The organism is Paenibacillus sp. J22R3 (assembly GCF_056269305.1).
Genome location: NZ_JBWDNS010000002.1, coordinates 980,416 through 1,038,086, shown reverse-complemented (window position 1 = coordinate 1,038,086; position 57,671 = coordinate 980,416). Strand labels below are relative to the sequence as shown.

46 protein-coding genes and 1 riboswitch (2 of these 47 only partly in view) are annotated in these 57,671 nt (G+C 48.7%); of the genes, 9 read left to right on the top strand and 37 right to left on the bottom strand.

Features of this window, described 5'->3' with window-relative positions; genetic code table 11:
- The 5 genes from AC0YN4_RS12725 to AC0YN4_RS12705 all read right to left on the bottom strand — a co-directional run.
- Positions 1-308: the 5' portion of a Gfo/Idh/MocA family oxidoreductase gene (locus tag AC0YN4_RS12725; protein ID WP_475781825.1), read on the bottom strand. Its footprint begins 961 nt before the window's first position; 308 of the gene's 1,269 nt are visible here — the first part of the coding sequence; it begins with the start codon at positions 306-308; its stop codon lies beyond the left edge, outside the window.
- 68 nt (positions 309-376) lie between these two features.
- Positions 377-2,125, bottom strand: a complete 1,749-nt coding sequence (locus AC0YN4_RS12720; RefSeq protein WP_475835936.1) for a glycoside hydrolase family 35 protein — start codon at positions 2,123-2,125, stop codon at positions 377-379.
- Between the two features lie 82 nt (positions 2,126-2,207).
- Entirely contained in the window at positions 2,208-3,824 is a 1,617-nt protein-coding gene (locus AC0YN4_RS12715; RefSeq protein WP_475781823.1) for an extracellular solute-binding protein, read from the bottom strand.
- A 55-nt stretch (positions 3,825-3,879) separates the two neighbouring features.
- Positions 3,880-4,764 carry a carbohydrate ABC transporter permease gene (locus AC0YN4_RS12710; RefSeq protein WP_475781822.1) on the bottom strand — a complete coding sequence of 295 codons (885 nt, stop codon included), beginning with the start codon at positions 4,762-4,764 and terminating at the stop codon, positions 3,880-3,882.
- A gap of 15 nt (positions 4,765-4,779) precedes the next feature.
- Positions 4,780-5,673 carry an ABC transporter permease gene (locus AC0YN4_RS12705; protein ID WP_475781895.1) on the bottom strand — a complete coding sequence of 298 codons (894 nt, stop codon included), beginning with the start codon at positions 5,671-5,673 and terminating at the stop codon, positions 4,780-4,782.
- A 259-nt stretch (positions 5,674-5,932) separates the two neighbouring features.
- On the opposite strand from AC0YN4_RS12705, the gene AC0YN4_RS12700 reads away from it, so the two are divergent.
- On the top strand, positions 5,933-8,188 hold the full coding sequence (locus tag AC0YN4_RS12700; protein WP_475835935.1) for a helix-turn-helix domain-containing protein: 2,256 nt from the start codon (positions 5,933-5,935) through the stop codon (positions 8,186-8,188).
- Between the two features lie 55 nt (positions 8,189-8,243).
- On the opposite strand, the gene AC0YN4_RS12695 is transcribed toward AC0YN4_RS12700, so the two are convergent.
- Complete coding sequence (locus AC0YN4_RS12695) at positions 8,244-9,386, bottom strand: Gfo/Idh/MocA family protein (protein WP_475835934.1); 1,143 nt, start codon at positions 9,384-9,386, stop codon at positions 8,244-8,246.
- Positions 9,387-9,538: 152 nt separating this feature from the next.
- Between AC0YN4_RS12695 and AC0YN4_RS12690 the strand changes: the two genes are divergently transcribed.
- The gene (locus AC0YN4_RS12690) at positions 9,539-10,444 is read left to right on the top strand and encodes a helix-turn-helix transcriptional regulator (RefSeq protein WP_475835933.1); all 906 of its coding nucleotides are present in this window, start codon (positions 9,539-9,541) and stop codon (positions 10,442-10,444) included.
- Positions 10,445-10,454: 10 nt separating this feature from the next.
- Here AC0YN4_RS12690 and AC0YN4_RS12685 read toward each other — a convergent pair whose 3' ends face one another.
- From AC0YN4_RS12685 to AC0YN4_RS12675, 3 genes are all read right to left on the bottom strand, one after another.
- On the bottom strand, positions 10,455-11,294 hold the full coding sequence (locus AC0YN4_RS12685) for an MBL fold metallo-hydrolase (RefSeq protein WP_475781818.1): 840 nt from the start codon (positions 11,292-11,294) through the stop codon (positions 10,455-10,457).
- Between the two features lie 148 nt (positions 11,295-11,442).
- Positions 11,443-12,405: a helix-turn-helix domain-containing protein gene (locus AC0YN4_RS12680; protein WP_475781817.1), complete on the bottom strand. Its 963-nt coding sequence runs from the start codon at positions 12,403-12,405 to the stop codon at positions 11,443-11,445.
- A gap of 126 nt (positions 12,406-12,531) precedes the next feature.
- Positions 12,532-14,637: a multicopper oxidase family protein gene (locus tag AC0YN4_RS12675; RefSeq protein ID WP_475781816.1), complete on the bottom strand. Its 2,106-nt coding sequence runs from the start codon at positions 14,635-14,637 to the stop codon at positions 12,532-12,534.
- 220 nt (positions 14,638-14,857) lie between these two features.
- Here AC0YN4_RS12675 and AC0YN4_RS12670 point away from each other — a divergent pair, with 220 nt between their 5' ends.
- Entirely contained in the window at positions 14,858-15,727 is an 870-nt protein-coding gene (locus AC0YN4_RS12670; RefSeq protein WP_475781815.1) for an SPFH domain-containing protein, read from the top strand.
- 273 nt (positions 15,728-16,000) lie between these two features.
- Here AC0YN4_RS12670 and AC0YN4_RS12665 read toward each other — a convergent pair whose 3' ends face one another.
- Together AC0YN4_RS12665 and AC0YN4_RS12660 are read right to left on the bottom strand one after the other, a co-directional pair.
- Entirely contained in the window at positions 16,001-16,771 is a 771-nt protein-coding gene (locus tag AC0YN4_RS12665; RefSeq protein WP_475781814.1) for a GNAT family N-acetyltransferase, read from the bottom strand.
- Positions 16,772-16,794: 23 nt separating this feature from the next.
- A complete protein-coding gene (locus AC0YN4_RS12660; protein WP_475781813.1) occupies positions 16,795-17,901 on the bottom strand; it encodes a winged helix DNA-binding domain-containing protein in 1,107 nt (368 codons plus the stop codon).
- Positions 17,902-17,988: 87 nt separating this feature from the next.
- On the opposite strand from AC0YN4_RS12660, the gene AC0YN4_RS12655 reads away from it, so the two are divergent.
- On the top strand, positions 17,989-19,281 hold the full coding sequence (locus AC0YN4_RS12655; RefSeq protein ID WP_475781812.1) for a homocysteine synthase: 1,293 nt from the start codon (positions 17,989-17,991) through the stop codon (positions 19,279-19,281).
- Positions 19,282-19,608: 327 nt separating this feature from the next.
- On the opposite strand, the gene AC0YN4_RS12650 is transcribed toward AC0YN4_RS12655, so the two are convergent.
- The 15 genes from AC0YN4_RS12650 to AC0YN4_RS12580 all read right to left on the bottom strand — a co-directional run bounded on the left by AC0YN4_RS12650 (position 19,609) and on the right by AC0YN4_RS12580 (position 39,253).
- Positions 19,609-20,520, bottom strand: coding sequence for an exopolyphosphatase (locus AC0YN4_RS12650; protein ID WP_475835932.1), 912 nt, complete (start codon positions 20,518-20,520; stop codon positions 19,609-19,611).
- 112 nt (positions 20,521-20,632) lie between these two features.
- Entirely contained in the window at positions 20,633-21,733 is a 1,101-nt protein-coding gene (locus AC0YN4_RS12645) for a peptidylprolyl isomerase (RefSeq protein ID WP_475835931.1), read from the bottom strand.
- 80 nt (positions 21,734-21,813) lie between these two features.
- Complete coding sequence (locus tag AC0YN4_RS12640; RefSeq protein WP_475835930.1) at positions 21,814-26,874, bottom strand: S-layer homology domain-containing protein; 5,061 nt, start codon at positions 26,872-26,874, stop codon at positions 21,814-21,816.
- A gap of 211 nt (positions 26,875-27,085) precedes the next feature.
- On the bottom strand, positions 27,086-28,198 hold the full coding sequence (gene thiO, locus AC0YN4_RS12635) for a glycine oxidase ThiO (RefSeq protein ID WP_475781808.1): 1,113 nt from the start codon (positions 28,196-28,198) through the stop codon (positions 27,086-27,088).
- 42 nt (positions 28,199-28,240) lie between these two features.
- Positions 28,241-29,020, bottom strand: coding sequence for a thiazole synthase (locus AC0YN4_RS12630; protein ID WP_090985733.1), 780 nt, complete (start codon positions 29,018-29,020; stop codon positions 28,241-28,243).
- Between the two features lie 9 nt (positions 29,021-29,029).
- Positions 29,030-29,227, bottom strand: coding sequence for a sulfur carrier protein ThiS (gene thiS, locus AC0YN4_RS12625; protein ID WP_475835929.1), 198 nt, complete (start codon positions 29,225-29,227; stop codon positions 29,030-29,032).
- Between the two features lie 14 nt (positions 29,228-29,241).
- On the bottom strand, positions 29,242-29,859 hold the full coding sequence (thiE, locus tag AC0YN4_RS12620; protein WP_475835928.1) for a thiamine phosphate synthase: 618 nt from the start codon (positions 29,857-29,859) through the stop codon (positions 29,242-29,244).
- 18 nt (positions 29,860-29,877) lie between these two features.
- A complete protein-coding gene (locus tag AC0YN4_RS12615; protein ID WP_475781805.1) occupies positions 29,878-30,891 on the bottom strand; it encodes a ThiF family adenylyltransferase in 1,014 nt (337 codons plus the stop codon).
- Positions 30,892-30,910: 19 nt separating this feature from the next.
- Complete coding sequence (locus tag AC0YN4_RS12610) at positions 30,911-31,918, bottom strand: ABC transporter substrate-binding protein (RefSeq protein ID WP_475835927.1); 1,008 nt, start codon at positions 31,916-31,918, stop codon at positions 30,911-30,913.
- A 13-nt stretch (positions 31,919-31,931) separates the two neighbouring features.
- On the bottom strand, positions 31,932-32,684 hold the full coding sequence (locus AC0YN4_RS12605) for an ABC transporter permease (protein ID WP_475835926.1): 753 nt from the start codon (positions 32,682-32,684) through the stop codon (positions 31,932-31,934).
- Positions 32,681-33,514 carry an ABC transporter ATP-binding protein gene (locus AC0YN4_RS12600; RefSeq protein ID WP_475835925.1) on the bottom strand — a complete coding sequence of 278 codons (834 nt, stop codon included), beginning with the start codon at positions 33,512-33,514 and terminating at the stop codon, positions 32,681-32,683. Before AC0YN4_RS12600 ends, AC0YN4_RS12605 begins: the two co-directional genes overlap by 4 nt.
- Positions 33,502-34,173 carry a thiaminase II gene (gene tenA, locus AC0YN4_RS12595; RefSeq protein ID WP_475835924.1) on the bottom strand — a complete coding sequence of 224 codons (672 nt, stop codon included), beginning with the start codon at positions 34,171-34,173 and terminating at the stop codon, positions 33,502-33,504. The genes AC0YN4_RS12600 and tenA overlap by 13 nt, the downstream gene beginning before the upstream one ends.
- 30 nt (positions 34,174-34,203) lie before the next feature.
- The gene (locus tag AC0YN4_RS12590) at positions 34,204-35,493 is read right to left on the bottom strand and encodes an acetylornithine deacetylase (protein WP_475835923.1); all 1,290 of its coding nucleotides are present in this window, start codon (positions 35,491-35,493) and stop codon (positions 34,204-34,206) included.
- A gap of 72 nt (positions 35,494-35,565) precedes the next feature.
- Positions 35,566-35,676: riboswitch (TPP riboswitch) on the bottom strand.
- A gap of 52 nt (positions 35,677-35,728) precedes the next feature.
- On the bottom strand, positions 35,729-37,801 hold the full coding sequence (locus AC0YN4_RS12585; RefSeq protein ID WP_475835922.1) for a methyl-accepting chemotaxis protein: 2,073 nt from the start codon (positions 37,799-37,801) through the stop codon (positions 35,729-35,731).
- Between the two features lie 204 nt (positions 37,802-38,005).
- Entirely contained in the window at positions 38,006-39,253 is a 1,248-nt protein-coding gene (locus tag AC0YN4_RS12580; RefSeq protein WP_475781798.1) for a Bcr/CflA family efflux MFS transporter, read from the bottom strand.
- Positions 39,254-39,773: 520 nt separating this feature from the next.
- Between AC0YN4_RS12580 and AC0YN4_RS12575 the strand changes: the two genes are divergently transcribed.
- The gene (locus AC0YN4_RS12575) at positions 39,774-40,718 is read left to right on the top strand and encodes an aminoglycoside phosphotransferase family protein (RefSeq protein WP_475835921.1); all 945 of its coding nucleotides are present in this window, start codon (positions 39,774-39,776) and stop codon (positions 40,716-40,718) included.
- 94 nt (positions 40,719-40,812) lie between these two features.
- On the opposite strand, the gene AC0YN4_RS12570 is transcribed toward AC0YN4_RS12575, so the two are convergent.
- From AC0YN4_RS12570 to AC0YN4_RS12540, 7 genes are all read right to left on the bottom strand, one after another.
- On the bottom strand, positions 40,813-41,649 hold the full coding sequence (locus AC0YN4_RS12570) for a phytanoyl-CoA dioxygenase family protein (RefSeq protein ID WP_475781796.1): 837 nt from the start codon (positions 41,647-41,649) through the stop codon (positions 40,813-40,815).
- 81 nt (positions 41,650-41,730) lie between these two features.
- The gene (locus AC0YN4_RS12565) at positions 41,731-42,747 is read right to left on the bottom strand and encodes a LacI family DNA-binding transcriptional regulator (RefSeq protein ID WP_475781795.1); all 1,017 of its coding nucleotides are present in this window, start codon (positions 42,745-42,747) and stop codon (positions 41,731-41,733) included.
- Positions 42,748-42,754: 7 nt separating this feature from the next.
- Positions 42,755-43,594 carry a carbohydrate ABC transporter permease gene (locus tag AC0YN4_RS12560; protein WP_475781794.1) on the bottom strand — a complete coding sequence of 280 codons (840 nt, stop codon included), beginning with the start codon at positions 43,592-43,594 and terminating at the stop codon, positions 42,755-42,757.
- Positions 43,595-43,613: 19 nt separating this feature from the next.
- The gene (locus AC0YN4_RS12555) at positions 43,614-44,489 is read right to left on the bottom strand and encodes a carbohydrate ABC transporter permease (RefSeq protein ID WP_475781793.1); all 876 of its coding nucleotides are present in this window, start codon (positions 44,487-44,489) and stop codon (positions 43,614-43,616) included.
- 101 nt (positions 44,490-44,590) lie between these two features.
- On the bottom strand, positions 44,591-45,931 hold the full coding sequence (locus AC0YN4_RS12550; RefSeq protein WP_475835920.1) for an ABC transporter substrate-binding protein: 1,341 nt from the start codon (positions 45,929-45,931) through the stop codon (positions 44,591-44,593).
- Between the two features lie 288 nt (positions 45,932-46,219).
- Complete coding sequence (locus tag AC0YN4_RS12545) at positions 46,220-47,125, bottom strand: aldo/keto reductase (protein ID WP_475835919.1); 906 nt, start codon at positions 47,123-47,125, stop codon at positions 46,220-46,222.
- A 213-nt stretch (positions 47,126-47,338) separates the two neighbouring features.
- A complete protein-coding gene (locus tag AC0YN4_RS12540; RefSeq protein WP_475781790.1) occupies positions 47,339-47,707 on the bottom strand; it encodes a DoxX family protein in 369 nt (122 codons plus the stop codon).
- A 262-nt stretch (positions 47,708-47,969) separates the two neighbouring features.
- On the opposite strand from AC0YN4_RS12540, the gene AC0YN4_RS12535 reads away from it, so the two are divergent.
- The 4 genes from AC0YN4_RS12535 (at position 47,970) to AC0YN4_RS12520 (ending at position 52,248) form a co-directional block, all read left to right on the top strand.
- On the top strand, positions 47,970-48,617 hold the full coding sequence (locus tag AC0YN4_RS12535; RefSeq protein ID WP_475781789.1) for a transcriptional regulator: 648 nt from the start codon (positions 47,970-47,972) through the stop codon (positions 48,615-48,617).
- Between the two features lie 477 nt (positions 48,618-49,094).
- On the top strand, positions 49,095-50,411 hold the full coding sequence (locus AC0YN4_RS12530; RefSeq protein WP_475835918.1) for an extracellular solute-binding protein: 1,317 nt from the start codon (positions 49,095-49,097) through the stop codon (positions 50,409-50,411).
- 101 nt (positions 50,412-50,512) lie between these two features.
- Positions 50,513-51,394 (top strand): carbohydrate ABC transporter permease, encoded by an 882-nt coding sequence (locus AC0YN4_RS12525; RefSeq protein ID WP_475781787.1) that lies wholly within the window; start codon positions 50,513-50,515, stop codon positions 51,392-51,394.
- 5 nt (positions 51,395-51,399) lie between these two features.
- The gene (locus tag AC0YN4_RS12520; RefSeq protein WP_475835917.1) at positions 51,400-52,248 is read left to right on the top strand and encodes a carbohydrate ABC transporter permease; all 849 of its coding nucleotides are present in this window, start codon (positions 51,400-51,402) and stop codon (positions 52,246-52,248) included.
- A 105-nt stretch (positions 52,249-52,353) separates the two neighbouring features.
- Here AC0YN4_RS12520 and AC0YN4_RS12515 read toward each other — a convergent pair whose 3' ends face one another.
- The 4 genes in view from AC0YN4_RS12515 to AC0YN4_RS12500 are tightly spaced (at most 12 nt apart) and all read right to left on the bottom strand, a layout consistent with a single transcriptional unit that may run on beyond the window.
- A complete protein-coding gene (locus AC0YN4_RS12515; RefSeq protein ID WP_475835916.1) occupies positions 52,354-54,840 on the bottom strand; it encodes an ATP-binding cassette domain-containing protein in 2,487 nt (828 codons plus the stop codon).
- The gene (locus AC0YN4_RS12510) at positions 54,813-55,703 is read right to left on the bottom strand and encodes an energy-coupling factor transporter transmembrane component T (RefSeq protein ID WP_475835915.1); all 891 of its coding nucleotides are present in this window, start codon (positions 55,701-55,703) and stop codon (positions 54,813-54,815) included. The genes AC0YN4_RS12515 and AC0YN4_RS12510 overlap by 28 nt, the downstream gene beginning before the upstream one ends.
- The gene (locus tag AC0YN4_RS12505) at positions 55,700-56,662 is read right to left on the bottom strand and encodes a DUF4430 domain-containing protein (protein WP_475835914.1); all 963 of its coding nucleotides are present in this window, start codon (positions 56,660-56,662) and stop codon (positions 55,700-55,702) included. Before AC0YN4_RS12505 ends, AC0YN4_RS12510 begins: the two co-directional genes overlap by 4 nt.
- A 12-nt stretch (positions 56,663-56,674) precedes the next feature.
- A protein-coding gene (locus AC0YN4_RS12500; RefSeq protein ID WP_475835913.1) for an S-layer homology domain-containing protein crosses the window boundary here: on the bottom strand, positions 56,675-57,671 show its 3' portion. 635 nt of this gene lie beyond the right edge of the window; the window shows 997 of its 1,632 coding nt (coding positions 636-1,632); the start codon falls outside the window, past its right edge; its stop codon occupies positions 56,675-56,677.

Here is a 57,671-nt window from a genome sequence, read left to right as displayed (position 1 = left end):
ATCGGCTTCTCCAGCAAAACATGATATTTCATGTTCAAAGCCTGTATGGTCGGGTGATAATGCATCCGGTCCATCGTGCAAATGACGGCAATATCGGCAAGCTTCGGATTCGCCAATATCTGCTCCCACGACTCAAAGCACATCGTTTCAGGTATATGGTGCTGCTCGGCGAACTTCACCCGTCTGGCCGGATCCGGCTCGGCTACCGCAACGAATTTCAATTCATGTGGAAAATCCAGCGCAAAAGGAGCATAGCTGGCCGCTCCCCGTGCACCTGCACCGATTAGTATTGCAGTAAGTTGAGCCATGTTGTCTCCCCCATTTGATTCATAGATTTGATTCTATTCCCTATCCCGATATTCATTATTCCATGTCGTTACCCTAGCACTGCGCTGTCTTGTAACTTGACGATAGGCTCCTCGCAGCCGTGCAGCTCAAATATAACTAGTTCATTAGCGCCTTCACGAAGCAGCGGTGCCGGGATATACAAGGTCTGCTGCGGTCCAATTTCCCAATAGCGACCAAGATTATAGCCGTTCACATAAACAACGCCTTTCGTCCAGCCGCTAAGCGCGAGGAAGGTATCCGCCACTTCATCAACTTGGAAAGGGCCTTTATAGAACGTCGGCTTCTGTTGCTTCTCGCTGCTCTCTAGATAGACCAGCTTCTGCAAGTCGTTAAGCGGCAGCGGACGGATCGACCAATGGTACAGAAATTGCTGCCCCAGCCGTACGCCTTCCGTAATGCCTTTGGGATCCTTCATATACGGACCATAATTAATCCGCCCCATGTTCTCAACCAGCATGTCGAGTGTAGCACCTTCTGCCGGGATATCGAGCAGCACATCATGGTCTGGGTTATTGCGTTCAATGATGCCTTTATACTCACCATTCAAGAAAATAAGAGCGCGGTCATGTACATCCTGCAAATTTAGTCGGGAAGCGGTAAGCGGCCCAAGCACGGTAGTCGAATACAGAATAAATCCGTAATCCTGCCCAAGCTGCTCCATCGTTTCCGGGCATGTACGCTCTACCGGTTCAGACAGCATGTCGAGTGACGAGAAGAGCGGAGCTTGCTCAGTCAAGACTACGCGGCCATAGGCTTTCTTCTTAATGGGTTCCGGCAGGTTAAGTGGTCCAAGCTCTACATACTTCGAGATTACCTCGCGGAATTTATAGAATTTGTCCGTCAGATCGCCTGACTCACTGATTGCCACGTCGTAATCATAGCTAGTAATCGTCGGTTGATGTTGGTTGTCGCCGAAGTTCGCGCCGTTATAGAAGCCGAAGTTCGTACCGCCGTGATACATATAGGCATTCACCGATGCGCCGGCGGCCAGCATATCATCCAGCACCTTCGCCGCATCGTCGGAATCGCGTGTATGATGCGGTTTGCCCCAGTGGTCAAACCAGCCATTCCAATATTCCATGCACATAAGCGGCTGATCCTGCTGATATTCACCTAATTTATCGAATGCTTCATCAGCGCGAGAACCGAAATTCACTGTCGCCAGCACTTCGTCCACCATGCCGCCTTGCAGATAGAAATCTCCCGGTCCGTCGGACGTAAACAGAAGCACGTCAATGCCTCTTGCCTTCATGCCGTTCTCCAAATACTTCAAATACTTCTTGTCATTCCCGTAGCTGCCGTATTCATTCTCGATCTGCATCGCGATAATGGGACCGCCATTCGTCGATAGAAGCGGTACCAGCTTCGGCAGCAGTACGTCGTAATACGCATCCACTTTATCGAGAAAAGGCTGATGATAGCAGCGCAGTCGCATGCCGGGATCAGCAAGCAGCCATGCCGGCAATCCGCCGAATTCCCATTCCGCACAGATATACGGACTTGGACGTACGATGACATGCAAGCCGAGCTCACCTGCAATCGCAATGAATTGTACGAGATCTGCAATGCCTTCGAACACGAACTGACCTTCCTTGGGCTCGTGAATATTCCAAGCCACATAGGTTTCAACCGTATTAAATCCGCCTTCCTTAAGCTTCCAAAGGCGATCCCGCCAATATTCCGGCACCACTCGAAAATAATGAATGGCCCCCGACAGAATGCGAAGCGGCTCACCATCGAGCAAGAATTGTTGTTTGTTAGTCGTCAATACCGGCATACGATTACCCCTTTATATCTTGATGCGAACATGTTGTGACAGCCCGAACCGAGTCGGTTCGGGCTGTCTGTTATGGAATCACTTACTTCCACTCGCCTTGGACATGGTTGTCTTCCAATTGTTTATTGACCTCATCAATCATTTCTTTACCGCCTTTGGCCATATACTCCTCGACCATCTTGTCCCAGTCGCTCAGCGGTCTTTCACCGAAAATCATCTTCGTCGTTTCATCCGTAATATACGCCTGCAGCTCTCCGCTCTTCTCCATAAGCAGCGGCGAGATAATCCGACTTGTTGGATTTACGTAGAACTTCATGGTATGCAGCATATCAGCGAGCGTTTGCTGGAACTTCTGATCCTCAGGCGTCTTGGCGATCTTAGCGAACGTGAACAAATCTTCGTCCTTCATGAACCATCCGCCTTCGGTAATATAAGCGCCCGGAGCGACGTTCGAACGATTCTCGGCAATTGGCTGTGCCACGCCGTCGACCATTTGGTAGCCTTTTCCTTCGCCGCCGTAGAGCCAGTCGAAGTATTCGTTCTGCGGATTACGTTCCTCGAATGTTACCGGCTTGTGGAAGTAATCGATCATTTCAAGAATACGTTTCACTTTCTCCGGCTGATCCTTCAATTTCGCCGAAATCATATACATCCGATACCAGCCGCCGCTGATGGTTAATCCCTCAGAACCGTCAGGAGCCTTAAACGGTGGAATCGGCTCTACGACTGCTTTCGGATCGTTCTGCTTCAGCACATCGAACAATACCCCGTTGTTTCCGCTATTTCCGGGCTGTTCATACCAAATGCCGACTTTACCCGCATTAAATGCTTTGAAAATATCCTTGTAGGCCGTTACCGCCCAGTCCGCTTGCAGAATGCCTTCTTTCTGTAGATCAGCCAAGAACGTCACTTTCTCTTTATTCCCGTCTGCGATAATACCGGGAACCAGCTGACCGCCGCTGTTCTTGTGATACCAAATCGAATTGCCATAATAAGCCCCGAAGGAAGGATCATAATAAATGCCTTTGGCCAGACCTAAGCCAATCGTATCCGCTTTGCCGTTGCCGTCCGGATCGTCTTTGGTAAAGGCGATTGCAACCTTCTTCAGCTCTTCATAGTTCGTTGGCATTTTCAAACCGAGCTTGTCCAGCCAGTCTTTACGAATGATCGGCTTCTTGCCGCCTTTAGCGGAGAAGTAGGTTGGGATGCCGTACACTTTCCCGTCTACCTTCAAGGAATCCCATGAATAATTAGGCACGGCCTTGGTCGACTCATACTGCTGCAAGAACTCGTCCAATGGCAAGAATGCGCCTTGATTCGCCCATTTCGTATAATTGGAGTTTACTTCTTCCATTCCAATGACATCGGGGATATCGCCGGAGGCCATTTTCACTGCTAACTTCTCTTCATAGGTATCGAAAGGAATGTATTGCGGCTTAAAATCCACATTGAATTTCTCGTTGATTTTCTTCACAGCTTCGCTGTTATCCGTCGGAACCGGATCTTCCCACGTACCGTCGAACCAATCAATGGTAATCTTCTCTGCATGCGGGTCTGCCGTCGTTGCGGCGCCATTGTTTGTCGTACCCGCGTTTGAGGACGTGTTGGAATTGGATTCCTCATTACCGGATGAGCATGCTGCAAGCATGGATCCGGATAGTGCAACTACCAGAACGGATGTGACTAGTTTGTTACGCATACTTTCGACCTCCTCTATATGTTGGGCACTTCGGTGATACTCACTTACATGAAAGCTAGCCTTTCACGGAACCGAGCATCACCCCTTTCGCAAAATGCTTTTGCAGGAACGGGTAAAGCGCAAGTATTGGAAGTGTTGCAATGAGAATGGCAGCCATACCAATCGTTTCAGCCGGTGGAGAAGCATTCGCCAGTGCGGCCTGCTGTCCATCGGAGAGTGAATCGAGGCGTTGGCTTAAGATGACGATTTGCCGCAATATAACCTGTATCGTCCACTTGCTCGGATCGCTAATATAAATGAGCGCGGTAAAATACGTGTTCCAGCTCGTAACCGCATAGAAAAGTCCGAATGCAGCCAGTGCAGGTTTCGACAGCGGAAGAATGATGCGCGCGAAAATTTGCATATCATTCGCACCATCGAGCACGGAGGCTTCCGTCAGATCCTGAGGGATACCGAGAAAGAACTGCCTGAGGACGATCAAATTAAAGGAATTGATGGCCCCCGGAATGATAAGCGCCCAGTAGGTGTCGAGCAAGTGTGTTTCCTTTACAACCATATAGGACGGAATAATACCTGCTCCGAAGACGAATGTAAACAACACGAGGAACAGGAAAAACTTCTGACCTGTAATATTCCGCGACAGCGCGTAAGCCATCATCGAGGTGAGCCATAGGCTGAAGATCGTACCTACTACCGTCACACAGATGGTTACGATAAGCGCCCGGACAAACACCTTGGAGTGGAAAATGTATTGATAAGCATCCACGACCCATTTCTCCGGAAACAGAATAAACTGCTTGGCTGCGCTCTCCGTAACCGATGTAAATGAGGTCGCAATCATGTAATAGAACGGAAACAGCATGGCGAGCCCGACCGCGGCAAGCATGATCACGTTAAGTGCATTTGCTAATTTTTCCGAAATGGAATGAGTTTTAACCACTGCTCCACCGCCTCCTTAGTAGATTCCTTCTTCTCCGAATTTTTTGGATAACTTATTCGCTCCGACGATTAGAATCAACCCGACGAGCGACTTAAACAGCCCCACTGCTGTTGCAAAGCTGAAGTCTGAGTTCTCGATCCCTTTGTAATAGACGAACGTATCGAGTACATTACCGATCTCCTTGTTGAGCGGGTTCAGCATGAGGAAAATTTGTTCAAATCCAACATCAAGCACGCTGCCAAGCCTTAGGATGAGCAGGATAATGATAGTGCCGCGGATCGAAGGCAATGTGATATGCCAGATCTGCCTCATTCGGCTTGCGCCATCGACGACAGCGGCCTCATACAAATGGGGATTAACTCCCGCCAATGCTGCGAGGAAAATGATCGTCCCCCAGCCGGACTCTTTCCAGATGACCTCGAGCACAATGATTGGCATGAACCAATGCGCCGACGTCAGAAACGGAATCGGTTCGATGCCGAAAACCATTTGAATGAGCTGATTAATAATGCCCTCGGATTTCAAGAATGTCGTTACAATCCCGATCACAACGACCCAGGATAAGAAATGCGGCAAATAGACGAGCGATTGAATCACTCTCTTATAACGTTCGTTACGCACCTCATTAAGCATGATCGCCAGTACAATCGAAATCGGGAAAGCGAATACAATTTGAAGAAACGAGAGATAAAGGGTGTTCCAGATGACCCTGATGACTTCACTATCTTCGAAAATTTTATGGAAATGCTTCAGTCCGACCCAGTCGCTGTGCAAGAAACCTTGAAATGGACTGAAATCTTGAAAGGCGATTATGTTTCCCAGCATCGGAATGTACCGATAAATAATAAAGTATAAAAGTCCCGGGAGAAGAAGCATGAACAGGTAGCGCTCATTCCACAGCTTGTCCATGAAGGAACGTTTTCTTTCCCTATGAGCTATAACTGTTGCCGGTGCATTTGCACCTGTATTCGTGTAGTTAGTCAATGATGATCCCCCTCGATTTATTTGAAATATATGAATCTTGATTTTTCATTCCTAGCGCTATACTATAAGAGTCACCCCTTGAAGAACATCGGAAATATGCCCGATTTCACGCGAATTTCAAGGTTTCCGTAAAATTGCACAGTTTTCGAAAATAGGATCAGACCAAGGCAAAAGGGGTTTATTCATGAGGCAGATTTTGCAATTGAAGATTAATACCCGTTCGATCTTAACCAAGATGGTACTCAGCTTTATGGCCATTATTTTGTTGTTTGTTTCCTTTAATTTGATCTCGCTCACCTTGTTCAGAAAAAGCATTCACAGCGAGATCATTACGTATAACGATGCGAATCTGACACATACCACAAGCGGATTCGAGCAGTACTTTGAGCTGCTGGACAATGTTATCGTAGGCATGTACTTGAATGATCATCTGAATGATTTACAGAAATCGAAGCCATATTATAGGGCCGCCGGGAGAATCATCGACGATTTAGAGAAGATCACGGTGAATCCGCGGATTTATTTGAACAATATATTTATGTACGACGTGAAGCATCATTACATATTGGACAAGTATCGCGGCAGCTCGCTCGCAGTCATGTTCTCCGAACACTATGTGAATCGCATCTATACGCCGGACTTCTGGGAAGAGGAACTAACCAAAGCCGGCTCAGATGCCAAGCTGTATCCGGCCACAGTATTCACGAGTCCGCCGCCAACTTATCAGGATTCGCAGCCCGGCATCGTCATTCCTTACTTGTTCCGCAGTCAGCTGTATCCCGATTTCAAGTTCCTCGCATTCATTGATGCGAATCAGCTGTATCGCAATTACCATCAGTCCATTAACAACACCTTCTATATACTGAGTCCGCAAGGTAATCAAATTTACACCTCAGATCCCGCCTTTGACGAAGCCATACCGGAATTAAAGCCGGGGAGAAACTGGATTAAGCAGCACGGCTACTATTTCTTCTATCAAAAAGGCGCGACTTCCGGGCTTACTTACGTAAATATCATTCCGGACAGCAGCGTTTCCAACCGAATTGTGAAGCTCACGTTTACTCTGATCGTGCTGCTTATAGTTACCTCTATTGTCAGCTTGATCTTATCCGTCATCTTCAGCAGACGATTTAATAATCCGGTTCGCAAAATCGTGGAGTCGATTCGAAGTTTAAACGAGAATAAGGAGCTTGTTCGCGGAACGGTTAACGACTTTGAGCTGATCCATGCCAATATCGGCCACATGATCAAAGAGAATCAGGAAGCAAAGCGAAGCCTGGAAAGCAAGAAAAACCATCTGCGGCATTATTCGCTCATGAATGTACTCAAACGCATTCGGATCGAATATGAGGACTCGGATCCGGCAGCCGAGCAGGACTACAGGCCGTTTCGATTTGTTCTCTTCCAGATGAATTTCAAACAACGATTCTGGGATGAAATGCCCGAAGAAGAAGAACGGACCATTGCCTTTATTCGCGAATATGTCATTCAGGCGATTGGGCGAGAGATGGATGGCGCACAAACCTTCCAAATCGAGGCGAATCAAATCTTATCGGTCATCTATCTAAACAGTGAAGATGACAGCTGCCTGACAGCAGTCCTTTCGGACATCAAGACGGTGCTGGAGACGGATAACACCTATAGTTTCTGTACCATTGCCGTGAGCTCGCATTATCCGCATTCTTCTCAAATGACGAGTGCTTATGCGGAGGTGCTCAAGCTTGTGAAGCTGAGGCCTTTCGATGATTCGACCTATGTGTCTCAGGCCGGCGAAACGTACGAGAAGCCGATGCTGCCGACTACTATCCTGGAGCAGGAGCTGAATGTGAGCTTGCAAGAAGGCAACGATCAGCTTGCCCTGCAGTCGCTGCGCCGGATGCTCGCGAAGATGAAGAAACGGAACATTGCCGCCATCAAGTTTCATCGTTTCGCGGAAGAAACAACAGACAAGGTCATGCGCGTGCTCCACAGCATGCAAATCGACAGCGATGGCTTGTCCGGCATGCTGCCTCTTATTGAGAAGCAACATACGATTGAAGAGCTGGATGGTTACCTTGAGAAGCTGGTGAGCGAAGCCGGACGGCTTGTTCGGTTGAAGAAAGAAGAACGCGATCCGATCATCAGCTTTACCGTCAGCTATACGGAGACCCATTATGGAGAAGAGCTCTCCCTCGACCTCATCGCCGGCAAATTGAATATTAGCAGCGGCTATCTCTCCACTTATTTCAAGGAGAAGATGGGCACGAATTTCGTGGATTTCGTCAATGAGGTGCGCGTGAAGAAAGCGAAGGACTTACTGCTTCTCTCGGAGATGAAAATCCAAGAAATCGCGACCGAAGTAGGCTATACAACGCTCAGTTCCTTCAATCGCTCCTTCAAGAAAATCTCCGGCGTCACGCCAACGGAGTACAGACGCAATGCTGCTGTTGTTGAGCGGTAACATGCAAGAAGCCTGTCCAATGATGGACAGGCTTCTACTCGTTTATGAGATAAGACTAGGTCGTCGTCCAAGCTACTTGCTGGAACGTATTCGTATTCGCTGACTCGTTGGCCTTCAGGCAAAGAAGAGCGCTCAGAAGTCCATCGTCGAGCGAGGTGAACGAACGCTCTGCGCCGCTCACGATTTGGAAGAAATTGCGCAGAAGCATGCCATCTCCCCCGCCATGCCCGTCCATCGCATTCAAGTCGAACTGATGGGTTTCCACTCGCGCCTCGTGGTGCATGTAGACCTTCAACTCGCCCGTGTACCAATCGAATTCGAGCGTTCCTTTATAACCTAACAGACGCGCTCCACGTCTCTGAGCCCCTCTTCTTGCGAAGAAGTTCTGCGAGTAGTTAACGTGCATGCCTGATTCGTAACGAATCAGAGCACTGCCTGAATCTTCGTTGCCGGTATCCGTCGCAAAGCTGCAATAGTTCCCTCTATCCTTGTTCGACGGCTTGAGCGTGCTCTCTTCGCAAGTGCGCTTCTCGTCGCAATCGCGGCACATCAGACCTGCAGGCTTATCGCCTTTGAATATTTGCTTGGATTTCATCGCCGATACAGCTGTGGGATTGGCACCCAGCAAATAATTAATATAATCGAAATCATGTGTCGCCTTCTGCAGGAACAATCCGCCCGTAATGCTCTCATCGCGGTACCAGCTATGATAATAGACCCCGCCGTAAGGCACATTGTTCACAGCCTGCACATGCTCCACCGTTCCGATTTGGCCGGAATCGATGATTTCCTTGGCAAGTTTGACAAGTGGCGTGTTGCGCAGCGGGAATGAAACAACTACCTGTGAGTCTGAAGCCTCGTAGCCCGCTTTCAGTCGATAGAGATCTTCGAAGGTCGTGGCAACCGGCTTTTCCAGGAATAAAGGCAGGCTGCGTTTCAATACCTTAAGTGCCATCTCCGTGTGCAAATTGCAGCGAGTACCGATTACGACGCCATCCAGTCCGGCATTATTCAGCATATCATCGGCGTCCTCGTACCATTCCAGGTTGTTTGCTCCCTCACCCATCTGAGCGGCTAGCTCCTGTGCACGGGGATCCGCAATCGCGACAAGGCGGCAGCCCGTTTCCTGCTCATCCAATTTGCCGAACAAACCACTGACTCTGAGCCCATACCCGATGATTCCGATTCGCTTCACCATATCGCCAGTCCCCCATCTTGATCAATGTCATAGTTGTTTATTGTCGCTAACTATTTCGAATGATACTATAGGTTCTATAGGATGTATTTACTCTATTTCGCTATAAAGTTGTCTATTATCGACTTCTACTCCAATAAAGGGGTTTGGACCAAATGGCTATATTATCGGAAAGCAACTACAAACCTGATCCTATGAATTGGATGCCCAGCATTCACTGGGCCCAGTACCAGAACTCCGCCTATTATCAAGGAAACGAACGGCGTCTGTACGACTTCGAGGTCATGTACGTCATTTCCGGGGAAATGATCGTTCATTTCATGGACGAGCCCGAGACGATTCGATATTACCCCGGCGACTTCTTGTTTCTAAGTGCTCGGGAGAGGCATCGCATTGAAATTCCGACCGCAGCCGGAGCCCAATTGCTCGGTGTTCATTTTGACTTCTATGACGAGTTCGAGCTGACACCCGATATCCATATGGTTGTAGACGAAACTCACGACGTCCAAGAAGCATTATTCTGCCGATTGCCCGTAAGCGATGATGGTGAGCGGCTGTTCGCGCGCAAATACACGTCGCTTTCCGTCGAAATCGTGAAAGGAATGGAATTGATTTGCGAAGAATTCACGACGGCCAGAGCCGGCTATGAGCTTATCTGCCGAGGTGCCATGCTGCAAATGCTCGCATCGATCTTACGATTACAGACCGTTCCGCAGCGAACCACCTCCGCAGTCTACTTAACGGCTCTTCGGGAGCTGGTCGACGAGATAAGCAGCAGCTTGCATTTGACTTGGCCGAATTCGGTGATGGCGGAGCGTTTGAACGTCAGCGAGGATCATTTTATCCGTCTGTTCAAAGAACAGTTCGGCGTCACTCCGAATCAATATGTACAGCATCTCCGCCATCAAGAGGCCAAGCGGTGTTTGAGAGAAACGGAGATGAAAATCGAGGCGATCGGCTGCCGTATCGGCTACGACAGCTTGCATCAGTTCAGTCATGCATTCAAGAGATGGCAAGGCGTATCTCCACGAGAGTATAGGAAGCTGTGCAGCATTCTATAAGCGTTGTCTATTATTTAAGCGCTCGATCAGATACGTACACATACCTTTCAAACCGCGCCAGAATATGGCTCTTCTGCGTTGGATAATTCTCGTACAAATAGTCGATGAAATGTCCCGGATGCTCCGTATTGCCCTCGAACATGTCATAGTGCGCAGGAATCACCGTGTCGATCCCGGCCGCAACCGCAAACTCCGCTGCCTCACGGAAGTTCATGTTGCCGACGATATTACGCGCAAGCCGGAACGGATCGCGTCCGTTAATCGGCAGAAGGGCAACGTCGACCTGCTCCGCTTTCACAGTCTCGATCAGGCCGGGATAGATCGTCGTATCGCCGGCATGGTAGAACGTCACGCCGTTTAGGTTCAGCACATAACCAACAAATCGATGATCCTGCTCAGGATCATACGCAAGCTCCTCATGTGCCGCAGGGATCGGTAAATAGCGCAAACCACGCTGCTCCCGCCATTCGCCGGTCACCGCATGAACACGCCGCTCCGGCGCAACACCGAATTCAGCGAGAGCGCCAAAGCAATAGCCCGGCGCCACAAACACCGTATCGTTGCGGGTTTTCGCCATCCCCGGTATCGTATCCGGATCCAAATGATCGATATGATCATGCGTGATCAGCACAACATCGGCGTTATTCGCTTCCTCCGGCAGAAGTGGCGGTTTAAACCGCCGATATGTCGCATCGGCCAAATACGGATCGATATATACGATCGTATCTCCCCCTTTGACGATGACGCTCACCTGGCCGAGAAACCAGATGGCCAGCATCCCGTAAGGTACACGAGTTTCGTTAATTTCCCGAATCAGTTCCTGACCTGTCCGCACATTAGGAATATTCATTTGTTCTCTCCTTAGACTATAATGAAGTAACCAGTACTACTCATCTTCTACACCGGATGCAAGTAAACCTTCTCGCTCGAAAAAGCCAGGGCTCCATCATTAGGAGACCTGGCTTCATTGTTTCGCAGAATGGCGAGTAACCATACTCTTATTCAGTTGAACGCGACAACGTCTTCTCCAGCATACCCCGAACCAGCTTCTCCAGCGCATCTTTATGAATGAATGGTGCTAGTGCGGAGAGAATGTCGGCGCCAAGAAAACCAGACTCCACATGCTTCAGAAGCTTCTCTATGCTTTCCCTTGATAAGAAAGGAGCAAGTCCGACAATTTGTCTGGCATCGATGCTGCCGGCGGCAATCCGATCAACAAGTCGGTCCAGCGTATCCCGGCTTATGAACGGCGCCAAGGCTTGAACAATGTGCCAATCGATTGTGCCTTCCTCGGCTTGCAGAACAAGCCGGTCGATTTGTTCTGTATCCAGGAAAGGAGCGAGTCCTCCAAGCTTCCTCATATCGAGCTTTCCAAGAGCAGCATTATCCACCAACCGGGCTAAGGAGCTTTTACTGATAAACGGGGCCAAGCCCTGAATAACATCAGCGCTCAGACGGCCTTCCTCCACATAACCGAGCATCTCATCAATCGTATCGCTCCCCAGAAACGGTGCTAGCTGCAGGATCGCTTGCAAGCTCGGATGAGATTCATCATCCGTATCGTTCGAATCATCCTCCTGCTCTTCCTCCTGAGCTACGGTGGGCTCAATTTCCACATTTACTTCTTCATCTATTCCTTCTTCACCTATTCCTTCTTCAACTATTCCTTCTTCACCCTGAGGCTTCTCGATGCTGTAAGGCACTTCACCTGCAGCAGGCTGTACGGATGCTGTTTCCTGCACAAGCACAATCCTGCTTTCACCGGCGAGCAGCTCATCAATAGACGCTTCGAGCAACCGGCTGATTGCCGGCAGCATCCCGATATCTGGCAGCGACTCACCGCGTTCCCACTTTGACACGGCTTGATGACTTAATCCTAAATGCTCGGCGAATTCCGCCTGCGTCATTGCCTTCTCTTTTCTTAGACTGGAGATAAATGCACCGATCTTACGCATTTCCATTATAGAACGCCTCCACTTGCAGGATTGTACAGTGCGCACTGTCTGCATTCAGCATAGCACGCTTGATGGCTCTACTCTATCAATAGTCAGTTGAACACGTCAATTCAACCGACGGTTGAATCCATCTTATTCGGGGTGATTTTGTGCTTCCGTCCCGAGAGCAAAAGGTGTCGTAATCCCTTCATAGGCGAGATGCATCGACATGCCAACTTTGGCATGATCCAGATTGTGACAATGATCCATCCAAATGCCTGGGTTATCCGCGAGAAAAGCAACCTCATATCGCTCGCCCGGACCGACGTACAGCGTATCGGACCACCATGGACTGCCGCTTACCGACTTGCCATTCCGGCTCAATACCAGCATATGATGACCGTGCAAATGCATGGGATGCTCCACCATACCGCGGTTAACAATGGTTGTCTTGACCAAATCCCCCTCTTTAACCATGTACATAGGTGTATTCGGGAACAACTCGCCATTGATGGTATACAATGCGCCGAAACCGCCGTTATAGAAAGTGAACTGATTATCCAAGACCATCAGAAACTCTCTGTCAAAATGACTGTCTAAACTAAAAGGCAGCACTTCCTGTGTTCCGTAAGTGGAAGGATCGAATATCGTACTGCTCTTAGGCAAATCAAGAGGTTCGCCCTTGCCCTGCACACTAAAGAGAATGCCTTCCTCATGATTGCCGATGTTAATAAATACCGGCGTCTTCGGCATTACGAATGTCACGTCATACCGGCCGCCGGTCGTTACTTCAAGTCGAGTATTACTGCTCAAATCCGTTGGGCCGTTTAGCTCCGTACCATCGATCGCCGCTACTTGAAAAGGAACGCCTACAATGGTGAATGCGCGCTGCACCCAGTTCTCGGTATTGATCAAACGCAGCCGCACCGGCGTACCTGGTTCAGCTTGAACTTGCTCAAGCCTATGAGCATCGGCTGCTGCACCGAAGGAGAATCCGCTATTCTTTAACGAATATGTCATGATCGTCCGGTCGATCCCATAATTAGTTGCAGAATCAGCAGGATCCTCCACCACTAATGCACCGAACAACCCTTTCTTCACCGCCTCGGCTGAGTCTTGGTGCGAATGATACCAGAAGGTACCGGTTTGTTCCGCGATGAATCGATACGTATGCGTCTGCCCTGGCATGACCGCATTCTGAGTCGCCCCTGCTACGCCATCCTCTGCATTGGGAACATCCAGACCATGCCAGTGTAACGTAACACCTGCATCAACGTTGTTATTGATCAAGGTAACCTCGATCAGTTCCCCCTGCCGCATTCGCAGCTCCGGTCCGGGAACTTGACCGTTATATGTCCATGCCTCCACCATTGTACCCGAGCTGCCCCGAACCAGCTTCTTCTCTGCCGTCAGCGTGAATCGGCGATCCGGCTCTCCCTCTCTTGGGCCGGTTAACGCCTCCACCCTGACACTGCCGTCGCCCGTAGTTACAGCATGGGCAGCGTGCTGATGAGCGCTCGCACTACCAATACCTCCGCCGAAATCGGCTGTTCCGGTCATCATGCTCATCGTTTCCGGGAGACGGCTCGCCTTCGTTTCATACATCCAGACACCGCCGATAATCAGCACAACAATTAGGATCTCGACTACTCCTTTGGCCACACGCAGCTTACGACCCGGTGGTGCCCAATTCTCATGTTGATGAATGCTCTTGCTGCGGTTAAGCACGCGGTAAGCCATAATCGTGATGAACACCAGCAGGATGAGAAGAACTGCTGCCGCATCCAGCCATCTGATCGGCACAACCGGAACGAAATAGAACAACAAGCTCGCTATTGCGGTGTATTTCATTGCTTTGAACGGAATGATCAGAGAGGCGTCGCCTGCCAGGCGGTAAGCTGCCGCATCCAGCGGCATATCTTGATTCTCAGCCGGCAACCGCATGACGCGGATTATGCGAGGGATACCGTAGACACCGCTTGCCATTACTGCAAGTAGAAGCGGTGGAAGTTGGAGGAGAATGCGATCCTGCGAGAACAGCCAGCCGAACTGCGTATACAGCTGCTGTGCAATGACAATTTTACCTGCCAACGCCAGCAAAGATAGGCTGAACAAGATCATAACGGTTCTTGATTTATGTTTCAGCTTCTTGTAAGACGCGCTGTAAACAAGTCGCCCGGCCTTGCCTCCGGCCATCCAGCCGAAGACGACGAGTACTATCGTAGTGAGAGCATCCAGCCCGTAAAGTAACGCATACATCGAACAAATCCCCTTTGGCATCATTAGTTATGCCAACATATTACGGGAAAACGGGCATGACTTTAATGGACTGAAGTTTAGTTTTCCCCCAGTCTAAGGTCGGAACCGGGTCCTGCATCAGTTGTAAACCTTTGGGAAAAGTGATATCATAACAATATCACAAAGATATTAAAGTATTGAGCGATCAAGATCGATGCCCACACAGACAAGGAGGATAACCATGCAAGAACACAAAGCGTGGCACGTAAATGGATTTGCCGTTATATTTGTTTCCATCATGTTATTCGTGTTGATGATTTTGACATTCGTCAAAGGAGTAGCCGAAACGCCGAATTTCACGCTTATCGCGCTGGGAGCCGTTCAATTAATCCTGCTCGTGGTTTGCTTATCATCGCTAATCATCGTGAATCCGAATGAGAGCGCAGTCATCACATTCTTCGGCAAATATAAGGGTTCCGTGCTCGAAAGCGGACTATGGATGGTGCTACCGCTTACAGAGAAGAGAAAGGTAACGCTTCGCGTACGCAACTTCACGAGCCAGAAGCTCAAAGTAAACGACGCGCAGGGCAATCCGGTGGAAATTGCGGCCGTTGTCGTATTTAAGGTTATGGATACGGCGAAAGCATCCTTCAACGTGGATAATTACGAGAAATTCGTGGAAATTCAGAGCGAAACGGCTGTACGGCATATTGCTGCGCAATATCCGTACGATACGTTTTCGGATGAGCAGCAGTTTTCATTGCGAGGTAACGCGGATGATGTGGCAAGGGAATTATTGACGGAACTGCAGAGCAAATTGTTGTTTTCCGGCGTGCAAATCATTGAAACACGTCTCATTCATCTCGCATACGCGCAAGAAATCGCAAGCGCAATGCTGCAGCGACAACAGGCTACCGCAATCGTAGCGGCGAGATCCAAGATCGTCGAGGGAGCGGTGGGCATGGTCGACATGGCACTTCGTCAACTGGAAGACAAGGGGATTGTCCTCGACGAGGAGCGCCGCGCGGTAATGGTCAACAATCTGATGGTTGCCATCGTATCCGATAAAGGCGCAACGCCTGTCATCAATACGGGCACCTTGTACTCCTAAGGGGCGGATATCGATCGCAACTGAGAAGAGGGCGTTTCCCCTTCGCCTAGATCCTGAAATTTATCGCGCGTTAGAACAGTGGGCGAACGAAGAATTCCGAAGCGTCAACGGACACCTCGAATTTCTGATCCGCGAAGCGTTGAAGAAGGCTGATCGTTTGCCGAAGAAGCCGCCTAATGTTTAGATGGAAGATCATATAGAAATGGCGGCCTTGGGTACATTCCCCGTGCCGCCATTTTCTATAGAACCATCAGTTGTACATGACAGCTGGTATTATATGACTTTAATATTCAACAGTCTGGTCTTCGTAACCATTCCCGCGCTTTCCAATGTTAATTTTGAAGCTTCGTTATAGTACCAACAGCCGCATATAGGCGTTAGATTGTGCTCATAACACCATTTTTTCAAGTGCAAAATGATGTTCCTCCCAATCCCCTGCTTTCGAACCTGCTCATTCGTAAACATCCCTATGCTTGCCACTCCGGCAATCATCTTGGATTGCTCCATAACGCCGACTCCGAGTAATAGTGTGCCTCTATAGTAGGTGAATAGCTCTCCGTTACGGATTCGGCGCTCATAATCATCTAGAAAATCGCCGCAAACCTGCTCGATGGCAAGCAAGTCATTCGGAATAGCTAAGCGGAAAGTCTCGTCTCCTGACCCCTTATGTTCCGATAGCTCCGCCTGGCTGTCTTGAAAGAAGTAAGCTTGCTTATCGATCTTGAAGTCTTTATCCAAAGCCAGACTTAGAAACAGTTCATCGCAGGTCGGAACAAGCATCGAGGTTAACGTGTTCCCTTCAAGCACTTCGCTGAATAGTGGTTGCGAATGCTTCCGGTAAGCGCGGCTGATATAGAACTGGGTTAAGGTTTCATTATTATGGATCGCATAGTAGCCGATGGCTGCAGCCTCTTCTTCAAACAGGTAGAACGTCGATGCAACGATGTGTTCCTCGAGAAATGAATCGAATGGCGAAGATAGACTCTGCGTATATTCTTCGATAAGATGATGAATCTCACTGATCTGACATGGCCTCGTTATCATCTCAAGCAGCTCCTCCCTAGCTATTAGTTGAACCGGATCTCATGGGCTTGATTCTCACCAGCCACGAATTTCAGCAGTTGCGCTCCTTCTTCGGCTAATTCGTCACCTTCCTGTGAAGTAAGCTTCTTGAATGGTTCAATGGTTAATACAGTCCTCGTTCCGCTTCCCCGATTCATATGCCACATTCCGCTAACAAAACCGTCAACAAGGATAACCGATCGGATGATGCCGTTCTTCGTAAATACTCGATTACGATAGGCATCATCGATAATCCGGGTACGATCAGCATGCGACAAGAGTATATTGTCAAACTCGCCCAGCAATCGAGGCGGGGACGGACTGTCAGCATCAGGCCGCGGCGCATCCGGCAGATCGAACAGCTCATTCCCCAGCTCGTCACGGAAGCTAACGAGTCTAGGTCGGAGCTTCTCGAATTCACTGCGCAGCCCCGTTAAACCCGACCACGTCTGCATGTCTTTCACAGAAGCCGGGCCAAAGGCAGACAGATAGCGGAGGATCATCTTCTCCATTTCCGGTTCGGAAGAAAGAGTCTGACCTAACCATGCTTCTGCAGAAGTATGTGTAGCTTGTCCGCTTTCACCCCAAAGGCCGCGTGGCGGCAATTGGACAAGCGGTACTGAATTTCGAGTTGCGGCTGCAAGGGCTTCGGGATCTCGGTCCGGCCATTTCTCGCTAAGCCGTTTACCAAGCTCGTTCGAGGTCATCGGTTGCTCCTCGACCAGCGCACGGCCTGCATCAGCAAGCTCCTTCTCATCTATACCAGTGAGAAGTTTGCCGTATGCACCTTTTAATCCGCGGTTAAGGACGGTTTGTACCCATGGTCGTAATGCCAAACAATCGCGAGCAGACACCAAATGGATGGTCGAGCGCATCAGCGCGATACGAACGGCCTTTCGTTCTTGCAGAAGCTCGCTCAATTCTTCCTGCCGGAAACCTTCGAGCCGCGTCCACAAACCGTAATAAGGCGAATTCGGTGCTTGGGCTTGCAATCCGACTAATCGCTCTATTGCATCCAGTGCCGGCAGATTGACGCGCTTCAGCAGCATTTGCCTCGCGAGCAATGCGCGGTTCAAAGCGCGCTTTCCAAGCTCAGGAACCGTAATCGACATGTCTTAAGCCCCCTGTTTAGATGGAAATTTCTATCAGACTATGAGAAACTAGATATGAAACTAGATTTGAGGAGGATGATTGTAGAAATGGCAGAAGAACGCAACTATTCCCTAGAAACATTAGCTGTACACGCAGGGCAAGAGATTGATCCCGCGACGATGTCACGTGCAGTACCGCTCTACCAAACGACTTCTTATGGGTTCCGCGATTCCGAGCATGCATCAAATTTATTCTCTCTTCAAGAGTTCGGCAACATCTACACGCGCATCATGAATCCCACAACAGATGTATTCGAGAAAAGAATTGCCGCGCTCGAAGGCGCGCCTGCAGCATTAGCTACTTCTTCGGGAATGGCTGCCATTACATACTCCATTCTTAATATTGCAGAAGCAGGAGATGAAATTGTCTCCGCAGCAAGTCTGTACGGCGGCACTTATAATTTATTTTCCACTACATTGCCGAAGCTTGGTATTAAGGTTCATTTCGTCGATCCAAGCAATCCGGACAATTTCCGCAGTGCCATTAATGAAAGAACGAAGGCCATCTTCGCAGAAACCATCGGCAACCCTAAGGGGGATGTGCTTGATATTGAAGCAGTAGCCTCCATTGCCCATGAGAACGGTCTTCCTCTAATTGTAGATAACACGTTCCCTAGCCCCTACTTGCTTCGTCCGATTGAGCATGGTGCGGATATTGTCGTTCATTCCGCGACCAAGTTTATTGGCGGACATGGCACTTCGATCGGCGGCATCATCGTAGATGGCGGTAAATTCGATTGGAAAGGCAGCGGTCGCTTCCCAGGCCTGACAGAACCGGATCCTAGCTATAATGGAGTCGTGTATACGGATGCTGTCGGACCGATCGCTTATATTATTAAAGCACGTGTGCAATTGCTGCGTGATATGGGAGCTGCAATTTCTCCGTTCAACTCCTTCATGCTGCTGCAAGGCTTGGAAACGCTGCATCTGCGTATGGAGCGTCATTCCTCTAACGCACTGGCAACGGCTCAGTTTCTTGAAGCACATGAGGCTGTCGAGTGGGTAAGTTACCCTGGCCTGCAGAGCCATCCGTCCTATGACAATGCGCAAAAGTATCTGCCTAATGGTCAAGGCGCTATTCTGACGTTCGGTATTAAAGGCGGCTTGACTGCAGGGAAAAAGGTGATCGAGAACGTGAAGCTGTTCTCTCACTTGGCGAATGTCGGGGATTCGAAGTCGCTTATTATTCATCCGGCCAGCACGACACATGCGCAGCTTAAGGAAGATGAGCAGATTGCAACCGGCGTTTCCCCGGGGATGATTCGCTTATCCATTGGAACGGAAGGCATCTCCGATATTCTTCATGATTTGGAACAGGCGATTCTAGCAAGTCAGCAATAATCGCACAGCTTTCAAACGCTATTATAGGGCATCGATCCTCATCGGATCGGTGTCCTATTTCAGTTTTGCCTCGAAGTTCATGCAGGGCTTGCCGGATGAAGATAGAACGGCAGCACTTGGCATCGTGGACGTTTTGAACTTAAATGCTTTGCAGCCTCGGGGGAACTTCGGGTCCCACGTCACATAGTAATGGAGGCATTGCATACAATTGATACGCGCCGGTGAGGTAGTCATGTCGATTCCTTTCAACTTTTTCCTATTAAAGAAGAGTTCGACTCATAAAAGCAAAACCCTTTGGAATACATTCCAAAGGGTTCCATCTCAATCTCAATTAAATCGATTAATAAGAGCTTCGATGGCTTCATCCGCAGATTCGTACGGCACTTGGCAAGTTCCGGCAGCTTCATGTCCGCCGCCACCGAATTCCCGCATCAGATAGCCAACCGGGACACTGCATGAGCGATTCACGATGCTATGTCCGCAAGCGATCGCGCAATTCTGTTTCTGGTATCCATCCACGATCCACAGCGACACATTCTGCTCCGGATGAAGTGCGTACACCAAGAAACGATTGCCCGGATAGATGGTTTCCACACCTCTGAGATCCGTAACGATCGCATTCCCTTCTACGCGCGTATGGGCAGCGAGCATCTCACGGAACAATAGATCCAGTTCAAAATACCTTTCCACCCGTTGTTTCACGTCTTCATCCTGCATGATCTCTTCAAGCGATTGTTCCAGACATAGACCAACCAACTTCTCCATCAGCTGGTAATTGCTTATACGGAAATCACGATAGCGGCCAAGCCCCGTGCGAGAGTCCATAATAAAGGAGAGTAAATCCCAGCCTTGCGGATTCAATATATCCTCTTTGCCAAACTTTGCGGCATCCGCCTTGTCTACACCTTCCATGATACTATCGAAGAACGAACCGAACTTATCTCGTCCCCCATAGAAATCATAGACGACTCTTGCGGCGCTATCAGCAATTCTGATCTCGCCTTTGTATGTAAATCCCTCTTCCTGTGACCGCTTGAGCTCGCTGGCATGATGATCGAACCATAAGCCGCAGCCTGCTATAAAAGGAACATTCGTCAAAATATCGTTACTCGTAATCTCAACTAAACCATCCTGCATGTCTTTGGGATGTACAAACTTCATATCATCGATCATGCCTAGCTTTCGGAATAAAACCGCCGTAACCAACCCATCGAAATCTGATCTTGTGACTAGCCTCATCCTGACCCCTCCGTGTAGTAGATCTATCAGTCTGTTAATAGGACTATTATCCCATACCATTATTATGAAGGAGTACAAGGATTGTATGATAGGGATTAACTTCGAGGTGGGATCAGGCTGTCTTCAGCGTTCTATATACTTCTTTATCGATCACAACGGTTGCATGCTTGACCAAATCGTCAACGTAAGAGGCATACTTCTTATCTTTCAATAATTGAGCGATCGAATCATTAACTTCCTCCAGTTTATTGAATCCCTCATCCGATTTCTCGATACACTTCACGACATAATAAGCTTTGTTGTATTCGAAAACCTCACTCACCTGCCCTACAGATAAGCCAATCGCTTGTTCGGTAAATTCATGAGTGGCGGGCATATAATCTTCATGACTTGTCGTAGAATCAAATATCTGTTCGCCGGATTCTACATTAATTACAGATTTCTTTCCATACAAATCTGATAGTTCATTTAATGAATCTCCGTTAGCGAATTTCTTCCGTACTTTTTCAGCCATTTCCTTTGCAGCAGTCTTACTCTTATCATCTCCGGCTGTAAAATGGAAAGCTATTTTCTCTACCTTTACTTTTTCTATTTTCTTATACTTATTTTCATTTATAGCTTGCTCATAATAGTGCTTGATATCTTCCTCCGAAACGATAAGTTGTTCATTTACTTTGTCCATTAACTGATGAGTCATATCTGTAAACAATTTCGCAAAATAAACATCTTCCGTATACTGCTGCGGACCATAGATGACTTTCTTGTTTGCGATAGCCGTTGCCCGTCTTGCATTTTCGTTCTTCAGATCTTCTAGAAATTGCGAGTAGCTGATATCCTCAACCAGTCCCTTTTCTTGTCCCGCGATCTGCTGAACTTTAATCGAGATGCACGCATCCAAAGCAAACTTCTTTAGCATTTCTGCCGGTATCTCTCCATCGAAGCTGCTTGTCCAGAAATCTTCTCCGGGTTCAACGTTGTGTTTCTTCTTAAAATACGCCAATACTTCAGAACGATGCTTGACGAGTTTAGGCATTAATTCTTGCACGGTGATCGGTTCATCGTTCACAGTTGCTACAACACTAGACTCCCCATTGTTATCCTTTGAATAACCGACGATTATAAAAGTCGTAAAGGAAACTGCAATTGCCGCAATAACTACCAACATAGGTTTGAATTTGAAGTGAAATCGCTTCTTCGTAACTCGCTTACCCATGCCTACTTCCTCCTTTCATGAGATGGCTCTTTGAGTCAAAGAGCCATCTCTTGAATGAATGTCTTCATACTACCGAGATGTTACTTCGCAATCGTGAACATTTTCCAAATGACAACAGCAGCCTGTGCTCTTGTTGCCACATCCCGAGGTGCGAATTTCCCATTTCCTACTCCGTTAATGATTCCGGCTTGTTGAATAGCTTCTACCGCGTTTACGGCGTATGCCGCGATTTGGGATTGATCCTGGAACGAAGCTGCCTCGCCGTTACCTTTAAAGTTCGCTTTTACCAATAACCCTGCGTTGTAAATCATGACTGCCATGTCCTGCCTCGAAATCGTATCATTAACGCCAAAATTGCCGTCTGGTTTACCTTTAACGATACCGAGTTGTTGTGCCGATGCGATTGCACCGTAATACCATGTGTCATTCTTCACATCAGTCAGAGAAGTTGTGGCCTTACTGTCGATGAAATCAAAGGCATTCATCAGCATCGTAATAAACGCTGCTCTTGTCAGCTGATCATTGGGTTTAAAGCTGTCTCCCCCAATGCCTTGGATAATGCCTCTTGCTGCCAATGCTTCTATGCTTTCTTCCGCCCAGGATACGTTGGCAATGTCGTTAAAGCTTACTTCGTTAAAGGCAATTGCATATTTGCTGAAATGCGTCGCACTGAATGTCACTTGACCGGTCGCGGAATCGAATTTGCCGTTCTTCACGATTTCCGGCTTGCCGTTATCATTCAGGTAATAAATGATGATTTGATTCCGGTCTTCTCCCGGCTTCAACGTGTAGTTCAGCTTCACCGTCACGGCTTGATCCCCGAATTGGCTAATTTGCTTCCCGTCGACGCTGAGGTTTAAGTCATAGACCGGGTGACTGCCAACAGCTGCTTTTACTTCTTCTGATAGCGCCTGGGAATCGACATTCGTGACCGAAAGTTGAACATTTCCGGAGGCTCCGTCTTGCTTCTTCAACAGTTCCGTCGATATCGAGATCACGGCAAGCCCGGTATTGATATTGAACTGCTTAATCTTATTGTCGAGCGCGGTTTGAATGGAGTCGCCGGACAGATTAACGATTACCGCTTTGGCCGATGCTGCTCCTTCAACGATAATGTCTACAATAGAGGCTTTCGCGTCAAGTATAGCTGCCTGAATCTCATTTGCCTTCACATCGACGACAGCTTTACCGTTACCGTCAGGAATCGCTGCAATCTTCACGGTCCCGGGCTGCGGGGACGGTGTCGGTGTCGTTGGTGTCGTTGACGGTATCGTTGGCGGCGTTGGTCCGTCAAGCACGCTGATTTGTACATCTTCAGAAACGGTGCTTGTTCCATCGGTTACATGAAACGTAACCGTGTACACGCCTGCTTGCGAATACGTAGGCGTCCAGCTGAAAATACGGGATGAAGCATGGAATGCGGCACCTGCAGGCAGATTCTCCGCACTATAGGTCAAAGAATCTCCATTCTTATCCGCTGCATGAATCGTGAACAACAGCGGGTTGTTTTCTCGTATCGATTTGTCCCTCAACGAATAAAACGCAGGCTTACTAAATGGATCGATGACTTCAACAAGGGAGAATGGCCCGGTCACATCCTTCCAAGGGAGCGCCCCTTTTTCAAAGCTGGCATTCGAAATGACGTTCTCCCCGCCGGATGTTCCTAAGAAAACATCATCGATGAACATCGTACTAAATGTATCTGTCGTTTTGAGCATGACATGCATCGCGGCATTAGCTCCGGTATTGAACTCACCGCTACTTACTTCTTTCCATTCGTCGTTTGCAGATATATCTCTCTCGTCTAATAGACTCCAATCCGCATTGAATAAGACGACTTTAAAATTTCCGCTTCCTTTCACCCATGCCTTAAATACCATATCGGTATTCGGCGTAACCGCAATATTACTGTTCCCTATAGACTTCCAGGCACTGGCAGCCGAGTTATTATCGACTTTGATTGCTTTTGATCCGCTGTGCACATAGTCAGTAGGCGGAGGCGGCGTTTTCTCCTCCAGGGAGAAAGGCCCGGTCACTTCCCACCAAGGGCCAGACCCGTCTTCAAAGTCGGAGTTCTCGATGCCGTTCTCCCCGCCCGACGTTCCAAAGAAAACATCATCGATAAACATCGTAGTGGAGGAATCCGTCGTTTTGAGCATGACATGCATAACATTATTAGATCCGGTATTAATCTCACTGCTTACTTCTTTCCATTCGCCCGTTGCGGGTAAGTCCTTCTCGGCAAGTGTAGACCAATCCGCGTTGGCTATGACGACTTTAACGCCTCCGCTTCCTTTCACCCATGCCTTGAATACCACGTTGGTATTCGGCGTAACCGCTAAATTGCTGTACCCCATAGACTTCCAGGCACTTCCAGCCGAGTTGTTGTCGACTTTGATCGCGTAATCGCCGCTGTGCGCTTCGTTAGGTACCGGCGGAGGTGTTGTCGGCGGCGCTGTCGGTTCGCCTGCATTGGCATCCAAGCTTGTCATGCGGAAATAATCGAAATCGGCAATGACGTTGGTTCCATTGCAGTTATACAGACCAATCCGTTTATTACCGGGGAAGTATACGGTATAGCTGCCTATCTTGGTATAAGCTGTACCATCTTGCGAGTAGTACCCCGTATAGGTTGCGCCTCTTTTCTCCAGCTTCAGGTAATAGTCGGGATTATCATCATCGGTATCGTTGATATTCGTGTAAGTACCGCTATTCCATACGCCGGCTTGCTTATACCCAAACTGGAATTTCAGTTCGCCGTCATGGACTCGGTTAAGTTTAATGTGGTTGGCACCATCGATATAAACCAATAAACCTGTCTGCTCCCAATCCGCCGTCGGAATGGCGGATACTTTGGTTTCGATCGTAAAATCGCCTTTAGGCGCCCATTGGAGCAATACGTTTTTAGTCGAATCGACATCCCCGCCGCTGCTCGCGATATTCATTTTTCCCGGATTCGAGGACAGACTCCATTTCAACGGATCTTCTGAAATCCACTTCCACCTTGCGTTCAAACTGCTGCCGTCGAAATCATCATTCACTTGTTCCGCCGTTGTCGGAAGCTCCGGCTCAGGTTCCGGCGTCGGATCATCAGGATTTGTGGGTGCAATTGTATGGTACAGCGAGAACACATCTCCTATTGTCCACGGCCTGTTACCATATTCAAAACTGCTGTTTTCGAGCAAATTCGCTCCGTCCGCGACTCCCAGATAAGCATCGTCGAAGTACGCAGTTCCTGCTGTCCCTCCTGTCTCTGTCAGCGCATAAACCAGCGCGCTGGCATTTCCGCTATTCACAGGCAACTGAATTTGAGTCCACTCACTTGAAGCTTCAAAGGATATATCATCGATTACGGTAGTTCCATCGCTGACCGATAACGTATATCCGCCCGCGCCTTTCACCCAAACCTTTGCCTCGTAAGCCTGTTTCGGTTGAATGCCTGTAAGGGTTTGCTTCAATTCACTGTTTGAAGCTGTGTCTGTAGAAACGGCCTTCAAGGACCAACTTCCGGCGTGAATAGCCGGATCTACCGCATCAGGGATAACTAACGGCTTAGGCGATACGGTCACCGCCGTTGCTTTGGGACTGCCGAATTCATGAGCTCCAATATCGGGAGCGCCTTTATAGAGCGTATTGCCCCAGAAATCTCTGCCGCCATTATCCGCAATGACTGTTCCCGCGTTAATATACGGGGAATCCGAGCTCAACTTGAATACGTCCGCGCCTTCCATGCCATCCGTAGGAACCGCCGGTATCGGGTCGGCAAATTTCGGATCCGCCGTGATGGCGTGCGAGTCTTCAACCGGCGCAATATTTCCGGTTCCAAAGTAGCCGTTATAGTCAAACACGTTATTGGAATCAGAAGCGGAAGGATAGGTCGAAGCTGCGTTCGCATAGAAAATATTGTTCTGATAATAAATTTTAGCCGTATCCGTTGCGAGCGACTTGATATGGATACCTTCATCTTCGATGTTATTGTAGAACACGTTATTGTAGATAAACGATCCCTCTGAACCCGCGTGATTAATCGATAAGGTCGTATTTTCGTTAACGTTGGTTTTATGGTCGTTGAAACTCACGTTGTATCGCACGGTCGCGCCTTTATAGTTCTCCTGGGAATTGCCCATGACCAGCAGAAAACCGCCCGCGTTGTCATGGCTGTAATTGTACTGGAACGTAACTCGGTCAACCGTCGCGATGTCGGCATCGAAAGCCTGCGAATCCCCGTCATCGTTATCTTGCAGCGGGTCATGATTCGTGTAGGCGACTTCGTTATTTTGGAAGACCGCATTCTTGCTGAGCCATTCCCACATGGAAACGGTATAGCCGTAACCTTCGAAACCGCCGCCCTGATCGTAGGAAGTGTTATACTCAATCAGAGGAGAGTCGCAGAGACCGACAACGATATCTCCGTTTCCATTTCTTTCAAAAAAGTTATTTCTTATTACTACGTTCGTAAAAAAAGTATGATCTTTGACAGCTTCATCTCCATCGCTTTGTATGCCATGGCTCTCATTATCGTAGATATGGCTGTCCGCGATCAGAAAGTCATCATAAGATGAATTGCTTTTATAAGCATTAAAGCCGATCGCAGCTGACCAGAAACGCAAGCTGCCTGCATAATTACCTTTCACATTATGGATATCTAAGCTCTCAAAGTGTAAGCTTCTTAATGTTCTGCCTGTATCATTGGATACGAAAATGCCATAACGGTGATCGTTTTCAGGCGCATCATTCGTTATTTCAAGATTTTTGATGGTTACATATTCCGCATTTTTGACAAAAATCGTTTTCGGCACGCCTCCACCCGCAATAATCGGATTCGGACCTTCACCGAATTTGTCGAACGTAATGCGGTTTGCACCATATCCGGAGTCATCTATGGTTAAATGGCCATTCCAGATGTCTCCTGCTTTGAACAAAATCTGATCGCCGGGCACGAAATCCGTACCGTTTACCTTGTTTAACGTCTTCCAAGCCTGACCTGGACTCAATCCACTATTATTATCATTTCCGTTTATTGCATCCACATAGTAGGAATTTAGAGACGATGCACCGGCTGCCACTGGACTTATACTGATTAATGATGCAACCAGAGTAAGAATACAGAATAAAGCGATGACCTTTTTAAACCTTACCATTCAAATAATCTCCCCTTTAATTGAAATGTGAACGATTAGCCTATTAATCATATAGTTGAATCCCGTATTTTAACTACGAATCAGCATGACACCAATAACGTTTATATGACGAGAATGATGAACAGTTCGATGAATGAATATAAGAAAAGGCAAGACTCCACAAATGAATGTGAAAGCCTTGCCTTGTATGATTATAGAATCCTTTTCTCTTCTAGGAAAACCGCCCCGGCAAGAACGCATCATAGTCCGGCGATGCCGCCCTCTTCCCTTCGATCCAATCCGCTGCCAGCTTGGCGGTCGCAGGACTAAGCAGAATGCCATTGCGATAATGCCCAACCGCAAACACCACTCGCTTAGCAGCGTCGACTGCACCGATTAGCGGAAGCCCATCCTGCGTGGAGGGGCGCAAGCCGGCCCAGCGATGAAACGGCTCTCTCTCTCCCAGAAACGGGAACACCTTCTTGTTCCATCTCGTAAGACGCTCGATCCCCTTGGCCGTAACGGAAGTATCGAAGCCGGCAACATCCTCGGAAGCACCGCATACGACGGTCCCGTTTTCTTTGCCCACCAGATAGCCCTGATTGCCGAAGACCATATGCTGAACCGGCTTCGCTTCAACTTCATATGCACAAATTTGACCGCGAATCGGGTACACGGGAATTTGAATGCCAAACGTATCGGAGAGCTCTTGCGCCCATACCCCCGAGCACACCAGCAATCGATCTCCGCTGAACAGACGTCCATCGGCAGATTGAATACGTATCTCGCTCTCCCACTCAACTACGCTAAGCTGCTCGAGATTCTCATGGATACAAACGCCCAGCAATCGGCAAGCTTGCTCCAGCGCTTTGACATAATGAGGGGCATAGAGATGACTCTCCTCCGGTGTATGCAGCGCAGCTCTTACATTCGTTGACAGATGAGGCTCAAGACGCAGCAACGCATCCCCTTCCACTATGCTGCCGGAGGAACCGTACTGACGCTGCCATAAGAGTCTACCTTCCAGTGCCAGCAAATCCGCATCATGGTACGCAATATAGAGACTGCCTGAGTTCGTGTATTCGAAGGTTTGCCCGGAAATCTCCTTCACACCGGCCTGCCAATCGGGATAAAGCTGTAGACTTTCCAGGCAAAAGCGGAAAAAAGCATCGGAACCCTCTACATTCTCGGAATACGGCGCCAGCATGCCCGCGGCCGCTCCGGACGCCTGGCCTCCGCAGCGATTGATTTCCAGCACCGTAACCTGATAACCCCGCTGCTGTAACTCGTATGCACAGGATAATCCGATGACTCCGCCTCCCATGACCACAATGCTCTCTTTCATTTCCAGACCAACTCTCCCAAGTACTCGCTCACTAGTTCGCCATTATTTCAATTTAAACGCATCCAAACCGCTGCTTGCCGACGCATACCGTTTCTTCTCAATCCGACCGGATAGATAAGCAAGACGACCTGCTTCAATGCCCATTCGCATCGCTTGCGCCATGCCGACAGGATTTCTGGCTTTGGCAACTGGGGTGTTCATAAGGACTGCCGATACGCCAAGCTCCATCGCTTGCGCGACATCGCTCACCGAACCAAGTCCGGCATCCACGATGATCGGTACTTGGGCATCTTCAACGATCAGACTTAAATGATAGGGATTCAGAATGCCAAGTCCCGTACCGATTGGGGCTGCGCCGGGCATTACTGCCGCCGCTCCCGCTTCTTCAAGTCTTTTGCACATGATTGGATCATCCGTAATATACGGAAGCACCGTAAACCCTTCTTTCACGAGGATTTCCGTCGCTTTCAACGTTTCAATCGGGTCCGGCAGCAGTGTCCGTTCATTCGCGCTAATCTCGACTTTGATCCAGTCGCTCAGGCCGGATGCGCGCGCCAATCGGGCGATTCGAACCGCTTCGTCCGCTGTCCTTGCACCGGACGTATTCGGTAGATAGATATATTCACCATCCTGCACATGCTGCAGAATAGAATCGTCCTCAGTGGATTCTAAGTTAATGCGCCGAATAGCAAAGGTCAGCACCTGAGCACCCGAGGCTTTGATCGCTTCCATTTGCACATAGGGATTAGGGAAAAGTCCTGTACCGATAAAGAAACGAGAAGATAATTCACGGCCGCCAATCTTGAATACATCCTGCTTCATCCGTTTACTTCAACCTCCTCCGACAAAATGAACAAGCTCGATTTGCATGTCTTGTCGAACCGCCACGGTCTCCCATTGTGCGGCAGTAAGCACAGCGCCGTCCGCCTCAACCACGATCGGTTTGCCGGCTAATCCATAATGGATAATGACATCCTGAATCGTCCGGGCTTCCAGTTCCTGCTTCTGACCATTGATTACAAGCACCATAAGCACACCACCCCCTATTTATTCAGCTTCTCGAGGAACGCTTCACAAGTCCCGCGCACATCGCTGCTTCCGACAATTCCGCTAACTACACAAATGCGTGTCGCGCCTGCGGCAAGTACTTCATCTACGTTGCCAAGTTTAATGCCGCCAATGGCTACAAAAGGAATTCGCACGTTCGCCGCAACCTCACGTACATACGATACTCCAACCGGATCAACCACATCGACTTTCGTCTTCGTAGCGAAAACAGGACCAACGCCGATATAATCTGCACCATCACGTTCCGCCTGAAGCGCTTCTTCGAGCTTATGCGTGGAGATGCCGATGATTTTGCTGCCCACGATTCGTCTTGCTTCATGAAGCGGCACATCATCCTGGCCCAGATGGATGCCATCCGCATCGACCTCCATCGCAACATCGATGTGGTCGTTCACGATAAACGTAACGCCATGCTTCCGAGTAAGCTCCCGAAGCGCCTGCGCTTTCTGCAGCAGCTCTGGTTTACCGCTCGTTTTATCCCGCAGCTGAATGATATCCACGCCGCCGAGAATCGCTTCCTCCATGACTTCGATCATGTCACGTCCGGGGTGGAATTGCTCTCCTGTAATCGCATATAAACGAAACTCTTTCATTCTACTAGTCCCTCCCTATTAAGATCCGATATAGCGGGCATACAAAATCTTCGCGCGAACCAAATCATCCGTTCCCTGCACGAATACGCGACCATCCGGAAACAAGACAAGTCTCTCTCCCTCCGGCAGCTCGGCTCGAAGCAAATAAGCATTCACGCTCACCTCTACCACCGCTGGCGCAAGTCGCGCTCGCCATACCTCCAGATCAATAGGACCGTTCCCGGCCATTTGCACCGTTTCTCGTCCGCACAAGGAGATTGCCGAATCTTGCTCAGCCTTATCCAGAGCGGGATATTGCTTTAATTGGCAGCAGGGACAGTTGCTCCGTGGTTCGCCAAGCTTCATATCGTAGGCGTGATTGGCCCACAGATCAAAGGTAACCAGACTGTTTCTGCGTTTGTCATGCGCTCCGACCAAATACTTCATCGCTTCTACGGCTTGATAGGAAGCGACAATATCGACGACAGGCGCAATGACGCCGATCGTATCGCAAGTTTGCCCGCTGGCATCGGCAGATTGGATGAAGCAGCGCAAGCAAGGCGTGCTTCCCGGAACCAGAATCGCGCTCATCCCTCGCGAGCTGACCGCACCGCCATACGTGAAGGGAATGCCCATCTTAAAGCATGCATCATTGAGCAGAAATCTGGTTTGGAAATTATCCGTCCCATCCAGAACCAAATCGATTCCCTCTAGGAGGGATTCTATATTATGAACGGTGACATCGGCCACAATCGCTTCGAGCCTGACATCGGAGTTGATCTTGCGCAGTTTCTTCTCGGCAGCGATGACCTTGGGATAGCCTTGCCGAACATCGTCCTCATCGAATAACATTTGCCGCTGCAAATTGCTCTGCTCCACATAATCCCGGTCCACGAACCGCACCAGACCTACACCGGCTCTTACCATATGGTTAGCCAGCACCGTGCCCAGCGCGCCCATGCCGACAATCAAGACCGCACTGTCCTTCAGCTTCTGCTGACCGGCTTCTCCGATTGGCGCAAACAGCATCTGCCTTGAATATCGTTCATTCACCTGTCCGACTCTCCTCGCCTTACAAATTGCGGAATGCTTCTGCTGCCTTCACGCTCTTCGAGATCTGACCTTGCTCGGTCAGCCACGTAATCACGTCGTTCCATGATTGCTCCGACTGACTGGCAAAAGGCTCTGCCCCTGCATCCATCAAGGGCAGCAAGATCGCTAAGCTTTGTTTCTCTACAGCAGCATCCAGCGGGAAGTCTGCGCTCTGCTCATCCAGCAGCAGCTGCAGCGCTTCATCCGGATGGCTTGCCGTATAGGCCTGCCCTTTGCCCGCTGCCTCTATGAATTTCTTAATGGCATCACGCTTACTGTTCAGCCCTTCTTCACTTGCGGTAAGTACCAGCTCATAGTAATCCGGCACGCCGTATTTGGAAGGATCGAAGGCCGTCAGCTTCTCGCCCTCTTTCTCCAATAACAGCTTCTCGTGATTCACATATCCGCCGATAATCGCATCGACCTTCTTCGTCGTCATCGCCGGAATCAGATCCCAGCCAACATCTGTATAGGACAGCTTCGACGGGTCGCCGCCGTCTGACTTCACCATCGTATTGACAATCGCTTCATCGAGCGGGATGGAAGGGTAACCGATTTTTCGGCCGACCAGATCCTTGGGACTGCGAATCTCGGGCGAATCGAGCACTAGCAATTGATTGAGCGGATGTCGAACGATTGCGCCGACAGACACGATCGGAATCCCTTCGGAACGTGAGATCGCCACCTGCATTTGATAGCTCAGCGCCAGATCCGCTTTACCGGTTGCCACCAGCTTCAGCGCATCGTTCGTGTCCGCCGGCGTTTGCAGATTCACTTTCAAACCAGCCTCTTTAAAGTATCCCTGCTCTTGTGCCGCATACAGGAACGTATGCACGGCATTCGGATACCAATCGAGCAGTACCGTAATTTCCGTTTCCCCATTAGCTGCCTGCTTATTGGACCCACAACCTGCAACTACCAATAAAACCAATGCAAGAGCTGCAGTCTTCCAGGTGTTTCTCGACCATACACGTAAATTCACTGTCATTTCTCCTTTTCACTTAACTTCTGCGATGACCAAGGCAAGCTCGCTCTAACCATTGAACCGCGAGGAACAGGATAATTCCCATAGCCGATAGCAAAAGCACCCCTGAGAACACGGCTTCACCGCGCAGCATATTGGATGCCCGCTTCGTGTACATCCCGAGACCGCTTTCGCCGCCGAGCCATTCCCCAAGCGTTGCGCCGCCAACACTGATCGCCGCTGCCATCTTCAGCCCCGTGAAGAATCCCGGAAGTGCAGAGGGAATCTTCCACTTCGTGAGGAGATCGCGTTTGCTAGCCCCCATTGTCCGCATCAGCTCCCCGATATCGGGATCTGCCGAGCGAAGCCCATCTGCTGTATTCACAGCAAGCGGGAAGAACGTGAACAAGACGACCACGGCAATCTTGCTCCATATCTCATAACCGAACCACATGACCATGATTGGCGATAAAGCGATAATCGGAATGGTTTGGGAGCCGACAATAAGCGGGTAAATCGTCTTCTTCGCTAAACCGGAGCTTTCAATCCAAGCGGCAGCCAGCGTTCCGAACAGGACGGAAATGCCCAGCCCGAGCAGAGACTCTCCCAGCGTGACGCCAAAATGTTTCCCCAGCAGCTGTTTGTTCTCCCACATGGAGACGAACACATCCGATAACCTTGGAATGATGTAATGCGGGATGTTCATGACCCTCGTTCCGACTTCCCAAAGCAAAGCAAGCAGCAGGATGAATACTAGGACAGGCACATTAGCGATTATGCTTCGTTTCATGACCTATTTCCTCCATCCGAGCGGCCGACACCGACACCGAAACCAATCCAATCCAGCAGCTGTCGCTTCAACTTGATGAACGTTTCATCCAGCGCCGCTTCATAGCCGCGAGGGCGAGGCAAATTGACGTTGAGCTCACGAAGCGTCGTGATAGGTGATTGCGCAGCAACGAGTACCCGATCCGATAGGAGCAGCGCCTCATCAACGTCATGCGTGATGAATAGAATCGTCTTGCGGTGCTGCTCCCAAACTTGCAGCAGCCACTCCTGCATGCTGATCCGCGTCATGGCATCCAAGGCGCTGAAGGGTTCATCCAGCAGGAACAGCTCCCCTCCGCCCAGTAAGGAGCGCAGAAACGATACGCGCTGACGCATACCGCCGGATAACTCATGCGGGAATTTGTTTTCCGTCCCTTCCAGCCCTAAACCCGGCAGCAGCTCTACGACTTGGCGACGGGCTTCCCGCTTCGATGTTCCGCGCAGCTCCAAGCCAATTGCAGCATTATCGAGCACGGATCTCCATGGGAGAAGGCAGTCCTTCTGCGGCATGTAGCCGATCTTCCCAAGCTTCGTTGCTGCTGTCGCGGAGTCGCCTGCTGCGCCTATAGCAATCGTGCCCGCTGTAGGAGCAAGCAGTCCGGACAACAGCCGGAACAGCGTTGTTTTGCCGATCCCGCTTGCCGCCAGGATGCTAACAAACTCGCCTTGTTTAATCGTGAAGCTGAGCGATTCGAATAATGGTGATTCCTGCGGAAAAGAAAAGCTGAGCCCGCGTACCGCTAACGCGGCTTGCTGACCGCCCGCCTCTATGTTTGTGCTCAAACCGGCCACTCCTCTTGTCGATAGGCCATATCCCAGAACATATACTCAAGCTTGGATGCAACGAGGAAACGCTCCTCCAGCTGTGCAAGCTCCGCCTCAGGCTGGCCTTCTGCCAAACGATCCATTAAACCAATGCACCATAGGGTTAAGGCCTCGAATTCCTCGGAACCGTACATCAAGATCCACTCCCGATAAAGCGGATGATCCAAGGCGGCCGGAATTTTCATAAAGGTTGCCCCAATCTCCTGGTAACTCCACATGCATGGCAGCAGCGCGGCCACCACTTCTGCGAGGGAGCCCTGTGCAGCGACATCCAGCAAATATTTGGTATAGGCAACCGTAGTCGGCGCAGGACGCGTCTGCTCCAGCTCCTCTCGCGTGACGCCGAAACGCGCTGCGTAACCCCGGTGGAGTTCCATCTCGATATGAAGCGTGGAATGCAGCAATTCTGCGAACTTTACCATCGTTTCCATATCTCTGGCCTTCATGCTGCCCATGGCGAACAGTTTGGCATAATCGATCAGATAGACATAATCTTGCTTCAAATAATAGATAAAGCGCTGCGGATCAAGCGTCCCTTCCCGCAATTCCGTCAGAAACGGATGCTGATGGCTCTTGACCCAAATCTCATGCGCTGAACGGTACAGTCTTTCACTAAAACGACTCACTGGTTTTCCTCCATCCTCTTACCTATTCCGTCACTTGTCGCCGTGCTTTCTCCGATTACACCATTCCGCAATGAAGCCAATCATGACTTTGACGTAATCCACGAGTTCCTTCATAGCTGTGCTTTCATTAACGCCATGCGCATGCGCAAGTTCACCCGGACCGTAGATAACCGTCTTGATTCCTGCACGTCCGATCCAGCCTGCATCCGTTACGGTTGGACTCATGCCCATCTGGGGTTCAGTGCCCATCACTCGTTGGTGGCCCGCGAACAATGTCTTCAGCCCCTCGCTCTCTGTGTCCAGCTCCAGAGAGGGGAATATTTCGCCGCGTTCCTCAATCATAGACCGACCGCCCCAACGGAAAGTAGGCGGATTGTTCCTCAGCCATGGATCGGCTTGCGCGATGGCAAGCAAATGCTCCTCCACCTCAGCGGCAACCGTTTCATAATCTTCATTCGGATAAAAATGAACCGTCATCCACAAGGCACACTTATCTGCGATGAAGGCCGCATGGCGACCCCCTTCAATAACGGCAGGATTAATCGTATTCGAACCGGCCGGAAAACCGGGATAGGATTTGGTCACAGCCCAGTGTCGCTCTAACTCTTGCAGCCCTGTAATCAGTTTGGCCATCTTCTCGATCGCGCTAGCCCCTTGAATGCCGCCGCCTGCATGAATCATGCGTGCTCGCATGCCATCATGGTAGGTAACCGGACTTTGAATCGTCACCCAGCCGGTGATGACGCCGCCTTGTCCTTGAATAGCCATTGCGCTAGTATCCGCCACAACGGCAAAATCCGCCGTATATCCGCGTTCCATGCAAGCACGCGTCCCGGCTTCGCCTGCCTCTTCCCCAATAACGGAATGAAACAGCAGATCGCCTCGCAGCTCTACTCCGGCTTCGGTCAACAGCTTCACGGCGAATAGAAGAGCGGCAAGCCCGCCTTTCATATCCGCAGTTCCCCTGCCGTAGGCTCTGCCATCCTTCAAGGTCAGCCGGAAGGGGGCTTCGTGCCACTCGCTGCTATCTCCAACCTCGGCTACATCCATGTGTCCGTTCAGCAGCAGGCTTTGATGCGTCTCCCGCTGCGTACCGCGTTTGATCGCCGTAACGTTCGGATCGCCGGGATAAACCTCCCATAATTCCGTCTCAAATCCATTCGCTCGAAGATAGTCCTCCAAGAACCGCTGCGCATCTAACGTGTTTCGCGCAGGCGGGCTGACTGTTGGGAATGCGATCAACTCGGCGAGCAAAGCAAACAGTTCACCCTGTCGCTCCTCTACCTGCTGCTGCAATTGCGAAATGATGGAATCTCTCATTACCTATGTTCTCCTTTCCGTAGGAAAGCAGGCATGAACCATAGAAAAAAACCATTCGAGAATATACGAATGGTTTGGATTCGATACGTTCTCTACGCCAGCATTACCTGGTTCAGATTAACGGTCAGGGAAATAACGTTCCCTATCTCAGCCAGACTCCATCCAGCACCCGTACTTCAATATGAAATTATCCTCACTATAGCTCATAAAGCTGTAATTGACAACAAAAGTTAAATCAAGTCCGAGATTCGTTCACATGAAATCTCTTCACGAGTTCATTCAGCGTCGTACACAATTGATTGAGCGCATCTGCCTCTTCGACAACTTTCCCGAAGCCTTTCACCTGTTCTGCCATCGTATCTGATACTTGCTCGGAGGATGCAGCGCTCTCCTCGGAAATGGACGACATCTCATGAACCTCACCGGCCAATTGACTGGAATCGCCGGACACTTCGGTAATGAACGCTCCGTTCGTTTGAAGAATTTCCGTAATCTGATTGATTGTGCCCGACAGCATGCCGAATGCCTGACTTAACTGGTGAACGGCTTCAGATTGCTCCAACGTTCTCTCCTTCACTTGCTTCATCGCGCCGACCGTATGGCTCGCGTCCGACTGCACATTCAGGATGATCTCACTAATATCTTCCGTCGATTTGCGTGACTGCTCTGCCAGTTTCCTCACTTCACTTGCCACAACAGCAAAACCTTTTCCTGCCTCGCCCGCTCTCGCTGATTCTATTGAGGCATTGAGCGCCAGCAAATTCGTCTGATTCGCGATATGGGATAATTGCTCGATGATCGTGCTGATGTTTTGCGTTTTGTCATTCAGATTGAAGATTTCCCGCTCGATGTTGTTTATCGCTTGCCCGTTATCTTGATTGATGGCGTTCAAATCTTTCATCAACGACATACCATTCTCGTTACTGGCCTGCATACCGTCCACGACTTGAAGAATGACGTTTGTATTGTCGTAAAGCTGCTTGAATTTATCGGATAGATTCGCGGATATTTCAGAGCTCTTCTCGATCGAATACGATTGCATTTTATTGCCTTGGGCAATCTCGTGCAAGGATGCCGAAACTTCCTCTGAAGATGCCGTTACCTCCTCAGCTACGGAAGCAAGAGAACGAGATGATGAATGAATATGTCCGGATACCGTGCGAATGTTTCTCGTGAGGTTCTCCAGCTCTTCCACCATACTATTGAAATTCGATCCAATCTCACCGATTTCGTACTTGTTGCCAATCGATGTCCGAACCGTAAAATCGCCTTCCTTTACACGCCTCATATCGAGAATAAGAGTCTTCAGCGGCTTTGAAATTCTGCTGCCCATCCAATAGGCGACTAAGGCGGCTATAACAGCTACACAGATTAGTACGATCATAATACGCTTTGTGAGCGTGAACACATCGCTATAAATATCGCTTTTCGAAGAATCAATCAGCAGCGTTTGCCCGTTGGACAACCTTGCATAAGAGATCATCTTGTCTTCGTTGTTTTCTTGCACCGTCGTGACTCCAAGTTCTTGCTTCTTGATCTGTTCCGCTAAATTCGCATGAATCTTCGCCATATTATCGGTTTGCTTTAATTGCGGATGAATGAGGAAATCAAGATTCGCATTAAGCAACGCGCCATAGCTATTCGCATAAGGCTTGATGCTGCTGACGATATCTGTAAATAAGTTAAAGTTAATATCCATGCCTACGATACCGATGGACTCGCCTTCTTTGAAGATCGGTACCACATAACTGATCATTTCGACGTTGATGTTCTCGTTCATATAAGGATCAAGCCACACCGGTTTGCCAGCGTTCACCGGGATATAATACCATCCCACATGAGCGAGATCAGTCGGATCATACTGACTGAAATCCGTAGGCGTCAATTGTTCGATCTTGCCATCGCCGTCCGAATCCGCATGGAACAGTCCCGATGTAGGAGCGGTGAAATCCGGATTGAACCGGATATAGAACGCCATGGCGCCTTCGGTATTTTGCGAGAATTGTTCGGCCAAGGGTCTGATTTTCTCTTGAAGATCCTTCACGTAACCAGCGTCTGTCTTAAATTTCTGTACATCATCCAGCATCGAGAGGGCCGAGACAGCAAGTCCGTTCACCGACTGCTCGATCGCCTCAATCGTAAGATTCAAGCTCTTCGCATTGGAATCGACGTTCAGTTTGGCCGCCTCGTCGGAGGAATGCTTCAGCATTTGATTGGCTGTATTGATTCCGATTAATCCAACAACCAGTACTGCGACAACCGAGCACATAATAATGGCAATCATAATCTTTGTTTTGACGGTTTTCATCTAGGATGTCCCTTCTTGTTCATCGATGTATAATCTCGCAAACCTAATAAAAAACCTCTTAATAAATAAGAGGTTTAGTAAACACGAATGTTTGTCTGTCTATTATACTAAAATATGGATGTCAAACAAGACTATTTTCCTAAATTTCGTGCACAAATTGCAAAATAATGTATACATCATCAGCAAACTACACCGCTTAGCCAGCTACTCGCAAAGCTGTTCACTTCCGTTTACTCCCATGCCGCTAACGTGAGCTGCTGTACGCGGGCTTCTTCTTACCAGAAGGTAATAAGCCAGCAACGCGGTGAGGCTTGTCAATAATATAATGACGCCTAGCGGAACGGCGGTGTCTTCTCCTGCGATACCGACAAGCGGGGAGACAACCGCTCCAAGTAAGAAGGGAACAACGCCAAGCAGCGCAGCCGCACTGCCCGCCATATGCCCCTGGCTCTCCATAGCAAGCGGGAATGCTGCCGTTGATGTGATGCCAATAGCCGCTACGAACATAAACAGCGGAATTACCAACGCGACGAGCGGTCCATGGACGATGCCGACAATTAATACGGTGACACTTGCCAGTAAGGCAAGCCCAAGGCCGAATAACAGAAAGGCCTGTTCGGATACGCGATGCGACATCCGTCCAACCAGCTGGGATCCGATGATTAAGCTAATGCCGTTCGATGCAAATAATAGAGCGAATACGGTCGGCGAGGCCCCATAGATATTTTGATAAATAAATGGCGTACCCGAAACATAGGCGAAAACCCCTGCAATCATGATGCCCTGTGCAAGCATATAGCCGAGAAACTGGCGATCTTGCAGGAGCGATCCATAGTTCCGCAGCTGCTCCACGAAATTGCTGGGCCTGCGAAGATCAGATGGCAGCGTCTCCTGCAGTCCCCATTTGGTCATGATTAATAGATAGATTCCAAGTAGTGCCAGTGCAATAAATACCCCGATCCACGTCGTGAAAGAAAGAACACCGCTGCCGGAAACCGGTGCCACGAGCGGACCTAAATTACCGACCAGCAAGAGCATCGAGAAAAACTTCGTAAGTTCATGACCGCTGTACAGGTCGCGTGCGATCGCACGGGATATTACAATGCCAGCCGCTGCGGCGAACCCTTGCACGAACCGGAATGCGATCAACAACCCGATAGTAGGCGAGATTGCGCAAGCTAACGAAGCGGCAACATAAGCAGCCATGGCGATCAGCAGGGGATTACGTCTGCCATATACATCGCTGAGCGAACCCATGACCAGTTGGCCGATGCCGAGTCCGAGTAAACAAGCGGTTAAGCTGAGTTGTACCAGTGAAGCTGTCGTATCGAATTGCTTCACAATCTCGGGGAAAGCAGGTAAATACATATCGATCGTAAAAGGCCCGAGTGTCGAGAATATACCGAGCAGCATCGCTAATCTAAACACGTTCCGACTGTTCTTGTTCGTCATAATCAAGCAAATCTCCTATTCTTCTATCCAAATCCAAGACTCTTATTGGCTCGATTCCGAGCTGAGAGTCTGTTTCTCATCCTATCACAACTGTACGGATGCCGACAACAAACGCGAGCACACAAAATAAGCCAACCTTTCATCACGGGTTGGCTTATTTCAGGACTGGCACTTGCATTTTGCATGCGGTGACAATCTAACGAACCGCAGAGGCGTTATTCGGCTGAATTTCGGTGCTTCGAGATTCTGACGAATCGTAGAGGCGTTATTTGGATATAATCGGCTAAATAGCAACTACGCAAAAACCGACAAATAGAACCCCTACGGTTCGTTAGAATTATTTCGGAGTCATTAATGGACAAATAAGCGCCGTACGGTTCGTCAGCTCATCCAACCTTGCCACAAGTAAAAAATTCTCATACAATAAATTCATCCTATTCGAGAGCGAGCGTGATTGCAATGAAAACCATACAACTATTGGAAGGCACAGCCATAACGCACAACACTTTCAGGAGGTTCTATGACAAATATAGATCGATTAAAACCCGCTTCAAAACCTGTCAAAATGCACAATAACGAAGTGGAAATTGAGTCCTCGCTGGTGAAACGGTTACTCGAGGAGCAATTCCCGGAGTGGGCGGAGCTTCCGCTTACTCGGATACAGTCCAGCGGAACGGACAACGCGATTTATCTGCTTGGCGAGGATTTAGCCGTTCGAATGCCTCGCATTGATTGGGCAACTGGTCAAGCTGAATTGGAGCAGTATTGGCTGCCAAAACTTGCTCCACATCTGCCGCTTCCCATTCCTGCCCCGCTCGCTATTGGGGTCCCTGCCGAAGGTTATCCCTGGCAGTGGGCTGTCTATCGATGGTTTAAGGGAGCGGATGCCATTGTCGGGAGAATTGACGATTTGGGTCAAGCTGCAGCTGATATCGCGCAGTTCGTCGGCGCCATGCAGCGTATCGACCTTGGCAGCGAGGTTACACCTCCGGCATCCTCACGAGGCATGTCGTTAGCACCGAGAGATACCGGTGTTCGCAAAGCCATCACAGAACTCGAAGGTATGATTGATCAACGCGCGGCAACACTGGCCTGGGAAGAAGCTCTTGGAGTACCCGATTGGCAAGGAGCCGGTGTCTGGATTCACGGTGACATTCACGCAGGGAACGTACTCATAGAGAATGGCTGCATTAGCGCCGTTATCGACTTTGGCTGTATGGGCTTAGGCGATCCCGCATGCGACATGCTGTTTGCTTGGAGTATCCTCACCGATGCAACGCGGCCTAGATTCCGTGCTGTGCTGCAGCCGGATGACGCAACCTGGGCTCGGGGCCGCGGCTATGCATTGTCGATGGGCTTGTTCGCATTGCCGTATTACAAGGACACCAACCCTGTATTTGCCTCCGTCGCAAAACGAATTATTGATGAAGTGCTTACTGATTTCAAGAATAGAAACGAATCTTAACTCGTACCGAGGAACGCCGCCACAGCAGCACAGACCAAAAACCGCATTGCAACCCTCTTCTCAGGGTGCAATGCGGTTTTTTCTAAATTACCTACTAGTGCTTCGGCTCCGCAACAGGAAAGCCGATCTTCTCATTACGCAGCAAACGCTGTGCTTTCACAGACAGCTGATCGTACGTTTCTTGCGGTATTTGAATCGTGCCTTCACGCTGCCTGTTCTCCGAGTAAATTAGCGCGATATTCGGCCTGTGCTTATCGGACTTGTTCGGCGTGCCGCGGTGCCATACTCGATCATCGCGAATCAAGATGGAGCCTGCCGGCATCAGCATCTTGATCCCATGCATATGCTCGGCGAGCTTAGATTTGCTGAATGCATTCGGCGCATACCAGTTATCCGGATGCAAATGCGTCCCGCCCGGCCAAATCTCCATGGGACCGTTATTCTCATGAACATCCACAAGTGGATAATTGACAATTAAATTGGCAATCGGCAAATTCGCAGCGTATTTGTCTCCGTATCGCGAGGATGTATCCGAATGGACAGGCTGTGACTTTCTTCCGCCGGGCATTGACGTATTCGTCGCGAAATAGGTCATTACGCTATCCTCACCCAAAATCCGATCCACGATTTCAGTCACGAATGGATTCGCAATAACCGCTTCATCGCAGAACGGCTCCTCAAACGGCAAGTAGAGTCGTACGTGGTTGGTGCCATCGTTAAATCCATTCTTCGGATTAAGAATCTCTTCGCGATGCTCCTCGAAGTAGGGATCCAGTATGGCTGTATAGCTATTAAACAGCTCGTCGACCTGTGCTCGCGGCAAAACTTCTTCAAACAACACATACCCGTTGACTTTGATCAACTGAATGGCAAGCTCTAACGTTTCCGGAGATAACTTGCCGCTTTCCAGTTCCTCGGCGCTAAGTCTCATTGTATACCAACCTCCATTTGAAAATAATGAACGGTTACTTAAACGTTTGGGATAATCGCCAGCCTAATGTACACGAAGGGTTTACAGCAACCGCTTTGTACTCTCACGTACGATCAATTCATTCTTTAGCACCACGTTGTGGTCAACATCTGTTCCTTCCAGCATCTCGATCAGCAGCTTGGCCGATGCCCAGCCCATCTCGTATTTGTTCTGATGAACGGTAGTCAGCTTCGGCGTACAGTACGAGGAGAGAATGATATCATCATAGCCGACCACGGATACCGAATCAGGGACCTTTCTCCCCCTCTTCTCGAGAGCTCTCATCGCGCCGAGCGCCATCAGATCACTGGAGCAAAATACGGCGGTAACCCCCGGATGTTCGTCCAAAATACGCATCATCGCCTGTTCCCCGCCCTCTTCGGAAAACTTCCCATCGAAAATTTTCGAAGAATCGAAGGCATACTCGCGTTCGAAGAGCGCCTTCTTAAAGCCCCTTAGCCGCTGTTCACTGACATGTGCTTCAACATAACCGTTGATCATCGCGATATTCGTATGGCCCCACTCCATCAAATGATGAATGGCCAATCTAACCCCTTCAATATTGTCGGTTGTCACATTGCCCAGAATCTCATTCGAGAACGGGATGTCGATCAGAACGCACGGAAAATTAGACTTCTTTATGACTTCCTCGAGGTACGGATCGTCGACCCTTAAGCCGAAAATAATGGCTCCATCCACATTTCGCTCCTTGCATAAGTTGTAGTAGGATTTGATCCGCTGCTTGGACGGACTTGTGCTGAACAACAAGATGTCATATTCCATCTCGTTTGCCCGATCATTGATGCCGCATAAGATCTCGAAGGCGAGATTGTCTTTCCCCCCCGAATACTTAAGTCCCGAGAAAATAACGCCAATGGTGCGGGTTTTGCTCGATACCAAGCTTCTCGCTACCGCATTAGGAGAATAATCCAACTCTTCGGCAATCTCATGAATTTTGCGTTTCGTCTCTTGGCTAACGTCATCATATCCGTTAAGCGCTCTGGAAACGGTAGTTGTCGATACACCGGCCATTCTAGCAATATCTTTTATCGTCGCCAAACGCTCATCAACCTTTCACGCCGCCACTGACAACGCTCTGCTGCACCTGTTCCTGAGCCACCATATACAAAATAATGCTAGGCAGCGTCACGAGCGTCAGTGCTGCGAACAGCTGGGTGTAGTTATAGGAGAATTGTTCGGTAAAAAACTGCAAGGCGACAGGCAGCGTCCGATTCTCAGCGGAAGCCGTCAGCATAAACCCATAGAAAAATTCATTCCAGTTGCCGAGGAACATGAGAATGCCTGCCGTTGCCAAGCCTGATCGCGCAAGCGGCAAATTGATATAGAAGAACACCTGCCAGAAGTTAGCCGATTCCATATAAGCCGCTTCATCGAGCTCTCTAGGAATGGAGAGGAACGTAGCCCTCAAGATGAACAGTGATACAGCCAATCCTGCCGATATGTATACGACAATGAGCGCCAATCTCGTATCGTAAAGTCCGGTGATATTGATGAAAGAGAAAATAGGCTGTGCCGTAGCATGGCCGGGAATGAGCAGCGTAATGGAGAACAGAACGAACAGAATATGTTTTCCCTTAAAATCGAATTTCGCAAAAGAATAAGCCGCTAACGCATAGAACAGAAGTGCAATAAGTGTCGAAGTCACCGATATCAATACGGAGTTAGTCGTGTTGCTTAAGAAGTTATTCATCTTCAGCACCGAGTAATAGGCATGAAAGTTAAATTCTACCGGAAGCGCAAACGGCGTGTTCAATATCGCTTTGTTCGATTTAAACGAAGAAACGACAATCCAGAGCAGCGGGACTAGCGATATGCAGACTGTGAATAAGAGCACCAAATAACTGAAAGCCCCTACCAGGCCGCGTTTCAAAGGTTCAGCCTTCATACAGCAGGATCACCACCTATCAGTTGTAGACACTTTTGTTCATCTTGAACACCTTGGTCGTAATGGCCAGAACGCCGATTCCCAGAATAATCATGATCGTTGCGACCGCATTGGCATAACCGAATTGATAGTTAATGATGCCGTCGTAGAGCATGACCGAGATATTATACGTGGAGTTCCCGGGACCGCCTTTGGTCGTCAAGAAGATCGCCTCGAACATTGTAATTCTCGCTATGATCGATAAGATAACCGAAGTCCCAAGCGAACCCCGAATCAAAGGCAAATTGATCCTCCAGTGGATTTGAGCTTCTGTTGCTCCGTCAATTTTGGCCGCTTCATGGAGCTCTTTAGGAATCGCCATGAGGTCAGATAAAACGAGCAGCGTCACGATTACCGCGTAGAAGACCCAGGTTAAGCTGATTGCTGAGAACGCGTACTGCTGATCGAAGAACCAATTCGTATGAAAGTTCGTGAAGCCGAGCTTTCGAATGAAATTATTGAGCAGGCCCATCTGGTCATTGAAGATAAAGCGATAGATGATTGCCCATGCGGATACCGCGATAACGTTGGGAATCATGAATACTCCGCGCACAAATCGCCAGCCGACCGGTCGCTTAAAGATAATAAACGCGACTAACGCTCCGAATGGGACATGAATGAAGGTGGCGATTAGCGACCATTTCAATAAATTCATTAAGGAGACCAGAATCGAATTGTCGTCCGTGAAAATCATTTTATAATTATCGAATCCAATAAATTTGGCCGAATCAAAGCCATTCCACTCCATGAATCCGGTTGTAAACACGGTCAGAATGGGAACGAAATAGAAAATCAGAAAGACGATAAGCGTAGGCACGATAAAGAGATACACCCAGAATTTATTGTACTTGAACATGACCGAACTCCTTCCCGAAGAGCGGTTTGTCTGTGCAAGAAGCGCATTAGTTATTGCTCCGCGCTTCTTGCACAACCTATTCTAGCTGGCTAACTACTGCATTATTTCTTAAACTTCTCGGCCGTGTCTGTCATCGCTTTACAGAACTGTTCGGGCGTCATATCGCTCGTAGCCAGGAGCGGCAAGTTTTTGGCAAACAGGTCCGAGACGGATTGAGGCACGATATCGTAAATCAATCGGTTGAGTGTTTTCATCTTGGAGCCCACTTCATCGTTCAACTGTCTCAGGACCGGATCCAGTTTCGCTTTCGCATCATCCGGCATCGGAAGCTTCGGAGCAAAGCCGCCTTCCGCTACCAGGAATGCATTTAATTCATCCGGTGAGTAGATGAATTTGAAGTACTCGATCAATCCATCCACCGTTTCCTGCGGCGTATCCTTCGGAATGGAATACCAGTATCCGTCAGCAGAGCCGAGCGCGACGCCATTCGGATAAATGGTCGCGCCTACTTTGCCCGCGAAACCCTCGGAGGCTTTGTCCGGATTGCTGAAATCCCCGACCATCCATGGGCCGTTCGCAATCATGGCCGTATTATCGCTGAAGAATTCATTGGCTGCGATGGAATAAGTCGCACCTAGCGCGGACTTCGTTGTGTAATCCGTTAGCAGCTTCTGTACCTTGGCAAAGGTCTCCACCCACAGCGGCGAGTTAAAGTTCGTCACGATATCGCCTTTCGTTAACAGCTCCTGACCTTCCGGCTCAGAGGCGATCATGGCAGAAGCAAGCAGCATCGTCGTCCAACCATTCTCGCCGGTCATGAGGGACAACGGTGTAACCCCGGCTGTTTTCAATTTATCCAGATCGCTGAAGAATCCGTCCCAAGTCGTCGCCGGCTCGGTAATTCCGGCTTTCTGAAGCAATTCTTTGTTGTAATACAGGCCGATCGGACGCTCGAAAGCAAGCGGCAGCGAAACAATCTTGCCATTCTTGTCCGTGTTATATTTAACTGAATCATCAATCAAAATGTTTTTGATTTCTGGATTGTTGTCGATGTAAGGTTTCAGATCGAGGAGATCGCCGTTGTTAATCATAATGTCGGCTAGCTCTTTGTCGACTTCGATAAGCGGGGGTAATTTCTTCTGCTGATAGAGGAGTTTAATTTTCTTCGAGTATTCGTCTTGGACGATTTCCTCGATTTCAATCTTGTACTTGCCTGCATATTTCTTGTTAAAGCGCTCAATTTGAGGAAGGTAAAAGATAGCTCCGACGTTATTTCCCGTTTTGTAGCTCGGGAACTTGATGACTACTTCTTTGCCGGTGTCTGCCTTGTTAGTACCACTATTCGAATTCGCTGACTCACCGCTATTATTGTTGTTGCTGCCACAGGCTGCCAACGTTAGAACAAGAAGGGTTGCAACTAGTAAAAAAACGATTTTCTTCACAGATAAACCTCCCCTAATTTTAGCTCGTTACTTCCGCTTGAGTGAAGTATGACTGAAAATGTGGTGGGTATCAGCTCGAAACCTGTACACTCCTTTCTTGATGGAAAATGAATGGATGCAGTATCCGAAACGTTTAAGGAAGACTGCGCCTTCATTATAATTACGAATGGAAGCGATTACAAGTCGGTTTTTGCCATTCGACTTAACTTGTTAGGATTCGACTTTGAGGTCCTTGGAGTAAATAAAAAACCACTTCTTGTCGAAGTGGCTTCTGTATCATTTAGTCATCTATGCTTTAGGCGATTGACCCGCATCCAGAAGACGACGTTTCGCTTCCTCATAAACATCGGTCGGAAGCACGCCTTTCTGGGCAATTCGTATGTTCTCCGTCAGATGCTCCGGACTCTTCGTCCCGACAATCGTTGTCGTCAAGTCAGGATGACTTAAGGTGAAGCGCAGCAAGAACGCTGTACGGCTTTCGCCTTCTTCCAATAATTCATCGAGCTTGGCATTTTCCCAAGCTGCCCATTTATCCCCGTTACCCAGACCTACGCCCGGTTCGCCGCGCCCGACTCCGCCGCGGATGATGGTTCCTGCACCTGAATGTGCTGCTGTTGAAATCACGTTTTCGTGATCGCGCTCAAGTGCCGAGTAAGGGATTTGGAAGCTGTCGAATACGCCCGTTTCGATGTATTTCGTGATATGAGGAAGCGTTGAAGAGATTCCGATCCACCGGACTTTACCGGTTGCTTGAATTTCTTTCAGCACATCAATCAATTGTCCTTCATCGGTTTGTTCAATGGTCGGATTATGAAGTTGCATTAGGTCGATATAGTCGGTCTTCATTCTCCGTAAACTTACATCCACATTGCGCAGTAGATTATCTCTTGTCCATACATGAGGCGTCTCATCATGATCTCCAGCATCGACAACCGTGCAGCCGCATTTGGTTGCTAAGAAATACTCGCTCCGCCTATTGCTGATAAATCGCCCAATGTACTCTTCACTTAATCCGTAATCGTAAGCCGTGTCAATAAAATTAATTCCGGCATCCAGGACGGCATTCAATATCCGCTCCGCATCCGAATCCGTAACAGGACGGCCTCCCCAGATTCGAGGTCCCCGAATTTCCATTGCACCAAAACCTAACGTGGTAACTTCCAGTCCGGTTCGTCCCAATTGTCGCTTTTGCATCCATTTTCACTCCGTTTCTGAATTGTATACAGATCTGATCATGTGCCTGGATTACGCTTTCTTTGGTCCTTCTTAATGGCCCGTCAATTAGAATATAAACAACAATACTGGAAATGAATAGTACGCACTTTAAATTCACTAGGTTACCTTAGGGTTACTAGCTTCTACATATAAAAAAGCCCACGAACGATATTCGTGGACTTGAAGTAAGGCCTATCCCCATAGATTGGACATTTCGTCTGCATATAGAATGACTACTCCGGCAGCAATCAAGAGGTTTAATAGAGCCGGGAACCATTTGGCAAAAGGATGTTTGACTCTTAGATGCGCAATCAATGCGATGATCATCATAACGCCGACCAATACTCCTGCCCATGCGGCATACCCTGCTGACCAGTAACCGATAATGAGCCCAACGCATGCTGCAATTTGAACGATACCCGTAATAACTCGGAACCACTGGGGAAGTTTCACGGAATCAAATAGTTCGACTTGATGTTTGGCTCCTGCAAGCTTGCTTCCACCAAAGAATGCCATGGAGAAAAGCAGCCAGCTCTGAAGAATGATGGCTAGTATATGCACGTAAATCCACTTCCTTTATTCATATTTTACTATAGGACACCAATCAGTGTCATAATTCATAATATAACACCTTAAGGTGTCCTGTAAAGCACTATATTGGAAGCAATCCAGTGGAAACCCGCGTATTGAATTGATTCCCATATCATGGTATATTTCACACTATATACGGTGTGAAGCACATACCGCTTCGGTACGTCATGTCAATTCGACAATGATGTACTGAGGCGGTATTTTTTATTCATGGAGAGGGATGTGAAGAGGAATGAGCAGATTTGACGAAGTCTATCATAACTGGATCGAGCAGCATATTGCCGAGGAGAAAAGCCCAAGGAGACGAGAAATACTTATGAAAGGATTGAGTCACGGATCAATAGAATTTTTGCGCTTAGTCTGGTTTCCTGCCATTGGCAATCTAGAACATCTGTCCCCTGAATTCGAAGTCAGAGACTTTAATAATGGGTATCGTTATCTTGACCTTGCGTACATGCCGGGCACTCTAAAAGGTTGTATTGAAATTCAGGATTATCGAAGCCATGCCAGAGATATTGAGGTCAGCCGGTTTAAAGATTTATGTATGAAACAATCACTGCTCGTTCTTGATGACTGGATATTCCTCCCCATTGCATACTTGTCCATCCGAGATGATCCTGGCGTTTGCAAGCAACTCGTCCTTTCATTCGTTGGAAAGTTTCTAGCCCGTGCAGTTCCCACCGGACTGAACTGGGCTGAAGCCGAAATTATGCGCTATGTTCACAGACTACTCCGTCCGGTTGCACCGACCGAGCTAGCAAGCCACATGCAGCTCACCGAAAATCGCGTCCGAGTGCTCCTTCGCGGCCTAATGGAGAAAAAAATGCTGGAGGTTGCAAGTGGAAACCAGCGCTATCGTACTTATCGCCTAGTAACATAAGAGGCAATCGACAGGGATACAATTCTAACGGTTGCCAGAGTGGCTATTTCGCGAAATTTACTGCTTTTCCAGCTCTAACGGTTGTGACAAGCCTTATTTGCCTCAAAATGATCGATTTCTATGGGAAAATTCCCAAATAAGTTCTCTCGCAACCGTTAGAAAATAAAACAGGGCTGATTACACCAAATAGCCACTGTCACAACCGTTAGCGCTATCGCCACCTCCGACCCCACTTGCACACCCTGCAACACTCTCCCTCCTTTAGGTGCTCCGCTACCATAGATATGATCCATATTACTCTAGCAATTGGCCCATAAATTCAAGAATTCGATGAAGACAGAACCAAAGTGCCCATCAATTCGTGACTTTAGTTGTATAATTTTATCCTTCTATAATGGAAATATCCCCCTATTCAAAATTTTCTAACAATCTTATTCTGAAGTAGATACATAAACCATATTGGGAGGTTCATTTACAATGAAAAAGAGTCTTCTGGTCCCAGCGCTCAGCTTAGTGCTTGCGTCGACAACTGTCTTAAGTTCGGCTGGTGCGGCAACAAAAACCGACACCATCGTGATCAGACATACGCAACTGGGCGAGGCCAAACAACAACGTCTCAATATTCTAAATGATGTATTGAAAAAGGTTGCAAAAGAGGTTCCAGGCGTTAAATACAAGCTGGACGGCGTAGATTCGGACGTCAACCGCAAAGAGAAATTACGTTCTGAAATGGTAGTCAACAAAGCTCCTGCGATTTTCGATCTGTTCGGTGGAGCAGATACACAATTGTATGTTGAAGCAAACAGACTGCTCGATCTTACACCGATTCTGAAAGAGCTTGGCTTGTCTAATAAGTTTATTTCTTTGGACGAATTCAAGGTGAACGGAAAAGTATACGGTTTGCCTATCGGCGGTTACCAAGAGGGTTATTTCTACAATAAAGAGTACTTCAAAGCCCATGGCTTGAAAACGCCAAAAACATTGGCTGAACTTGAGACTTTAGCAGCAACGATTAAAAAAGACGGGAAAACGCCTTTTGCTCAAGCTTCCAAAGCCGCATGGGTGCCGTTAATGACAGCCAATACCCTGTGGTCCCGTTATGCAGGTCCGGACATTACGAACGGTTTTGCAACCGGTAAAACGAAATGGAATAGTGCGCCAATGGTGGCTGCTTTCACGAAGTACCAGGATTGGGTGAAAAAAGGCTACTTTAAACAAGGCGAGCTCGGTTTGGATTATGCCGAACAACGCAACCAGCTCATCCGTGGCGAAGCGATCATGATGTATGACGGATCATGGGCTTCCAGCGTATTTGCGGATCCTAAACAAGCCGGCGATCTCACGAACAAAGTTGGCTACTTCCCAGTTCCATCCGTTGCAGGCGGCAAAGGCAGCCAAACGGCTGTAAACGGCGGCTTCTCTAACGGCTACGGCTTCTCGGCAAAAGTTAAAAATGACAAGAAGCAATTGGCATTCGTAAAATCGTTTATCAAGAACATGTACAATGACGAAATGCAAATTCGCGGACTTGAAGCAGACGGCGTCTTACCTTCCATGAAAGTAAACAGCTCGAAATTGGCTAACGCTAAAGCTTCTAATCTCGTGAAAGAAATCATTGAAGTTGGTAACAAAGCAAGCGGCGCTTTCCCGGCATTTGATTCCTTGGTTCAGCCTGATGTAAATACGGCGATCAGCGAAGGCATCCAAAAACTAATCGGCCTCAAAATTACGCCTAAGGCCATGCTGGACGGCGTGCAAAAAGCGCAAAATGCAGCAAACAACGACGATTTCTAAAAGAGGATAAGCAAGGAAAGTACCACCCGCCTCAGAGTGGGTGGTACTTTTTTTATAAGCACGACTCATACAGCCAATGTCTGATTATCGCGGAGGAACCGATGAATAAAACATTAAGAAACCCATGGACCTATATCCTGTTTTTGCTGCCTCTCCTTCTACTCTATCTCTTATTCTTCATTTATCCGATGATTTCTGCCTTCACTACGGGCTTTATGAAATGGAACGGTCTTACCGAAGCGAAGTTTAATGGTTTGACGAACTTTAAGCATGCGTTTGGGGATGTATTATTCTGGGACTCCGTTCTCAATAACGGGAAATTCATTCTATTCTCGGTTTTCGTGCAAGTTCCTGTCATTATCTTCTTCTCTCTCTTAATCAGTAACGTCAAGAAACTCAAGGGTTTATATAAAACAGCAATATTTGTTCCTTCCGTTATGTCAACTGCGGTAATCGGAATTTTGTGGAGTTTCATCTATGAACCGGATATCGGCTTGTTCAATCAAATTTTGACTAAACTCGGATTTCAGCCTGTCATGTGGTTATCCGACACCAGTTGGGCCATGTTTTCGATCTTGATCACCAATGCGTGGCAGTGGACGGGATTCTACGTCGTCATGGTCCTTGCTGCAATCTTGTCCATTCCCAGAGAAATCGATGAAGCTGCCATTGTCGATGGGGCCAGCGCTTGGACCCGTGCAACCCGCATTACGGTGCCGCTTATCATGCCTATCATTTCCGTAGTCATTATGCTTTCCATCTCAGGTGCGATGAAAGCGGCCGATATTATCATCGTCATGACGGATGGCGGTCCAGGCGGGGTAACCGATGTAATGGCAACCTATTTAATTAAATACGGGATCACGAATGCGAAGTATGGATATGGAAACTCCATTGGGGTGTTGATTTTCATGTTCTCTCTCATTCTTACAGCCTTGTACCAATTCTTAATTGCCAGAAGAGTCGAAAGGGTCGAATACTAATGACGATGACACTACGATCAGTGAAGAAGAGTATCCCCCATATTATTTTAATAGGTTATTTAGTCGTGACTCTTTACCCGTTCCTGTTCGTCCTCTTCTCCTCCATCAAGTCGGATAACCAGGCGATCGCAAGTAATCCGTTTGGTTTCCCTTCTTCGTTTCATTTCGAAAATTACTACGAGGCTTGGGTGAATGCGAAAATCAGTGTTTACTTCCTTAATAGTTTGTATATCGCGACGCTATGTTCCATTGCGACGATTATCTTCTCGTCCATGGGAGCATTTGCGATTACGCGGATGCGCTATAAGAAAATGAGCAAAGGGTTGTATCAATTCATCCTGATCGGGTTGCTCATTCCAAGCGGCGCCTTGCTTTTGCCTATTTTTATCTTATTAAATAAGTTAGTGATATTTGGTCAGCCTATTTTGGGAACCCATATGGCACTAATCCTTCCGTACACCGCCGGGGCAATTCCGTTTACGGTTATCATATTATCGGCGTTTATGAAATCGATCCCGAGTGAAATCGAAGAAGCCTCTGTCGTGGATGGTTTGAGTGCAAAAGGGATTTTCGCTAAAATCATTATGCCAATCACAGTTCCGGCTTTGGTAACCGTATTTATCATCAACTTCATCGGAAACTGGAACGAGTTTCTAATGGCGAACTTCTTCATCTCCACCGACGAATTGCGAACGCTGCCGGTCGGGATGGTCGGTTTCCGCGATATCTATAACACGAATTACGCTCAAATGTCGGCGGGTATCGTATATAGCATCGTGCCGGTCATGGTTATTTACGCCGTTCTGCAAAAACAAATCATTGAAGGTTTAACCGCAGGCGGGGTTAAAGGCTGATCTGTAACTCGAATGAATGATCAGATAGAAGAAGCACTGCAACCTAATAGGCTGCAGTGCTTCTTCATTTTGCATGAATCTAGTTAACCACCTACGTATCTCAAGTTATTTCATCAACCCGTACTTCTCTTTCACACGATCCAGCTTCTCGAGCATGGGTCTTGCGAGCATAAGCAGAAACACAACCGTCGCAATACCGTGAATGAGATCGAACGGGATACCCCGTATGCATGCAAGGACGAACATCTCTAATGTAACTTTGGTCTGTGTCATGAATACAGAAGAGACATTCATGATTGTGCCGTATATGACAAATGCAGCAATTCCCCCGTATAGGCTTAAGCTTATTCGGTTTCTGCGAAGCAAGCCTTTTCTGAACAACACTCCGGCCATGAACCCTATTATGCCGAAACCAAACATTTGCCAAGGCGTCCAAGGACCTTGACCGAAATAATAATTGGAAACAAAACCTGTGACCGCGCCAACAAGAAAGCCCGCTTCAGGACCTAAGGCGACGCCGGAAATAATGACGATCGCCAATACCGGTTTGAACTGCGGCACCATGAATAGCGCCATACGGCCGGCTACTCCTATTCCGCATAATACGGCTAACGTCACCAGCTCTTTGGGCTGCGGTTTCCTGCCCTCATACATCAAGGCAAACGGCAGCATCGTCTCCCCGATCACAAGCATGGAGATAAAGTAATACTTGCGGTCATCGAGATAGTAGATTCCGAACCAGATCGTAAGCGGAATGAGCAATAAGATCATCATCATGGCTGTAAGAGTTCGCTTAGAGAACTTTCGTTGTTCAGCAGGCACTTGTTGATCTTGGCTTGTCCCAAGGGATGATGCGCCTCTCTTGAGCCTTGATGAAACTGACAAAGTTGTGATAGCATCCCGCTGACTGGCGAAACTACTCGCTTCCTCTTTAAGACCGCCAAAAGCATGTATGATCTCATTAGGTGTAACTGCCCATGGAAGCAGCTCTCTAGCCATCCGATTCGCTGCCGTTGTATAGAAACGGTTACCCGAGAAGAACTCTCGAGGCTGACCTTCCGATACGACTCCACCATCGAAGAACATCGAACAACGGTCGGAGAAGCTAGCGCAAAATTCTATATCATGGCTGACCATAAGAATGGCCGTCCCCTGTTGCTTCAATCGATGCAATATTCCGGCGAGCTTTAGCTTGTACCCCGCATCCAAGCCTTTGGTCGGCTCATCCAGCAGCAGAATAGCTGGCTCCTGAAGCAGTATTTTGGCCAAAGCTGCACGTTGCTGCTCCCCTCCGGATAAATCATACGGATGCCGACCAAGTAATTCATCCAGCTCGCATAAATGCGATACATACCGAATTCGGTCTCGAGCTGTTGCTTGATCTATCCCCGATAACAATTCAAGTAAATCCGCCTCCACCGTCTTTCCGACGAAGATCGCTTGTGGATTTTGTGGCAGTACACCTAGTAATCCATTGTACTTTTCACCATCCGTATATTCCCCAATAGCCTTGCCATAGAGCAGGACGTTCCCGCGATAGGACTTGCGCAATCCGGAAATCAAAGAAAGCGCCGTTGTTTTCCCAGCCCCATTACCACCGACAATCGCATGAAGCTCACCTGGAAATACCTTCAATGACAAACCTTTCAAAACATCCGGAGCATGTTTATCATACTTGAACCAGACTTCATCAAGTTCAATGGCAGGAATGGCCTCCTCTTTCAATGCCTTTTCCACCGGCATTTCTTTGGAGTATGGCGTGATTTCCGCCAGCCGGTGTAAGAACTCGCGTCCTTCGCGAACGGTAACCGGGCATTTCAGCGCATTATCAATCCTCCAATATACACGCATAGGCGTTGGCATGGCGTAGAACATGTCGTGCCGCAGTTCACGAAGCTTCTCCCCTACTTCCCTCGGCGTGCCTGATACTGCAATTTCACCTAAGTCCATCACAAACACGATGTCGGACAACGGCAGTACTTCTTCCAGCCGATGCTCGGTCAGCACAATGGTTATACCGAGTTCTCGATTAATCTTGCCCAGTGTACCAAGAAACTCGGAAGCTGCAATCGGATCCAACTGGCTGGTCGGCTCGTCCAACAAGAGCACTTGAGGCTGCATAACCATCACGGAGGCCAGATTAAGCAGCTGCTTCTGTCCACCGGATAGCTCTGTTACTTTCTTATGGAACCACTCTTGAATGCCGAAGAAACTAGCCGTCTCGGCCACGCGCCTGCGAATTTCCGGAGCGCTGCAGCCAAGACTCTCCAGTCCAAAAGCTAACTCATGCCAAACTTTGTCCGTAACGATCTGGTTATCAGGAGACTGAAGAACATAGCCGATGTCTGCAATTTGCGTACGACGATCCATGTTCTCGATGGCTATCCCTCGAAACTTAACAGCTCCGCTCCGGTTACCGTGTGGCGCAAGATCCGACTTGAAATGCCTGAGCAGCGTCGACTTCCCACACCCTGATTTGCCGCAGAGTGCGACGAACGCTCCTTCTCGAACGGTAAATGAAACATCCTGTAACGCATTCCGATCAGAACCGGGATAGGAGAAGGTTAAATGCTCGACTGTGAATGATTCCATCGTATATCCTCCCGAACGTTAATAACCAGCGGTATGGCGCAAAGCGCGGCAAACGCGGCAAACACGCTTAAACTATAGACCGATAGTTCCACACCTCGCATGGAAGGAAAGTAACGATAATACATGGCTTTCGTATACACACCTACAAGAATGTAGCTGCCAATCATAAATATAGCGAGCATTGCAGTCCGGTCGCGACGATCGAATTGGTATAGTGAAAACGCGGTTCTTCCTTTTAACCCATAACCGCGGCTGCGCATGGATGCGGCAGTTTCAATGCCATTCTCAAGCATCCATGTTGTCATCATCGACAGAATGCGAATGCCATGCCGAATTCTCGCAAGCACACTGCCATTCCTAATATCTCTTCCGATGCATCGCTGCGCTTCCGACACAACGATAAACTGAGCTTTGAACTTCGGAACAAACCGAAGGACCATCGAGAGCACAAGTGAAAGTGCAGGAATAACCCTGCCAAACAAATAGATGAACTTATCTGAGGTCATAACGGCGTTGTAACAGGAGAACCAGCAGATGACTGCTATGAACATCGTCGCTGCAGCAATACCGTATGTAATAGATTCTAAGGTCAATGGGTTACCGCTATGCAAATAGAGAAGTATGGTTGCTCCTTCATGATTGAATGCTGGATTGATGAGAGCAGTTACAACCAACATGGGAAGCATGTAGAATAAGTTGAATTTCATGGCGCGCTTCCCGTTTAATTGGATCGAGTAAGCAAAAGCAAACACGATGGAGATCCCGAGACATACCGGATGCATAAAGATCATCGAGAATGAAAGGACGAGTGCGAAATACGTGAAATTCACTACGGGATGGTAGCTTGAGAACGCATCTCTCATTTCTTATCACCGCCTGCAGCAGCATAAGTATCGCCTACGTCCCTTCCCAAGTCGCAGGTGTAGATCCACTCGATTACATCCCCCTGCTTAAGCTGGTATCGGCTGCTTCCGTAATTCGGGAACCAGTCGTTTACCTTGTACATCCATCCAGATAGCTCTCCGCAGTCGAATTCATACAGATTGTTAATTCCCTCTATGTAGGCAGAGTTGTACATAGGCGTATTTTCAAATTCCATATGAATCTTGCTTCTCTTCATTTCTCTCTGCAATACATTGAACACCGATTCCCCTTCATAGAAGGTAACTTCGCGTTTCGGTACGATGATTCCGTCCTTCGGAACAAGCTCCAGCTTCTCGGGATCTAACTTATCCAGATTGTCCAGAATGGTAGCGCAGCTTACCGAGAGGTAGGCGGTCAGCGTCTTATCGGATACCGATGAATCCTGCGGTTCTACAGGGACTGGTTTGCCATCGGGTACAGCTTCGGTCAAATACTTATCCTTGCCGGTCTTAGGATCAATCGCCATAGACGGCTTGGAAGATTTGGAAGGAACAGCAGGCTTGGAAGGCTTGCCTTCCGTCGGTTTTGCCGGAGGCTTCACTGTTGGTTTGCCGGGTTTGACCTCTTGTTGGCCGTTCCCCTTTGTTGTGTTTGGCGTAGATGACGCATCACTGGACTTAACTGTATTTGCTGAAGCAGACGACTCTCCGGTCAAAGAATTCTCCGCCTTTGGCGTCGTTTTAACTGGTTGCTCATTCGTAATTGGTCGTTGATCAGCCGGTTCTGTTCCAGTTGAATCTGCGCTCTGCTGATGAACATCAACGGATTGCATGGCATCAGTCGAAGCATGAGGCGATTCAGGCGAGCGGCTCTCAAGCGGGCCGCTGCTGAGATACGCAACTACAAGAACAGCAATAAAGATCGCTGCTGCGATGATTTTAGTTCTGGTAACTTTCATAGGAACGCCTCTTTACAACAATTTGGTTGCGGCTAACATGCGGTAGAGCATCTCCGCGATCTCGGCACGCGTAATAGCCACTTTAGGCTCAATATTGAAAGCATCCTGAGACAAAATATTCTCACGGAAGTTGAAAGCAAGCGCAGCCCTCGCCCAATCAGCAGTCTTCGTATAATCACCGAATTGAGCCAGCATATCTCTTGTTTCTGCAACGCTGAGATTGGTATCCATGCCGCATAGCTTGGCTGCGCTCGCGATCATAACAGCAGCTTCTTGCTTCGTAATCGTCACGCTAGGTGAGAAGGTTGTCTTCGATGTGCCTGTCACGATCCCATAGCTGAAAGCAGTACCTACGTAACCTGCATACCAGCCGCCTTTGGGAACATCTGCAAATATGGAAGTTGCCTTTGGTAGGAGCCCAAGACCTTTGGTCACTATCGCAGCGAATTCTGCCCGTGTCATTGTCCGATTCGGAGCAAAGGTGTCTGCAGTCATGCCGTTAATGATCCCACGTGAAGCAAGCTCTTCAATGGCCTTTCTATTCAGATGATTGGCAATATCCGAGAACGTCTTGCCCGCTTCGAGCACAGGCATTACTTTAATGTCCTCATGTTTATTCGGTAAGCCCACCTCTTCGTTTGAAGTGGAAGGCGTCTTCCTTGTTACGTCCGACATTCTGTAAAGACTATTCTTGTTTGCCGATCTACGTTGCACGTTCACAAGTCCGTACATCGCCTGCTCTGTAGACATTCCGTTTACTCCACTGTTATCGATCGCATGTTGAAATCCTTTTCCCTCCGCATAATAGCCAAGGAGATCATCGACAACGGTGTTGCCATTCTTGACGAATCGACTGTCATCGATGGAGATGCCAAGCTCACATAGCGCCATCAACACCTGAACCGTGCTTTCGGAATTTTTGACTCCCCAGCTGGAGTAGCCGCCTTTATTATCCTGAATGTTCGATAACCGCTCGAGCGCTTTACCTGTTGCAGCTTTTACGCTTTTC

Excerpts from the sequence above, each read along its gene's own strand:
- AC0YN4_RS12720 (WP_475835936.1), bottom strand. The coding sequence starts at position 2,125 with ATGCCGGTATTGACGACTAACAAACAACAATTCTTGCTCGATGGTGAG.
- AC0YN4_RS12715 (WP_475781823.1), bottom strand. The coding sequence starts at position 3,824 with ATGCGTAACAAACTAGTCACATCCGTTCTGGTAGTTGCACTATCCGGA.
- AC0YN4_RS12705 (WP_475781895.1), bottom strand. The coding sequence starts at position 5,673 with ATGGACAAGCTGTGGAATGAGCGCTACCTGTTCATGCTTCTTCTCCCG.
- AC0YN4_RS12700 (WP_475835935.1), top strand. The coding sequence starts at position 5,933 with ATGAGGCAGATTTTGCAATTGAAGATTAATACCCGTTCGATCTTAACC.
- AC0YN4_RS12695 (WP_475835934.1), bottom strand. The coding sequence starts at position 9,386 with ATGGTGAAGCGAATCGGAATCATCGGGTATGGGCTCAGAGTCAGTGGT.
- AC0YN4_RS12690 (WP_475835933.1), top strand. The coding sequence starts at position 9,539 with ATGGCTATATTATCGGAAAGCAACTACAAACCTGATCCTATGAATTGG.
- AC0YN4_RS12685 (WP_475781818.1), bottom strand. The coding sequence starts at position 11,294 with ATGAATATTCCTAATGTGCGGACAGGTCAGGAACTGATTCGGGAAATT.
- AC0YN4_RS12680 (WP_475781817.1), bottom strand. The coding sequence starts at position 12,405 with ATGGAAATGCGTAAGATCGGTGCATTTATCTCCAGTCTAAGAAAAGAG.
- AC0YN4_RS12675 (WP_475781816.1), bottom strand. The coding sequence starts at position 14,637 with ATGTATGCGTTACTTTACGGGCTGGATGCTCTCACTACGATAGTACTC.
- AC0YN4_RS12670 (WP_475781815.1), top strand. The coding sequence starts at position 14,858 with ATGCAAGAACACAAAGCGTGGCACGTAAATGGATTTGCCGTTATATTT.
- AC0YN4_RS12665 (WP_475781814.1), bottom strand. The coding sequence starts at position 16,771 with ATGATAACGAGGCCATGTCAGATCAGTGAGATTCATCATCTTATCGAA.
- AC0YN4_RS12660 (WP_475781813.1), bottom strand. The coding sequence starts at position 17,901 with ATGTCGATTACGGTTCCTGAGCTTGGAAAGCGCGCTTTGAACCGCGCA.
- AC0YN4_RS12655 (WP_475781812.1), top strand. The coding sequence starts at position 17,989 with ATGGCAGAAGAACGCAACTATTCCCTAGAAACATTAGCTGTACACGCA.
- AC0YN4_RS12650 (WP_475835932.1), bottom strand. The coding sequence starts at position 20,520 with ATGAGGCTAGTCACAAGATCAGATTTCGATGGGTTGGTTACGGCGGTT.
- AC0YN4_RS12645 (WP_475835931.1), bottom strand. The coding sequence starts at position 21,733 with ATGGGTAAGCGAGTTACGAAGAAGCGATTTCACTTCAAATTCAAACCT.
- AC0YN4_RS12640 (WP_475835930.1), bottom strand. The coding sequence starts at position 26,874 with ATGGTAAGGTTTAAAAAGGTCATCGCTTTATTCTGTATTCTTACTCTG.
- thiO (WP_475781808.1), bottom strand. The coding sequence starts at position 28,198 with ATGAAAGAGAGCATTGTGGTCATGGGAGGCGGAGTCATCGGATTATCC.
- AC0YN4_RS12630 (WP_090985733.1), bottom strand. The coding sequence starts at position 29,020 with ATGAAGCAGGATGTATTCAAGATTGGCGGCCGTGAATTATCTTCTCGT.
- thiS (WP_475835929.1), bottom strand. The coding sequence starts at position 29,227 with ATGGTGCTTGTAATCAATGGTCAGAAGCAGGAACTGGAAGCCCGGACG.
- thiE (WP_475835928.1), bottom strand. The coding sequence starts at position 29,859 with ATGAAAGAGTTTCGTTTATATGCGATTACAGGAGAGCAATTCCACCCC.
- AC0YN4_RS12610 (WP_475835927.1), bottom strand. The coding sequence starts at position 31,918 with ATGACAGTGAATTTACGTGTATGGTCGAGAAACACCTGGAAGACTGCA.
- AC0YN4_RS12605 (WP_475835926.1), bottom strand. The coding sequence starts at position 32,684 with ATGAAACGAAGCATAATCGCTAATGTGCCTGTCCTAGTATTCATCCTG.
- AC0YN4_RS12590 (WP_475835923.1), bottom strand. The coding sequence starts at position 35,493 with ATGAGAGATTCCATCATTTCGCAATTGCAGCAGCAGGTAGAGGAGCGA.
- AC0YN4_RS12585 (WP_475835922.1), bottom strand. The coding sequence starts at position 37,801 with ATGAAAACCGTCAAAACAAAGATTATGATTGCCATTATTATGTGCTCG.
- AC0YN4_RS12580 (WP_475781798.1), bottom strand. The coding sequence starts at position 39,253 with ATGACGAACAAGAACAGTCGGAACGTGTTTAGATTAGCGATGCTGCTC.
- AC0YN4_RS12575 (WP_475835921.1), top strand. The coding sequence starts at position 39,774 with ATGACAAATATAGATCGATTAAAACCCGCTTCAAAACCTGTCAAAATG.
- AC0YN4_RS12570 (WP_475781796.1), bottom strand. The coding sequence starts at position 41,649 with ATGAGACTTAGCGCCGAGGAACTGGAAAGCGGCAAGTTATCTCCGGAA.
- AC0YN4_RS12560 (WP_475781794.1), bottom strand. The coding sequence starts at position 43,594 with ATGAAGGCTGAACCTTTGAAACGCGGCCTGGTAGGGGCTTTCAGTTAT.
- AC0YN4_RS12555 (WP_475781793.1), bottom strand. The coding sequence starts at position 44,489 with ATGTTCAAGTACAATAAATTCTGGGTGTATCTCTTTATCGTGCCTACG.
- AC0YN4_RS12545 (WP_475835919.1), bottom strand. The coding sequence starts at position 47,125 with ATGCAAAAGCGACAATTGGGACGAACCGGACTGGAAGTTACCACGTTA.
- AC0YN4_RS12535 (WP_475781789.1), top strand. The coding sequence starts at position 47,970 with ATGAGCAGATTTGACGAAGTCTATCATAACTGGATCGAGCAGCATATT.
- AC0YN4_RS12530 (WP_475835918.1), top strand. The coding sequence starts at position 49,095 with ATGAAAAAGAGTCTTCTGGTCCCAGCGCTCAGCTTAGTGCTTGCGTCG.
- AC0YN4_RS12525 (WP_475781787.1), top strand. The coding sequence starts at position 50,513 with ATGAATAAAACATTAAGAAACCCATGGACCTATATCCTGTTTTTGCTG.
- AC0YN4_RS12520 (WP_475835917.1), top strand. The coding sequence starts at position 51,400 with ATGACACTACGATCAGTGAAGAAGAGTATCCCCCATATTATTTTAATA.
- AC0YN4_RS12515 (WP_475835916.1), bottom strand. The coding sequence starts at position 54,840 with ATGGAATCATTCACAGTCGAGCATTTAACCTTCTCCTATCCCGGTTCT.
- AC0YN4_RS12510 (WP_475835915.1), bottom strand. The coding sequence starts at position 55,703 with ATGAGAGATGCGTTCTCAAGCTACCATCCCGTAGTGAATTTCACGTAT.
- AC0YN4_RS12505 (WP_475835914.1), bottom strand. The coding sequence starts at position 56,662 with ATGAAAGTTACCAGAACTAAAATCATCGCAGCAGCGATCTTTATTGCT.